This is a genomic window from Microbacterium jejuense (assembly GCF_039544225.1).
In the GTDB taxonomy this organism is placed as follows: domain Bacteria; phylum Actinomycetota; class Actinomycetes; order Actinomycetales; family Microbacteriaceae; genus Microbacterium; species Microbacterium jejuense.
The window spans coordinates 1-55764 of the sequence record NZ_BAABLG010000013.1 but is presented as its reverse complement, the minus strand read 5'-3'; the positions used below and the strand labels follow the sequence as shown (position 1 = coordinate 55764).

The window sequence follows — 55764 nt, the reverse complement described above, 5'->3', positions numbered from 1 at the left end:
CTGTTCACCGCAGCGGGCTCCGCGCGCCACACGCTCACACTGCTGAGCTTCGGGTTCAAGTACGGTCTGCCGCCGGACGCCGACCTCGTCGCCGACATGCGGTTCCTGCCGAACCCGTTCTGGGACGAACGGCTGCGGCCGTTCACCGGCGAGGATGCCGAGGTGCGCGAGTACGTCCTGGCGCAGGAGGGCGCACGGGAGTTCCTCGACGCGTACACGCAGGCGCTGCGGCCTGTGCTGGAGGGCTACCAGCGCGAGAACAAGAGCCACTCGGTGGTCGCCGTCGGGTGCACCGGCGGCAAGCACCGCTCGGTCGTCATGGTGCGCGAACTGGCCGAACGGCTGGCCTCGGTGCCAGGCGTCGCGGTGCGCATCAGCGACCGCGACCTCGGCCGCGAGTGACCGCCGCGGGGCGCGGACCGATCCGGCCGAGTAGGCTGGACCGTCGTTCCCGAACCGAACGTCCCCGAACCGAACGAATGGAGACCCGTGTCGCTGACCGCTGACGTGAAGGCCGAGCTGATCACCGTGCGCGACCCGCGCCCGACGGCGCGGGTGGCCGAGCTCACGTCGCTGCTGCGGTTCTCGGGTGGGCTGCACTCCATCGCCAACCGCGTCGCGGTCGAGGCCGAGCTGGACTCCAGCGTGCTGGCCCGCCGCACCGCCCGCGACCTCGTCGAGCTGTACGGCGTCCGGCCCGAGCTCGTGCACGTGCAGGGCTCCGGCGCCCGCGCCGGCGGCCACTACGCCGTTCGCGTGATCGAAGGCGGCGAGACGCTCGCCCGCCAGACCGGCCTGCTCGACCAGCGCCGCCGGCCCGTGCGCGGGCTGCCCAACAAGCTCACCACCGGCTCGCGCGGCGACCTCGCCGCCATCTGGCGCGGCGCGTTCCTCGCCGCCGGCACGCTGAGCGACCCGGGTCGCTCGGCGGCGCTGGAGATCACATGCCCTTCGTCCGAGGCCGCCATGGCGCTCGTGGGGGCCGCGCACCGCCTCGACATCGCGGGCAAGGCGCGCGAGGTGCGCGGCATCCCGCGCGTCGTCGTGCGCGAGGGCGAGGCGATCCGCGCCGCGCTGGCTGCCATGGGCGCCGTCAAGGCCGCCGCCGAGTGGGACCAGATGCGTCAGCGCCGCGAGGTCCGCGCCGGCGTGAACCGCCTCGTGAACTTCGACGACGCCAACCTGCGCCGCTCCGCGCAGGCCGCCGTCGCGGCGTGCGCACGCGTCGAGCGCGCGCTCGAGATCCTCGCCGACGACGTGCCCGACCACCTGCGCCAGGCCGGCGAGCTGCGCCTCGCGCACCGCGACGCGAGCCTCGATGAGCTCGGCCACCACGCCGACCCGCCGCTCACGAAGGACGCCGTCGCCGGCCGCATCCGCCGCCTGCTCGCCATGGCCGACAAGAAGGCCGAGACCGAGGGTCTGCCGGGCACCGAGTCCGCCGTGCCCGCGGGCATCGAGGACTGACACCGAGACCATGTGAGAAGGGGATGCCGCGGGCCGCGGCATCCCCTTTCTCATACGTCACAACGCTCGTCACAGTGGGAAGCAACCCCCGCGCCGGCGCGTTGCCGCTCAGTAGGATGAAGTGTCACCCTCGCTGCGCCGAGGTCTCCACGGCGCGCGCCGACAGGAAGAAGAGAACATGGCGAAGTACACCTTGCCCGACCTCCCCTACGACTACGCCGCGCTCGAGCCGCACATCAGCGGCAAGATCATGCAGCTGCATCACGACAAGCACCACCAGGCGTACGTCACCGGGGCCAACACCGCGCTCGAGCAGCTCGCCGAGGCCCGCGAGACGGGCAACCTCGCGAACGTCAACAAGCTCGAGAAGGACCTCGCGTTCCACCTCGGCGGTCACGTCAACCACTCGATCTTCTGGACCAACCTGTCGCCCGAGGGCGGTGGCGAGCCCGAGGGCGAGCTGAAGGCGGCCATCGACGAGTTCTTCGGCGACTTCGCGAAGTTCCAGGCGCACTTCGCCGCTGCGGCCAACGGCATCCAGGGCTCAGGCTGGGCCGTCCTCAGCTGGGACCCGATCGGCGAGCAGCTGATCATCCAGCAGCTGTTCGACCAGCAGGGCAACACCGCGCAGGGCACGATCCCGCTCTTCCAGCTCGACATGTGGGAGCACGCGTTCTACCTGGACTACCTCAACGTCAAGGCAGACTACGTCAAGGCCGTCTGGAACATCGCCAACTGGCAGAACGTCGCGCAGCGTCTCGACGCAGCCCGTGAGAAGACCTCGGGCCTGCTGGTACTGTCATAGCAAGCGCGGCGTCCCAGCGGGTCGCCCCGCTGGGACGCCGTTGTCTCTGTCTGCATCGCAACAACCGCGCATTCGCGCACGACACATCTCAGGAGAAACTCCGTGACTGTCAAGATCGGCATCAACGGCTTCGGCCGGATCGGACGCAACTTCCTTCGCGCGGCTCTCGCGCAGGGTGCGGACCTCGAAATCGTGGCGGTGAACGACCTCACCGACAACAAGGCGCTCGCGCACCTGCTCAAGTACGACTCGGTGGGCGGCCGCCTCGACGCCGACGTCTCGTACGACGAGGACTCGATCACCGTCAACGGCAAGGCCATCAAGGTCTTCGAAGAGCGCGACCCGGCGAACCTGCCTTGGGGCGAGCTCGGCGTCGACATCGTCATCGAGTCGACCGGCCGCTTCACGAACGCCGCGGACGCCGGAAAGCACATCCAGGGCGGCGCCAAGAAGGTCATCATCTCGGCTCCCGGCACCGACGTCGACGGCACGTTCGTCATGGGCGTGAACGAAGACACCTACGACTCGGCGTCGATGAACATCATCTCGAACGCGTCGTGCACCACGAACTGCCTCGCGCCGCTGGCCAAGGTCTTCAACGACGCGTTCGGCATCGAGCGCGGCTTCATGATGACCGCCCACGCGTACACCGCCGACCAGAACCTGCAGGACGGCCCGCACAGCGACCTGCACCGCGCCCGCGCCGCGGCGATCAACATCGTCCCGGCCTCGACCGGTGCCGCCAAGGCCATCGGCCTCGTGCTGCCGGAGCTCAACGGCAAGCTCAGCGGCTCGTCGTACCGCGTGCCGGTCCCCACGGGCTCGATCGTCGACCTCACGATCGTCACGAACACCGAGGGCCTCACCAAGGAGGCCGTCAACGCCGCCTACGAGGCTGCGGCCGCCGACGGTCGTCTCGCCGGCTACCTGAAGTACAACGCCGACCCGATCGTGTCCAGCGACATCCAGCTCGACCCGCACTCGTCGATCTTCGACGCCGGCCTGACCAACGTCAGCGGCAACCTGGTGAAGGTCTCGAGCTGGTACGACAACGAGTGGGGCTACTCGAACCGACTCGTCGACCTCACCGAGTACGTCGCCGAGCGCCTGTAACCACCGCCATGGCTCTGCGCACCCTCAGCACTCTGGGTCCGCTGGCCGGCAAGCGCGTCATCGTCCGTGCTGACCTCAACGTTCCTCTCCAGGACGGGGTCATCACGGACGATGGCCGTGTGCGGGCCACGCTCCCCACGCTCAACGCTCTGATCAACCAGGGCGCCCGCGTCATCGTCTGCTCCCACCTCGGGCGCCCCGACGGCGCACCCGACCCGAAGTACAGCCTCGAGCCTGTCGCGCAGCGACTGTCCGAGCTGCTCGGCAAGCCTGTCGCCTTCGCGCGCGACACCGTGGGGGAGTCGGCGGCCGAGGCCGTCGCCGCCCTCGAAGACGGCGACGTCGCGGTGATCGAGAACCTGCGCTTCAACGCAGGCGAGACCGCCAAGGACGACGCGACGCGCCGGGCGTTCGCCGAGGAGCTCGCCGCTCTCGGCGACGTGCTCGTGTCGGACGGCTTCGGCGTCGTGCACCGCAAGCAGGCGTCGGTCTACGACCTCGCCGAGATCCTGCCGTCCGCGGCAGGGTTCCTCATCGAGAAGGAGGTCGACGTCCTCGACCGCCTCACCGAGAACCCCGAGCGTCCCTATGCGGTCGTGCTGGGCGGGTCGAAGGTCAGCGACAAGCTGGGCGTCATCGCGCATCTGCTGCCGCGCGCCGACAAGATCCTGGTGGGCGGCGGCATGCTGTTCACCTTCCTCGCGGCGCAGGGCTACAAGGTCGGCAAGAGCCTGCTCGAGGTCGACCAGATCGAGACCGTCAAGGGCTACATCGCGACGGCCGCCGAGCGCGGTGTCGAGCTGATCCTGCCCGTCGACGCGGTCATGGCCTCGGCGTTCGCCGCCGACGCCGACCATGTCGTCGCCCCGGCTGACGCGCTCGAAGACACCCCGTTCGGCGCCGACGGCCTCGGCCTCGACATCGGACCCCAGACCGCGGAGCTGTTCGCCGCGGCGATCCGCTCGTCGACCACGGTGTTCTGGAACGGTCCGATGGGCGTGTTCGAGATGCCGGCGTTCGCAGCCGGCACGAAGGCCGTCGCGAAGGCGCTCACCGCGGTCGAGGGCCTGTCGGTCGTCGGCGGCGGAGACTCCGCTGCCGCGGTCCGCCAGCTCGGGTTCGCCGACGACCAGTTCGGCCACATCTCGACGGGCGGCGGCGCGAGCCTCGAGTTCCTCGAGGGCAAGAAGCTCCCCGGACTGGAGGTCCTCGGATGGCAGTGAGCAGCCGCATCCCGCTGATCGCGGGCAACTGGAAGATGAACCTCGACCACTTGCAGGCTGTCGCGTTCGTGCAGAAGCTGCACTGGACGCTCAAGGACGCCAAGCACGAGGACGGCTCGGTCGAGGTCGCGGTGTTCCCGCCCTTCACCGATCTGCGCACGGTGCAGACGCTCCTCGACGCCGACAAGATCCCGTTCGCCCTGGGCGCGCAGGACGTGTCGGCGCACGACTCGGGCGCCTACACCGGCGAGGTCTCGGGCGCGTTCCTGGCGAAGCTCGACGCGCGGTACGTCATCATCGGCCACTCCGAGCGCCGGCAGTACCACGCCGAGACCGACGAGGTCGTGGCGTCGAAGGTCAAGGCGGCGCTCAAGCACGGACTCGTCCCCGTGATCTGTGTCGGCGAGACGCTGGAGCAGCGTGAGGAGTCCGGGCCCACCGCGGTGTCGGTCGGTCAGCTGGAGGTCGCCCTGGAGGGCGTGCCCGCCGCTGCCGACGTCGTCGTGGCCTACGAGCCGGTCTGGGCGATCGGCACCGGCCAGGTCGCGTCGCCCGAGCAGGCGCAGGAGGTCTGCGCCGCGCTGCGCGAGGTGATCGCCTCCAAGCTCAGCGCCGACGCGGCGGCCCGCACGCGCGTGCTCTACGGCGGCTCTGTCAAGTCGGCGAACATCGCCAGCTTCATGCGCGAACCCGATGTCGACGGCGCCCTGGTGGGCGGCGCGAGCCTGGTCGTGGACGAGTTCGCGGCCATCATCCGGTACCAGAAGCACGTCGGCGTCTGACGCCGATTCCGGCGGGCGGCGAGGGGTTCCTCGCCGCCCGCCGCCGTACACGTATACTTGACCCTTGTGCGATCGGCGAATGATCGCACCGAAAGGCTTCAACGACTGTGCAGATCATCGCGTTCGTCCTGCAGGTGCTTCTCGGCATCACGAGCCTCCTGCTGACCCTCCTCATCCTGCTCCACAAGGGGCGCGGCGGCGGCCTGTCCGACATGTTCGGCGGCGGCATGACGTCTGCCCTCGGCTCGTCGGGTCTCGCGGAGCGCAACCTCAACCGCTTCACCGTGATCCTCGCGCTCGTGTGGTTCGCGGCGATCGTGGCCCTCGGCCTCATCACGAAGTTCCAGGCGATCTGATGGCGACCGGAGGCAACGCGATCCGCGGCACCCGCGTCGGTGCCGGACCCATGGGCGAGCAGGACCACGGCTTCCACGCCGAGCGTGTCGCCGTCTCGTACTGGGACGCCCTCGGCAACGAGACAGTCCGGTACTTCGCGGCGGGCATCCCCGAAGAAGAGATCCCCGACACGATCGACTCGCCCCACTCGGGCCTGCCGGCCGGTCGCGACAAAGAGAACCCGCCGGCTCTGGCCAAGACTGAGCCGTACAAGACGCACCTCGCCTACGTGAAGGAGCGTCGCACCGAAGAAGAGGCTGAGCAGCTTCTCGACGACGCGCTGCAGCAGCTGCGCGAGCGTCGCGGTCAGGACTGACCGAGCACAACGACGAAGAGTGGATGCCGCGAGGCATCCACTCTTCGTCGTTTCGGGGTCGTCCGCCCGGAGTCAGTACTCCCGGTCGATGAGCTCTGGCGGCACCTGTGCGGCGGCCGCCTCGTCGACGAAGAAGATCGTGCGCTTGCGGCCCTTGGCGCCCGCGGCGGGCACACTGGCGTAGCTCGCCCCGGCGAGGGCGAGGCCGAGCGCGGAGGCCTTGTCGGGGCCGGCGAGCACCATCCAGACACGCTTGGAGCCGTTGATCACCGGTCGGGTCATCGTGACGCGCTCCGGCGGCGGCTTGGGGGAGTCCCGCACCGCGACCACCGAGCGATCCGTGATCTGGATCTCGTCACGGTCGGGGAACAGCGAGGCGATGTGCCCGTCGGGGCCGACACCCAGGAAGCAGACGTCGAACGCCGGCCACGGACCCTCGGGGCCGGGGAAGCCGGCGAGCTCTGCGGCATACGCGGCGGCGGCGGCATCCAGATCGGCGCCCTCGTCGCTCGCGAGCGTCGCGTGGATGTTGCCGGCGGGGATGTCGATGCCGTCCAGCAGCGCGTCGCGTGCCTGCCGGTCGTTGCGCTCGGCGTCGCCACGGGGCAGCCAGCGCTCGTCGCTCCACCAGAAGTGCACGCGCGACCAATCGATGCGCTCGGCGCGCGGGCTGCGTGCGGCCGATGCCAGCACGCGCGATCCCATCGATCCGCCGGTGAGCGAGACGTGGGCGAGCTTGCCCTCGTCGATGCGCTTGGCGACGCGGCTCAGAAACCGTGCAGCGACCGAATCTGCCAGGGTCGCGGGGTCCGGAGCGATGACGACACGCTTCTCGGCCCAGCCCTCAACCATGTCGAGCCGTCCGACCCCGCTGACCCTGTGAACTCATCGGTCCTGCGTCTCCTTCGTCGACGGCGGGTCGAGGAGCTGCCAGCCCTCGGTGATGACTCGACCATACAGGACGTCAGGATCGAGGCGCCGGAGCTCCTCGGCCAGGCATTCGCGCAGCGTGCGGCGGGGGAAAGCGAGCTCGTGGCTGGGCTGACCGGGCTGCGTGAGGATCGCCGCGCCCGGGGTCGGGCGCTCGAGCAGCACCTCTCCGCTCGCGCGCACGAGTGCGACCGACTTGATGCCGTGGGGCCACTCCTCGGCGTCCAGGTAGGCCCAGTCCACCGGCACGTCGAGGGTGAGTCGCAGCCACGCCGCGAGCAGCGCCGTCGACGGGGAGTCGCCCGCGCCGCGCACCCGCACGCTCAGGATGGGCTCGTACGGCGGTTGGTCGAGGATCGCGGCCAGCTGCTCGCGCCAGCGCGTGAGCCGGGTCCACGCGAGATCCGTGTCGCCCGGCGCGTACTGGCCGCCGAGGCCGGCCACCCAGGCCGACGGGTCGGACTGGGCTGCGGCATCCGTGATCCGACGCTGCGCGATGCGGCCGATCGACGTCTTCGAGATGTGCTCGGGCGTGCGGTTGGGCCACCACACCACGACGGGCGCATCGGGCAGCAGCAGTCCGGTGACGAGGCTCTCGAGGTTCGAGCGCCCGGCGTCGCCGAACGCGCGGAGCGTCACGACCTCGCTGGCGCCCGCGTCGCCGCCGACGCGGATCTGCGCGTCCAGGCGCGAATCCTCGTCGTAGCCGTCGGGGAGCATCAGCACGATGACGCGCATCGGGTGCTCGCGCGACGCGTCGTTGGCGGCCTCGATGACCTCTTCGACCGCGGCTTCGCGCGTGAGGATGATGAGCGTCAGCACACGGCCGAGCGCGACCGCTCCGCCCTCCTCGCGCACGTTGACGAGCGCGCGCGAGATCTTGCTGACGGTGGTGTCGGGAAGATCGACGATCACGGGCGCCTCCAGCTCCGTCCGTCGCGGGCGAGCATCTCGTCCGCGGATGCCGGGCCCCACGACCCGGGCGAATACTGCTCCAGCGGGCCGCCCTGGGCGTCCCAGAACTTCTCGATCGGGTCGAGGATGCGCCACGACAGCTCGACCTCTTCGTGCCGCGGGAACAGCGGCGGGTCGCCGAGCAGCACGTCGAGGATGAGGCGCTCGTAGGCCTCAGGGCTCGCCTCGGTGAACGCATGGCCGTAGCCGAAGTCCATCGTGACGTCGCGGACCTGTGCGCCGGCACCCGGCACCTTCGAGCCGAAGCGGATCGTGACGCCCTCGTCGGGCTGCACGCGGATCACCAGGGCGTTCTGGCCCTGACCCGAGGTCTGGCCCTGACGGAACAGCATCTCGGGCGCCCGCTTGAAGACGACGGCGATCTCGGTCACACGGCGCCCGAGGCGCTTGCCGGTGCGCAGGTAGAACGGCACGCCCGCCCAGCGGCGGGTGTTGATCTCGAGCGTGACGGCCGCGTAGGTCTCGGTCGTCGACTTCGGGTTCATCCCGTCCTCTTCGAGGAAGCCGAGCACCTTCTCGCCGCCCTGCCAGCCGCCCGCGTACTGCCCGCGCGCGGTCGAGCGCTCCAGGTCGTCCGGGAGCGTGACGGCGGCGAGCACCTTCTCCTTCTCGGCGCGGAGGTCCTTCGCGTCGAACGAGATCGGCTCTTCCATCGCGGTGAGCGCGAGCAGCTGCAGCAGGTGGTTCTGGATGACGTCGCGCGCGGCGCCGACACCGTCGTAGTAGCCGGCGCGGCCGCCCACGCCGATGTCCTCGGCCATCGTGATCTGCACGTGGTCGACGTAGTTGCGGTTCCAGATCGGCTCGTACAGCTCGTTCGCGAAGCGCAGCGCCAGGATGTTCTGGACCGTCTCCTTGCCGAGGTAGTGGTCGATGCGGAAGATCGAGTCCGTCGGGAACGTCGAGCGCAGCACGTCGTTCAGGGCACGCGCCGACTCCAGGTCGTGGCCGAACGGCTTCTCGATGACGACGCGGCGCCAGCGGTCGGGCTGGTCGGCGGTGTCGTCGACGAGGCCTGAGGACTTGAGCTGCTCGGCGACCACCGCGAAGTCCTTCGGCGGGATCGACAGGTAGAACGCGTGGTTGCCCATGGTGCCGCGCTCGGTGTCGAGGCGGTCGACGGTCTCGCGCAGCCGGCGGAACGCGTCAGCGTCGCCGAACTCGCCGGAGACGAACCGGATGCCCTGCAGCAGCTGCTGCCAGGTCTCGTCGCGGAACTCGGTCCGCGCGTGCTGACGCACCGCGTCGTAGACGACCTTGGCGAAGTCCTGGTCCTCCCAGTCGCGGCGCGCGAAGCCGACGAGGGCGAACCCCGGAGGCAGCAGGCCGCGGTTGGCCAGGTCGTAGACGGCGGGCATGAGCTTCTTGCGGGAGAGGTCTCCCGTGACGCCGAAGATGACGAGCGCGCTCGGGCCGGCGATGCGGTTGAGGCGACGGTCTTCGGGGTCGCGCAGCGGGTTGTGCCCGCGCGTGATCTCGACGGTCATGAGGGGGCTTGAACTCCTACTGTGCCGCTTCGAAGAGCGACAGCACTTCGATCTGCGGGTCGGTCAGGGTGAGGGTCACGACGGGACGGCCGTGGCCGTCGGCGAGCACTGCCGCGTCGCCCGCGGCCTGTGCCTGGATCAGCTGGCCGAACGTGAACGGCCGGTCCGGGATCTCGAGGTCGACGTCGGTCAGCTCGAGGATCTGCAGGAACACGCCGTTCGCCGGGCCGCCCTTGTGGTACTGCCCGGTGGAGTGCAGGAACCGCGGGCCCCACCCGAACGTGGTCGGCCGGCCGGAGTCGGCGGCAACCAGTTCGCGCAGCCCTTCGAGCTGCGGCAGCGCCAGCCGGTTCACGTACGCCTGGATGGCGACGTAACCGTCCTCGGGAAGCCGTGCCCACAGCGCGTCGAGCACGCCGGCGACGGTTCCGGATGCCGCCAGCGCGGGATCCGAGACGCGCACCTCGACGCCGTCCACGGCGAACGCCGGGGCAGTGGCCTCGGGGCGGGCATCGAGCAGGCCGCGCGCGGCCACCTTCGCCGATTCGACGTCGGGCTGGTCGAAGGGGTTGATGCCCAGCATCCGTCCCGCGATCGCCGTCGCGTACTCCCACACCACGAACTGCGCACCCAGCGAGCCGCTGACGAGGATCTCGCCCTCGTGGTGCTCGAACAGGTGGAACTGCTTGGCCTCGTCGACGAACCGCACGAGCTGCAGGTCGGCCGGCTTCGCGTCGACCTCCGGCGAGACCGGGAGCAGGACGACCGGAAGGATGCCGGTGCCCTCCTTGCCCGTCGACTCGGCGACGAGCTGCTCGATCCAGTCCGGAAGGCCGACGATGTGGGTGCCGTCGGTGATGAGTCCCAGCTTGTCCTTGCGGGGCTCGCCGCCGGCGATCGCCGCCGCCAGCACGAGGGCGGGGTTGTCGGGGCTGTCGATCGCGACCTCGAGCAATGACGCCTCGGCCTCGTCGAGCAGCTCCGCGATGTCGGCGCCGGCCAGGCCCGCCGGCACGAGGCCGAACGCGGTGAGCGCCGAGTAACGCCCACCGACAGTGGGGTCGGCGTTGAACACCGTGTAGCCGTCCGCGCGCGCCGACTGGTCCAGCGGCGAGCCGGGGTCGGTCACCACGACGATGCGCTCGGCCGGGTCGATTCCCAGGTCGCGGAACGCCGCCTCGAACGCCCGCTTGGCAGAGTCGGTCTCGACCGTGGAGCCGGACTTCGACGACACCACGAGCACCGTGCGGGTGAGGTCTCCGCCCTCGGCGTCGCCGTCGACGGCCGCGAGCACCTGGCCCGGCGCCGTTGAGTCGAGGATCACCAGCGGCAGGCCGGCGGTCCGCGCGATCACCTCGGGTGCGAGTGACGAGCCGCCCATGCCCGCGAGCACGACGCGCGTGACGTTCTGCCCGCGCAGCCGTTCGCGCAGCGCCAGGATCTCGGGCACGAGCGGACGAGAGACGCTGACCGCCTCGACCCATCCGAGACGCTGGGATGCCTCACCCTCTGCCTCGGGACCCCACAGCGAGGCGTCGCCCGCCGTGATGCCCGAGGCGACGAGGCTGGCGACAAGTCCGGGGAGCGTCGCCTCGACGACGGACTTGACGTGCCCCGACAGGTGGATGTCGAAGCTCATCGCGCAGCCTGGGCGGCGTCTTCGAGCGCCGTCTTGACGGTGGCCTGCACGTCGTGCCACGAGGTGATGAACTTCGACACGCCTTCGTCCTCCAGCACCTGGGTGACGTCGGCGAAGTCGACGCCGGCGGCGGCGAGACGATCGAAGACCTCGTGCGCGGCGGCGTACGTGCCGGCGATCGCATCGCCCGCGACCGGTCCGTGGTCGAACGTGGCCTCGAGCGTCTTCTCGGGCATCGTGTTGACGGTGCCCGGCGCGACGAGCTCGGTGACGTACAGCGTGTCGGGCAGGTTCGGGTCCTTGACGCCGGTCGAGGCCCAGAGCGGACGCTGAACGTGGGCGCCGGCATCCGTCAGCGCCTTCGCGCGGTCCGTGGCGAACTGCTGCTCGAACAGCTCGTACGCGAGACGCGCGTTCGCGACGCCCGCGAGAGACTTCAGCGCGTCGGCCTCGTCGGTGCCGAGGGTCGCGAGACGCTTGTCGACCTCGGTGTCGACGCGCGACACGAAGAACGAGGCGACCGAGTGGATCTTCGAGATGTCGTGGCCGTTCGCCTGCGCCTGCTCGAGACCGGCGAGGAACGCCTCGATGACCTCGGCGTAGCGCTCGAGGCTGAAGATCAGCGTCACGTTGACCGAGATCCCCTCGGCGAGCGTCGCGGTGATCGCGGGCAGGCCGGCCTTGGTGGCGGGGATCTTGATGTGCACGTTCGGGCGGTCGACCCGGGCCCACAGCTCCTTGGCCTGGGCGACGGTCCCGGCGGTGTCGTGGGCGAGGTCGGGCGAGACCTCGATCGACACGCGGCCGTCGACGCCGTTCGACGCCTCGTAGACGGGGCGGAAGATGTCGGCGGCATCCCGCACGTCATCGGTCGTGGCGGCGAAGATCGTCTCGTCGACCGATGCTCCGGCTGCGGCGAGCTCGGCGATCTGGGCGGCGTACGAGTCGCCGCCGCCCACGATCGCGCCCTGGAAGATCGTCGGGTTCGTCGTGACGCCCGAGACGTTGCGCGTCGAGATGAGCTCGGTCAGGTTGCCCGACGTGATCCGCTCGCGCGACAGGTCGTCGAGCCAGATGCTCACGCCCGCGGCGACCAGCTTCTCGGTGGGGGTGCTCATGCTGCGTTCTCTCCTCGTGCTTACAGCGCCGCGGCGGCCGCGATGCTCTCGCGGGCGGCGTCGACGACGTGGTCGGCGGTGATGCCGAACTTCTGGAACAGGGTCTTGTAGTCGGCGGATGCGCCGAAGTGGTCGATCGCGACGGAGCGGCCGGCGTCGCCGACGATGCCGCGCCATGTGAGCGCGGAGCCGGCCTCGACCGACACGCGCGCCTTGACGGCGGCGGGCAGCACCGTCTCGCGGTACGCCTCGTCCTGCTCGGCGAACCACTCCAGCGACGGTGCCGACACGACGCGGGCGTTCACGCCCTCGGCGGCGAGCGTCTCGCGCGCCGAGACGGCGAGCTGCACCTCGGAGCCGGTGGCGATGAGGATCACGTCGGGCGTGCCGCCGGGCGCCTCGGCGAGGATGTACGCGCCCTTGGCGACGCCGTCGGTCGACGCGAACACGTCGCCCGAGGCCTCGCCGTCGCCGCGCGCGAACACCGGGATGTTCTGGCGGGTGAGCGCGATGCCCGAAGGGCCGCCCTGGCGGCGGACGATCTCCAGCCACGCGGCCGAGGTCTCGTTCGCGTCGGCCGGCCGCACCACGGTGAAGTTGGGGATGGCGCGCAGCGTCGCGAGCTGCTCGATCGGCTGGTGCGTGGGGCCGTCCTCGCCGAGGGCGACGGAGTCGTGCGTCCACACGAAGATCGACGGGATGTCCATCAGTGCGGCCAGACGCACCGACGGGCGCATGTAGTCGCTGAAGATCAGGAACGTGCCGCCGAACGGACGCGTCGGACCGTGCAGCTTGATGCCGTTCACGATCGCGCCCATGGCGTGCTCGCGGATGCCGAAGTGCAGCACGCGGCCGTACGGGTCGCCCGACCACTCGTGGGTGGACCACTCGGACGGGATGAACGACTTCGCGTCCTTGATGGTGGTGAGGTTCGATTCGGCGAGGTCGGCCGAGCCGCCCCACAGCTCCGGCAGCACCGCGGCCAGCGCGTTGATGACGGTGCCCGATGCGGCGCGCGTGGACACGTCCTTGCCGGCCTCGAACGAGGGGAGGGCGGATGCCACGTCCGCCGGCAGCTCGCCCGCCTCCAGACGGTCGAACAGCGCCTTGCGCTCGGGGTTGGCCGCGGCCCACGCGTCGAACGACTCCTGCCAGACGGCGCGCTCCTCGGCGGCGCGGTCCTTCAGCGCACGCGTGTGCGCGATGACGTCGCCTGGGACGACGAAGGACTGCTCGGGGTCGAAGCCGAGCACCTTCTTGGTCGCTGCGAGCTCGTCGGCGCCGAGGGCGGAGCCGTGGATCTTGCCGGTGTTCTGCTTGCCGGGCGACGGCCAGCCGATGATGGTGCGCAGGATGATGAGCGACGGCTTGGCCGTCTCGCCCTTCGCGGCCTCGATGGCGGAGTGCAGCTCGGCGACGTCCTCGACGTACTGGCCGGTCTTCTTCCAGTCCACGACCTGCACGTGCCAGCCGTAGGACTCGTAGCGCCTGGCGACATCCTCGGTGAAGGCGACGTTGGTGTCGTCCTCGATCGAGATCTGGTTCGAGTCGTAGATCGCGATGAGGTTGCCGAGCGCCTGGTGCCCGGCGAGCGAGGACGCCTCGGAGGTGACGCCCTCCTGCAGGTCGCCGTCGCCGGCGATGACGTACACGAAGTGGTCGAACGGCGAGGTGCCGGCGGCGGCGTCCGGATCGAACAGGCCGCGCTCGTAGCGGGCGGCGTACGCGAAGCCGACGGAAGAGGCGAGGCCCTGGCCCAGCGGGCCGGTCGTGATCTCGACGCCCTTGGTGTGGCCGTACTCGGGGTGGCCCGGCGTGAGCGAGCCCCACGTGCGCAGCGCCTTCAGGTCGTCGAGCTCGAGCCCGAAACCGCCGAGGTACAGCTGCACGTACTGGGTCAGCGAGGAGTGGCCGGCCGACAGGATGAACCGGTCGCGGCCCACCCAGTGCGTGTCAGCGGGGTCGTGGCGCAGGACGCGCTGGTAGAGGAGGTATGCCGCGGGGGCGAGGCTCATCGCCGTCCCCGGGTGGCCGTTGCCGACCTTCTCCACGGCGTCCGCCGCGAGGACGCGGGCGGTGTCCACCGCGCGCCGATCGATCTCTTCCCAACGCAGTTCCGACACCCAGGCGCCTTTCTCGAGGAGGTGCGCCCGGCAGATGGCCGATTCGCGGCCCTTGTCCGGATGGAGAAGGGGAGATCGGCGGCGGGCGCGCGTGTGTTCAGCATAGCGAAGCGGTATGCCGCCCAGGCCATGCGAGCCGTCAATGTGACAGAGTCTTGCGAACCCGATTGCGCGCGCGGTCACCGGCGGGTGACGCGTTCGTCACGATCCGCTCACTCCGTCGTCCGCTCCGATGTGATCGGTAACAGGGTCGAGGGCGTCCGGCTCGGGCCGGGCGGGGCGGGCGTGACCCTATGCCCTAGACTTGGGGGGAATCTGCAGGCGGCGATTGCGGGGGCCATGGACATCACGAAGACGGCCGGGGACGAGGCATCCACGCTCGACGCACCCCGCCGGACTCGCCAGGGATTCGGTCGCACCGTCAAGGCGTATGTCGCCCTGATGAAGCCGCGCGTCCTCGAACTGCTGCTGGTGACCACCGTGCCGGTGATGATCCTCGCGCAGGGCGGCTTCCCGAGCCTGTGGCTCATCATCGCGACAGTCATCGGCGGCACCGCGAGCGCCGGCTCCGCGGCGGCATTCAACATGTACCTCGACCGCGACATCGACGCGCACATGCAGCGGACGGTCAACCGTCCGCTCGTCACCGGCGAGGTCTCTCCCCGCGGCGCCCTGATCTTCGCGTGGTCGCTCGCCGTGTTCTCGACGGTGTGGCTGTGGCTCACCACGAACTGGCTGGCCGCGACCCTGTCGGCGGTCGCCATCTTCTTCTACGTCGTCATCTACACGATGATCCTCAAGCGCCGCACCGAGCAGAACATCGTGTGGGGCGGCATCGCCGGCTGCTTCCCGGTGCTGATCGGCTGGACGGCCGTGACCGGCTCGCTCGCGTGGCCGCCGGTCATCCTGTTCGCGCTGGTCTTCCTGTGGACGCCGCCGCACTACTGGCCGCTGTCGATGAAGTACAAGGACCAGTACGAGAACGTGGACGTCCCGATGCTCGGCGCGACCCGCGCCGGCTCGCAGGTGGGCCTGCAGGTCATCCTCTACGCGTGGGCGACGGTCGTCTGCTCGCTGCTGCTGATCCCGGTCGCCGACATGGGCCTGGTCTACACGGTGTCCGCCGTGGTGTTCGGCGGCTGGTTCATCTACGAGTCGCACGTGCTCTACAACCGCGCGGTGCGCGGCACCGAGCCGCGGCCGATGCGCGTGTTCCACGCGTCGATCACGTACCTCACGCTGCTGTTCGTCGCGATCGCGATCGACCCGCTGCTGCCGTTCTGATCCTGAGCCCGCGGCGGTCAGCCCGCCCCGGTGGCGTCGAGGAACGTCAGCACGGCCCGCACACGCCGGTTCTCGGTGTCGGAGGGCGAGATCGCGAGCTTCGTGAAGATGCTCGTGACGTGGCTCTCGACCGTGCGCTCGGTCAGCCACAGCCGTGCGGCGATCCCCGCGTTCGTCAGGCCCTCGGCCATGAGCGCGAGCACCTCGCGTTCCCGCGCGCTCAGCGGGTCGAGCCGTCCCTCGGCGGCGCGCGCACCCACCAGCCGGGCGACGACCTCCGGGTCCAGCGCCGTGCCGCCCTGGCGAACGCGCTCGAGCGTGTCGAGGAACTCGTCGAACGCGAGCACACGATCCTTCAGCAGATAGCCGAAGCGGCCGCGGGGGAGCAGCTGCATCGCCTGCCGCGCCTCGATGTGCTGCGACAGGAGCACGATCCCGACAGCGGGGTCGTGGTCGCGGATCGCGACGGCTGCCCGGGCGCCATCGTCGGTGCCGCCCGGCGGCATGCGGATGTCGAGCACGACGACGTCCGGCTGCAGCGTCCGCGCCAGTTCGACCGCGCCGAGCGCGTCGCCGCAGGTCCCGACCACGTCCTGACCGGCGTCGGTCAGCAGCCGTGCGAGCCCCTCGCGGAACAGAGCGGAGTCCTCGGCGATCATGACGCGCACGGAAGATCCGCCTCCAAAGCCGTTCCGGCGCCGGTGAGCGAGTCGATGCGCAGCGCGCCGCCGACGGCACGGACGCGATCGGCCAGCCCGGCCAGTCCGCCTCCGGGGCGCGCGGTGGCGCCGCCGGTGCCGTCGTCGGTCACGCGCACCCGCAGGAACTCGCCGGCACGGATGACCGACACCGACACCTGGGCCGCGTGGGCGTGCTTGATCGCGTTCGCGATGCCTTCGCTCGCCACGTAGTACGCGGTCGTCGCCACGACATCGGGGATCTCCTGCAGGTCCAGGCCCACTTCGACCGGCACGGCCGATGCGCTGGAGAGGTCGGCGAGTGCGGCGGCCAGCCCGTCGTCGAGTCGGCTCGGGCGCAGACCGTGCGCGACGGCGCGGAGCTCTGCGATGGATGCCGCGACCGCCGCGACCGCTTCGTCGAGGGCGTGCGCGATATCGAGCTCGCCACGGGTCTCGCGCCGCTGCGCCAGCCGTAGCGACATTCCGAGGCTCACCAGGCGCTGCTGGGCGCCGTCGTGGAGGTCGCGCTCGAGCCGGCGACGTTCGTCGGTCTCGGCCGTCATCAGGCGTCGTCTGCTCTGCTCGGCCTCCCGCAGGGCGCGGGCGAGCTGGGCGCGCTGCCGGACGAGCTCGATGAGCGGCGCCGCGGCGTCGACGATACGCTGCGGTACGCCTTGGTCGGCACGGACGATCGTGGCGATGCGAGCCCCGCCGATCTTGACGGCGGTCGGCATGTCGCAGCCCTCGGGAGACCTGCCCGGACCCGGATCGACGACGGGGGCGAACTCGACGGTGAGCTCCGGGTCGCCGAGCCCTGATCGGAGCACGGCCACGACGCGCTCGGGTGGAGCCGCGCCGCGGTGCACGTCGGCGAGCAGTCGTCGCAGCGCGTCGACGGTTCGCTCCGCGCGCGGGAAGAGGACGGCGGCCGTCGCACGCTCCAGCGGCCGCCGCAGCAGCATCACCGTCAGGACGGCGACGGCGGAGGCGACGGAGGCGATGGCGACCGCGCCGCTGGTGGGCACGAGGTCCGCGAGGGCCGTGGCGGCCGCGACGACTCCGAGCACGGCGAGCAGCAGCACGCACCAGGACACGACGCGCACGATCCAGAGGTCGACGTCCGCGTCCGCCGTCAGCAGGGCGGCGCCGATCGAGAGCGGGATCGCGAAGCAGAAGGCGGCGATCGCCGCCAGGACGGCATCCGTCCCTCCCCACAGCAGGTACGACGCCCAGCAGGCCAGGAGCGCCAGCGGGACGACCGCCGCGGCGATCACGAGCCAGCGGAGCCGGCGCCGCATGATCCCGGTGGCGCGACGGTACCGCAGCAGCGTCGAGACCGCGCTCGCCACCAGGCATGCCAGGAAGAGGGGGAGCAGTGCCAGTGCGACCACACCCGCCCCGGGCAGGACGCCCCACGGGTGCGGTGCTTCCGCGAACGGCGCGGGATAGGCGTCCGGCGCGACCACGACCAGCAGGTCGAACACGACCCCGACCCCGACCACGGTCCACGCCGTGACGCGGTCGAAGACGTTCTCGAAGCGGCCGGTGGGAAAGAGCAGCAGCACCCACACCCACGGCGCGTACAGCACCATCCACCATCCGGCCGACGTCGCGATCAGCACGGCCGGAGTCGGCAGCCCGACAGCCGCCGCCCCTCGCAGATACGTGTCCGTGGCGGCAGCCACGACGATCCCGAGGCCCGCCGCCGCCAACGCGGTCCCGACCGACAGCCCCGTGCGCCAGGCCACCGCCGGCCCGAGGACGAGCGCGGGGATCGCGATCGCGATGGCGAAGGTGAGCCATGCCGCACCGGACGAGGACGCCGCGACGCCCACCACCCCGATCCCGATCATGGGCAGGGCGAGGAGCGCGACGGTCGTCGCGGTCACGGCATTGCGCGGCGCGGGGCCGGAGGTGCGCTCCACGGCACCAGGGTAGGGCGCGCCGGTTCCGCGCGACATCGTGGAAACCCCGCACAGCGACCTGTGGTCGCCCGCGATGCGGGCCGCTGCTCGGAGCGGGATGCTCGTGCTGCCGGCGTGGACCGGCCGCCGAGGACGACGCAGCGGGTGTCAGCCGGCGTGAGCGAGGAGGGGACCATGGGTGTCGAGACCATGCCGGCCGGCGACCGGACGATCGAGGAGCGTGGGCGCCGCTGGCGTCCGTTCTGGCGGTGGACGGCGGCGATCGCGCTGCCGATCGGGCCGCTGTCGATCCTGGCGGGGCGCACGATCCTGCCGTACTGGACGGATGATCCGCCCGAGAGGATCGCGACGGCCGTCATCGAGAACCGGGGGCTCATGGAAGCCATCGGCTGGCTCGGGCTGGTGGCTGCGCCGGCGATGCTGCTGGGCGCACTCACACTCGGCTACCTCGCTCGCCGCGGGGCGCCGCTGCTCGCGACAGCCGGCGCCGCGCTGACGTTCGTGGCCTTCGCGAACTGGTCGGCGGCGGGCAACTCCGATCTGCTCGCGCAGACCATGGCCGATGCCGGATACGACGTGTCGGACATCACCCGCATCGGCACCGCGATGTCGGAGTCGGCGATCGGCAGCTTCACGGGCATGTTCTGGGTCGTCGGGCACATCCTGGGGATGGTGCTGCTCGGCGTCGCCCTGGGCCGGGCGCACGTCGTCAACTGGTGGGTCGCGGGTGCGCTGATCGTGTCGCAGCCGATGCATCTCGTCTCGGCCATCATCCTGCCGTCGCGGTGGCTCGATGCCACGGCGGGCTGGGGGTTCACGGCCCTCGCCTTCGTCGTCGTCGCGGTCGTGGTGGCGCGCATGCCCGACGACGACTGGGACCTCTGGCCTGTGCGATGACGGACTCGATGTCGAGCCCCTGTCGATTCCGGCAGGGGCTCGTTCGTCGGTGTGATGAGAGGCACAATGCCTTTCGACGACGAAGGAGGACACGATGGCGCAGTACCTGATCCTGATCTATGGCGACGAGGCGCGATGGGATGCGCTCACCGCCGAGGGCATGCGAAAGATCGACGAGGGGCACCGCGCGTTCCGCGAGCGGGCCGGCGGGGCGATCCTGTCGTCGGGCGAGCTGGAACCGAGCCGCATGGCGACCACCCTCCGCGCGGGCGGTGAGCGTCCGCTTGTGACTGACGGACCCTTCCTGGAGACCAAGGAGGTGCTCGGCGGCTTCTACGTCGTCGACGTGCCCGATCTCGATGCGGCGCTGGCCCTCGCCGCGCTGCTGCACGAGGCGGCCGAGGACCACAGCGGCGTGCAGGTGCACCCCCTCGTCGACCACGGGTGACGAGAATGGATGCCGCCGGCCCGGGCCCCCTCGTCGGTGATGTGCCGACCGTGCTCGCGGCCGCGCATCGCGAGGAGTGGGCGGCGGTGGTCGCCGCGACCGCGCGCCTGACCGGAGACCTCGACCTCGCCGAGGAGTGCACCCAGGAGGCGTTCGCCCGGGCGGTCGAGGTGTGGCCGGCTCGCGGCATCCCGGATCGTCCCGGTGCGTGGCTCACGACCGTCGCCACGAACCGTGCGCGCGACGTGATGCGGCGGGAGGCGGCGCTGCGACGGCGTCTCCCGCTGCTGGTGCCCGAGGCCGAGACCGAGGACGATCCGGCGTGGCACGCGGACGACCGGCTGCGGCTCATCTTCACCTGCTGCCACCCCGCGCTCGCGCGCGAGGCGCAGGTCGCCCTGACGCTGCGCCTCGTTTGCGGCGTGTCGACCGCCGACATCGCGGCGGCGTTCCTCGTGGGCGAGCCCACGATGGCGGCGCGCCTCACGCGCGCCAAGCGCAAGATCGCGGCGGCGCGCATCCCGTTCCGCATCCCCGACGCCGAAGAGCTCCCCGCCCGGGTGTCGGTCGTATGCGATGTGCTGCACCTCGTGTTCACAGTCGGGCATGCGCCGCCGTCGGGCGACGCGACGGTGCGCGTGGACCTCGTGGATGAGGCCGTCGCCCTGACCCGCATGGTCCACGCGCTGCTGCCGAGGGACCGCGAGGTCGACGGCCGGCTGGCCCTCATGCTGCTGACCGATGCGCGCCGGGACACCCGCGACGAGCTGCTGCCCGATCAGGACCGCACGCGATGGGATCGCGCGCTGATCGACGAGGGACTCGCGTTGCTCGCCGACGCGGCCGAGGGCCCCGTCGACCACTTCGCGCTGTCGGCCGCGATCGCCGCCGTCCACGCGCAGGCGCCCACGTGGGACGACACGGACTGGGCGCGCATCGTCGACCTCTACGGCCTGCTCTCGCAGGTGTGGCCGAGCCCGGTCGTCGCGCTCAACAGCGCGGTGGCGGTCGGGATGCGGGACGGCCCCGACGCCGGCCTCACCGCGGTCGATGCCGTCGCCGCCGAACCTGCGCTGCAGCGCTACCCGTACCTGCCCGCTGCGCGCGCCGCGTTCCTGGCCGGGCTCGGCCGCTGGAGCGAGGCCGCGGACGCCTACGCCGAGGCGGCGACCCTCGCCGGCACCCTCGCCGAGCGCGAACGCCTGCAGGCGCAGACCGCCGACGCGCGGTCGCGCGCCGGCTGTGGATAACTCGGGAGGCCCCGCGCGCGCTCCGGTTACGGTGGACGGATGATCCTGCGCGCGACGACGGCGACCCTCGGGCTTGCGGCAGCCGTCGTGATGCTGAGCGGATGCCTCGCCCCCGCGCCGGAGCCGACGCCGACGCCGACCGCGGTGTTCGCGAGCGAGGACGAGGCGTTCGCGGCGGCGGAGGAGACGTATCGGGCTTATGTGGATGCAGGCAATGCGCGACGCAATGATCCACAGTCGCAGCCCGACCCTCAGTCGTTTCTCGTTGGAGATGCACTCGAACGGGACATTGACTCTCGTCGGGAGCTCGAGGAGCTGGGACTTCATCTTGATGGTCCCTCGACTGTGACGACGGTCAACGGAGTCTCGGCGGATCTGGTCACCGGCGATGTGCTGATCGAAGGCTGCTACGACTCCACCGCGGCGCGCGTGCTCAACGAATCGGGGGCGGATGTAACAGCTGCCGATCGCGATCCAACCGTGATGGTTGAGATCGAGATCACGCCGTCCGGCGGCGAGCGAAAGATCTCCAGTATGAGACCCGTCGATGGCGATCCATGTTGAGTCGCCTCATCCTGAGCGCCGCCGCGACCCTCCCATTCATGCTGGCGATCGTCTCACCCGGAGGAGCGGTCATGTTGGCGTCAAACGCCTGCTCGGATGCGGATTACGTCACGGGCGTCTGTCGTACGGCAACCAACGACGGCACAAAGGTCGACATCAGTGCGTCTACGGACTACGCGAACGCGAATGTGAGCGCACCTGCTTACGAAGGCGACTCCACCCACACTCCCGAGATCATCTACGCTCCCGACACCGGCAGAATCTGTGACACCCCTGATGCGACGTGCCTGCGGCAGGACGTCCCGGCCGATCCGGTGGCGGCTGCGGGCTTCCCGGCTGTCACGCTGGCCGACCTCGCGTCGTTCCGGCCGACGACACCGCAGCTGACGGGGGAGCCGCTCGGGTTCGGGGTCGTGCGGATGCCGACGAACTTCGTGGCCGCGGCATCCGCTCAAGAGATCGCCGGCGTGCTGCTCGGGTATCCCGTGACGGTCCGGTTCATCCCCGTCGCGTATGTCTTCACCTACGGCGACGGGCAGACCCGGCGCGCGACGACGGGAGGGGTCGCCTGGACGACGTCGGGGAGCCCGCAGTTCACGCCGACCGAGACCAGCCACGTCTATCGGGAGCGGGGTGTGTACTCCTCGAGCGTCGCGGCCGAATACACCGCAGCCGTCGACTTCGGCGCCGGCTGGCAGGCCGTGGACGGCGTCGTCACGGCCCGCACCGGGGACTATCCGGTGCAGGTGGTCGAGGTGCGCACCGCGCTCGTCGAGCACACGTGCGCCGAGGACCCGCACGCCGCCGGCTGCGGCTGAGTCCGCCCGACGCCACCACGGGAACGACGAAGCCGCAGGCCCGGAGGCCTGCGGCTTCGAAGTTCAGCGTCAGCGCGCGGCGACGGGCTCCGCGTCGGCGGCCGGCTCGGCCTCGACGGCCGGCTCGGCGTCCACCGCGGGCTCCGCGTCGAGCGCGTCGGTCTCGGACTGCCAGTCGATGGGCTCGACGACCTCGACCGGGGCGACCGGACGCAGCGTCGCGATGGCGGCGATCGCGAGAGTCAGCAGGACGCCCACGATGCCGGCGCCCAGCAGCACGGTGCCGGCGGTGGCGACGGACTGGCCGACGTAGACGTCGACGGCCGTCGCCGTGTTGTCGGTGAGGACCGCGGTCATCGAGCTCAGCTTGGACGTGAGCAGGTATGCGCCGCCGGCCGCTGTTCCCAGCGACACGACGAGAAGGCCCCAGAACGGGATGCTGCGGACGAGACGGGGACGGGTGGACATGTGTCGATCACTCCTCGAAGGTCGCGACCCGGGTGGCCGCGGCATCCACGATGACAGCACCGTCCGTGCGGCACCCATGCGGACCCTATGCGTTCCCTGTGCGACGGCGAGCGGCGCGCGTCACTCGCCGGCCGCGGCCAGACGCTTCAGATGCATGACGACGGCCGTCATGATCGCGACCGAGATCGCCGCGATCACCATGTGCACGCCGACGGCGAGCGGCGGAAGGTCGTTGCGCGCCTGATACAGGCCGACGCCGATCTGCACCAGCTCGATCACGAGGAGCGCGATCGTCCAGCGCTGGAACGCGCGCGCCGCGGGTCCTGCGATCGACGAGCCGATCACCAGCACGAGGGTGAGCGCGAACAGCGCGTACGCCGGCCAGGAGTGCACGTGCTCGAGCAGTGTGGCGTCGAACCCGTTGCGCAGCGTCACCTCGGGGTCTCCGGAGTGGGGGCCCGCGCCCGTGGTGAGCACGCCGATGAACACGGTGATCGCCAGGAACAGCGACGTGACGTGCGTCACGATCGACAGCCAGCGCGGCACGGCGAGCTCGCGCGGTCCGACCGGCTGACCCATCCGCGCGACGAAAGCGGCCGAGACGCCCACCAGCACGAGCGAGACGATGTAGTGGAACGACACCAGGTTCGGGTGCAGGTCGAAGATGACCAGGATGCCGCCCACCGCGGCCTGCAACAGCACGCCGCCGAAGATGATCCAGGCCATGGTCCACAGGTCGCGCCGCTCACGCCGGATCTGCGAGATCAGCACGATCACGGCGACCGCCGCGAGGCCGACGAAGAACGACAGCCCGCGGTTCCCGAACTCGATCAGGCTGTGGTAGCTCTGCTCGGCCGTGGGGAAGAGCGAATCCGGCGTGCACAGCGGCCACTCGCAGCCGAGGCCCGAATCGGTCAGCCGCACGGCGCCGCCGGTGCCGACGATCGCGATCTCGAGCACGAGCGAGATCCAGGCCGCGACGCGCACGCGCGTGTCGACCCGGTCGGGGAGCCACTGGCGCAGTCGCTGCCACATACCGGGCGCGGTGGTCGTCGAGTGGTCCGCGGACATCCTGGTGATCGCCTCCAGAGAGAGGCTCCGAACGCCGCGTATGACGGACGGCGCGCGTCCGTGACGGGGTGGAACCTGTAGAATCGAGGGGTCGGACGCAAACGACTCGGATCTGTGGATCACAGACGTGAGGCGCAGCGCACCACCGACAGTCTAGGCGCGATCTCTGCGCCGCTTTGAGAGGGTCCGACGAGCGGTATCCACCCTTGGTAACTCCACCGGGGGAACCGGAATGCCGGGGCGGATGACACCGCAGGACCCGGAGGAGAACGTGACGATGACTGATGTGCTGATCGATCGCCCCGAACTGGACGGGCTCGGTGTCTACGAGTTCGGCTGGCACGATCCCGATGCCGCCGGTGCGAGCGCCAAGCGAGGCCTGAGCGAAGCTGTCGTTCGCGACATCTCGGCCCTCAAGGCCGAGCCGGAGTGGATGCTGAAGACCCGTCTGAAGGGTCACCAGCTCTTCGGCCGCAAGCCGATGCCGACGTGGGGCGCCGACCTCAGCGAGATCGACTTCGACAACATCAAGTACTTCGTGCGCTCGACCGAGAAGCAGGCGCAGTCGTGGGAAGACCTTCCCGAAGACATCCGCAACACGTACGAGAAGCTCGGCATCCCCGAGGCCGAGCGTGCGCGCCTGGTCGCCGGCGTCGCCGCGCAGTACGAGTCCGAAGTGGTCTATCACCAGATCAACGAGGAGCTCGAGCGCCAGGGCGTCATCTTCATGGACACCGACACCGCGCTGCGCGAGCACCCCGAGTTCTTCGAGGAGTACTTCGGCACCGTGATCCCCGCCGGCGACAACAAGTTCGCCGCGCTCAACACCGCGGTCTGGTCGGGCGGGTCGTTCGTCTACGTGCCGCCGGGCGTGCACGTCGAGATCCCGCTGCAGGCGTACTTCCGCATCAACACCGAGAACATGGGGCAGTTCGAGCGGACGCTGATCATCGCCGACGAGGGCTCGTACGTCCACTACATCGAGGGCTGCACCGCCCCGATCTACAAGTCGGACTCGCTGCACTCGGCCGTCGTCGAGATCATCGTGAAGAAGAACGCCCGCGTGCGCTACACGACGATCCAGAACTGGTCGAACAACGTCTACAACCTGGTCACCAAGCGCGCCGTGGCGCACGAGGGCGCGACCATGGAGTGGATCGACGGCAACATCGGCTCGAAGGTCACGATGAAGTACCCGTCGATCTTCCTGATGGGTGAGCACGCGAAGGGCGAGACCCTGTCGGTCGCCTTCGCCGGCCCCGGTCAGCACCAGGACGCCGGCGCCAAGATGATCCACATGGCGCCCTACACGCAGTCCTCGATCGTCTCGAAGTCGATCGCCCGCGGCGGCGGCCGCGCCGGCTACCGCGGCGAGGTCCGCGTCGACGCCAACGCGCACCACTCGGCCAACACCGTCCGCTGCGACGCGCTGCTGGTCGACACGATCTCGCGCTCCGACACGTACCCGGCGATCGACATCCGCGTCGACGACGTGCAGCTGGGCCACGAGGCGACGGTCTCGAAGGTCAGCGAAGAGCAGCTGTTCTACCTGATGAGCCGCGGTCTTCCCGAAGACGAGGCCATGGCCATGATCGTGCGCGGCTTCATCGAGCCGATCGCCCGCGAGCTGCCCATGGAGTACGCGCTCGAACTCAACAAGCTCATCGAGATGGGCATGGAAGGATCCGTCGGCTAGATGAGCCCCACCACTGAGGCCCCCACCATTCCCGGCGCGAAGGGCCACACCGATGGCGCCGGCGCATTCGTGCCGGTTCAGACTCGCTCCGAGCGCTTCCGCTCCACCGACCCCGCCGCCTTCGAGGCGCCCACGGGTCGCGAGGTCAACTGGAAGCACACGCCCGTCCAGCGCCTGCAGCGCCTGTTCGCGGACGCTGCCGGCGACGCCGGCGCCGTCTCGCTGGCCGTGACCGGTCCGGTCGCCGGAGCCGGTCTCGCGATCGGCGCCGCGCCGCGCGGCGAGGTGTTCGTGCCCGAGGACCTGCCCGCCGCCGTGGCGTGGTCGCGGTCCGCCGAGGCGCTCTACGTCTCCATCCCGGCCGAGGCCGAGCTCGACGAACCCGTCGTGATCGAGGTCGTCGGCGGGGGAGCAGACCTCGTCGCCCACGCTCACATCGTGGTCGAGGCATCGCGTCACAGCCGTGCGACAGTCGTCCTGCGCCACACCGGCAGCGCCCAGTTCGCCCAGAACGTCGAGGTCATCGTCCGCGAGGGCGCACACCTCGAGCTCGTGACGGTGCAGCGCTGGGAGGACGACGCGGTGCACGCGGCATCCCACCAGGCCCGCGTCGACCGCGACGCGACGCTCCGCCACGTCGTCGTCAGCTTCGGCGGCGGGGTCGTGCGGGTCAACCCGAGCGTCGAGCTCGCCGGCGCCGGCTCGCGTGCCGAGCTGTACGGCCTCAGCTACTCCGACTCGGGGCAGCACCTCGAGAGCCAGGTGTACCTGCACCACAAGGGCGCCGAGACCACCGGCGACGTGCTCTACAAGAGCGCGCTGCAGGGCGAGGCCGCACGCACCGTGTGGATCGGCGACGTGCTGATCGGACCGGATGCCGTCGCGACGGACTCGTACGAGGCGAACCGCAACCTGGTGCTCACCGAGGGTGCGCGCGCCGAGTCGATCCCGAACCTCGAGATCGAGACGGGCGACATCCGCGGCGCCGGCCACGCCAGCGCCACCGGACGCTTCGACGACGAGCAGCTGTTCTACCTGCAGGCCCGCGGCATCCCCGAGCCCGAGGCGCGGCGCCTCGTCGTGCTCGGCTTCCTCGCCGAGATCGTGCAGAAGATCGGCGTGGCCGACCTCGAGTCCGAGCTGTTCGCCGCCATCGAGGAAGAGCTCGCCAAGGAGGACCTGCGATGACCGCCCAGCGTGCCTGCGCCCTCAGCGACCTCGTGCAGGACGAGGCCCGCCGGGTCGAGATCGACGGCGTCCCCATGGCTGTCGTGCTCGACTCGAACGGCGAGGTCCACGCGATCGGCGACACCTGCACCCACGGCGACATCTCGCTGTCGGAGGGCTTCGTCGACGGCGATTCGCTGGAGTGCTGGGCGCACGGCTCGGCATTCTCGCTGCGCACCGGCAAGCCCCTCAACCTCCCCGCGTACGAGCCGGTTCCGGTGTTCGCGGTCACGGTCGACGGCGATGACGTGCTCATCGATCCGTCCGTCAAGCTCGAAGTGAACTGAAGAAGGTAACGAAGAATGTCTGTCCTCGAGATCCGCGACCTCCACGTGACGGTCGAGACGGATGCCGGCACCACGCCCATCCTCAACGGCCTGTCGCTGACGATCCGCACGGGTGAGACCCACGCCATCATGGGCCCCAACGGCTCGGGCAAGTCGACCCTCGCGTACACGATCGCCGGCCACCCCAAGTACAACGTCACGAGCGGTGAGATCACGCTCGACGGCGAGGACGTCCTGGCGATGTCGGTCGACGAGCGCGCCCGCGCCGGCCTGTTCCTCGCGATGCAGTACCCGGTCGAGATCCCCGGCGTCACGGTCACCAACTTCCTGCGCACCGCGAAGACCGCGATCGACGGCGAGGCGCCCTCGATCCGCACGTGGACGAAGGACGTCAAGTCGTCCATGAAGAACCTGCGCATGGACCCCAAGTTCGCGCAGCGCAACGTCAACGAGGGCTTCTCGGGCGGCGAGAAGAAGCGCCACGAGATCCTCCAGCTGGAGCTCCTCAAGCCGCAGATCGCGGTGCTCGACGAGACCGACTCGGGCCTGGACGTCGACGCGCTCAAGATCGTGTCGGAGGGCGTCAACCGCGCCAAGGCCGAGACCGACCTGGGTGTGCTGCTCATCACGCACTACACGCGCATCCTGCGCTACATCCACCCCGACTTCGTGCACGTCATGGTGAAGGGCCGCATCGTCGAAGAGGGCGGCCCCGAGCTCGCCGAGCGCCTCGAGGACGAGGGCTACGACCGTTTCCTGCCCGAGGGCGAGGAAGAGACGGCCGAAGCCCCCGTGGGCAGCGAAGCGTAGGATCGTTCCTATGACGGCCACCCTCACGCCCGAGAAGTACGACGAGGTCACCGAGGCCCTCAAAGACGTCATGGACCCCGAACTGGGGATCAACGTCGTCGACCTCGGCCTCATCTACGACCTCGCGTGGGATGACGAGAACGACGCGCTGGTCATCCACATGACGCTGACATCGGCGGGCTGCCCGCTCACCGACGTGCTCGAAGAGCAGACGGCGCAGGCGCTGGACGACATCGTCGAGCGGTTCCGCATCAACTGGGTGTGGATGCCGCCGTGGGGCCCTGAGCGGATCACCGATGACGGGCGCGACATGATGCGCGCGCTCGGCTTCGCGATCTGACACCTCCCGGACCTCTCGCGACGGTTGACGCGCCCTCCCGGGCATCTGCCACACTCGGCACATGTCGGGGAACAAGAGGCGTGTCGTGTCCGCGGTCGGCATCGCCGTCCTGATCCTGTCCGCCGCGACGGGCTGCACGTTCGCCGACGCGTCGACCCAGAGCACCCCGGCGCCGACCACGACGGTCGATCCGGATCCCGGCAGGGACGCCCTCGCGACGGTGACGCGCGCCCAGGTGGAGGCCGCGGTCGACGACCTCCCCGACGCCGTCGAGGCGGCGATGGACGCCTCAGGCACCCCGGGGATCGCGGTCGGCGTGGTCTACCAGGGCGAGGTGCTGTACGCCGACGGGTTCGGTGTGAGGGACGTCGACAGCGGTGAGCCCGTCGACGCCGACACGGTGTTCGCCCTCGCCTCGGTCTCGAAGTCGATCGGCTCCACCGTCGTCGCCCGTGCCATCGACGAGGGCTACGTGACGTGGGAGACACCGGTCGCCGACCATCTCGACGGCTTCACGCTGTCGGACCCGTACGTCGGCGCGCACGTGACGATCGCCGACATGTACGCCCACCGGTCGGGCCTCTACAAGCACGCCGGCGACGAGCTGGAAGAGATCGGGTACGACCGCGCCACGATCCTCCAGCGGCTGAGCCTGATCCCGCTGGCGCCGTGGCGCTCGTCCTACGCCTACGGCAACTTCGACATCACCGCGGCGGGGGAGTCCGTCGCCCGCGCCGCCGGGGAGGACTGGGCCGACCTCTCGGAGCGTCTGCTCTACGAGCCGCTGGGGATGACCTCGACGAGCTCGCGGTACGCGGACCTTCAGTCGCGCGAGAACCGCGCGATGGGCCACATGAAGCGGGGCGACGAGTGGGTCGTGACACCCGATCAGCGCCAGCCCGACGAGCAGTCCCCGGCGGGCGGGGTGAGCTCGAACGTCACCGACCTCACGACCTGGCTGTCGATGCTGCTCGCAAGCGGCGAGCACGACGGGGAGCGGTTCATCGACGCCGACTCGCTCGTCCCGGCGATGTCGCCGCAGATCGTCGGGTCACCGCCGCCGTCGTTCGGGTCGCGCGCCGGCTACTACGGCTATGGCTTCAACGTGGGCACGACGGCGGGCGGTCTTGTCGACGTCAACCATTCGGGGGCGTTCCTGCTGGGCACCGGAACGGTGTTCAAGCTGCTTCCGGCCGCGGGGCTCGGCATCGTCGTGCTCTCGAACGCCTCGGCCAACGGCGTGCCCGAGAGCATCGCGGCGCGGTTCCTCGACATCGCGCAGTTCGGCTCGGAGCGCCGCGACTGGCTGCCGCTGTTCATGGGCGTCTTCGAGGGGGAGTCCGAGCCGTTCGGCTCGCTCGTCGGTGAGACGCCCCCTTCCGGCGCCGAACCGGCCCAGGCACTCGACACGTACGCCGGGACGTACGCGAACGACTACTTCGGCCCGGCGACAGTCGCGGTGGTCGACGGCGCGCTGGAGCTCTGGCTCGGCCCGGCCGGGCACTGGCCGCTGGAGCACTGGGCGGGCGACGAGTTCGTCTTCCGGCCGTTCAGCGAGAACGCCCCGCCGGGATCGATCTCGAAGGCGTCGTTCGACGGCGACTCCCTCGTGCTCGAGTACTTCGATCAGCACGACCTGGGCACCTTCATACGGTGACTCACTCGGCGCCCCCTCGGCCGCCGGCTCGATAGGCTCGGACGGTGAGCGTCACCCCCCTGCAGGCCCTACCGGTCGATCAGCTTCGTCAGCGCAGCAGCACGAAGTGGCGCACGTACCCCGAGGACGTGCTTCCGCTCTTCGTGGCCGAGACGGACTTCGCGCCCGCGCCCGAGGTGACTGCTGCGCTGTTGCGCGCCGTCGAGCTCGGCGACACGGGCTACACGCCGCCGGACCCCGGCATCACGACCTCGTTCGTCGGATTCGCCGAGCGCCGCTTCGGGTGGACGGTCGATCCCGCGCGGATCCGCACGACGTGCGACGTCATGATGGGCGTCGTCGAACTGCTGCGCCAGGTGACGGCCCCGGGCGACCGGGTGATCGTGACGCCGCCGGTGTACCCGCCGTTCTACGACTGCATCCCCGAGGCGGGCGCCGTGGTCGAGCGCGTGCCGCTCATCGACACCGGTGACGCCTGGGAGCTCGACCTCGCGGGCATCGAAGCCGCGCTTGCGGACGGCGCCCGTGCCGTGCTGCTGTGCAACCCGCACAATCCGACCGGCACCGTCCACTCCCGCGAGAGTCTCGCCGCCCTCGCGGCCATCGTCGAGGCGCACGGTGCCGTCGTGGTCAGTGACGAGATCCACGCCCCGCTCGTGAACCGCGGCGCCGTCTTCACGCCCTTCCTTGCGGCCTCGCCCGCCGCGGCACGCGTCGGCTACGCGGTCGGCAGCGCCAGCAAGGCCTTCAACACCGCGGGCCTCAAGTGCGCGCTCATGGTGACCGCCGACGATGCGACGACCGCCGTCGTGCGCGCGCTGCCGGCCGAGGTGGAGTGGCGAACGGGGCTCTTCGGCGCCATCGCCGCCGTCGCCGCGTTCTCGCCCGAGAGCGACGCGTGGCTCGACGCCCAGCTGGCCGCCCTCGACGAGAACCGCGTGCTGCTGGCCGAGCTGCTCGCCGAGCACGTGCCGGGGGCGCGCTACCGGATCCCGGACGCCGGATTCCTGGCATGGATCGACCTGTCCGCGCTGGACTGGGGCGACAATCCGGCCGCGAAGATCCTGCGTGAGGCGAAGGTCGCCCTGCACTTCGGACCGCACTTCGGCGACGAGGGCAAGGGGCACGTGCGCCTGAACTTCGGCTGCTCGCCCGAGGTGCTGCGCGCGGCAGTGACGCGTCTCGGCGCGCTCGCGCGATCGTGAGCGCAGACACCGACACCGGCATCTGGCACGCGCGCTACGTCTGGGTGACCGTCGGCGCGATCGCGCTGATCTTCCTCGCCGCGATGCAGTCGCTGGCGGTGACCACGGTGATGCCCGTGGTCAGCGCCGACCTCGACGGCGACCGGCTGTACGCCGTCGCTTTCGCCGGCACCCTCGCCACGAGCGTCATCGGCATGGTGGTCGTCGGCGCGTGGTGCGACCGCGGGGGAGTCCTCGCACCGCTGTCGACCGCGGTGGCGCTGTTCGTCGTCGGCCTGGTGATCGCCGGACTCGCGCTCACGATGCCCGTGCTCGTCGCCGGACGGCTCGTGCAGGGTCTCGGGACGGGAGGGCAGACCGTCGCGCTGTACGTCGTGGTGGCGCGCGTGTACCCGGGGCTCCTCCACGGGCGCGTGTTCGCGGCCTTCTCGGCGGCGTGGGTGGTGCCCTCGCTCATCGGCCCGTTCCTCGCCGGTGCGGTCGCCGAGTACCTGCACTGGCGCTGGGTGTTCCTCGGCGTCGCCGGGCTCACCGTCGTCGCCTTCGCGATGGTGGTGTCGCGCCTGTACGGGCTGCCGCTGCACACCGACCAGCCCGCGACCGGGCGCATCGCGCCGCGTGTCGCATGCGCTGTCGCGGTCGCCGCCGGAGCGCTCGGACTGAGCCTCGCGGGAGAGCTCGGAGCGTGGTCGTGGGCGGGGGTGGCGGCATCCATTCTCGTCATCGGACTGGCCGCACGGCCGCTGCTGCCGCGCGGCACGCTGCGTGCCGCGAGAGGGCTGCCGAGCGTCGTGCTCATGCGCGGCCTCATCGCCGGAGCGCTGTTCGGCGCCGAGATCTACGTGCCGTACCTGCTCATCGACGGCTACGACTTCTCGCCGACGTTCGCCGGCCTCGGGCTGACCGCCGCGGCACTCGCGTGGGCCGTCGCGGCCGACGTGCAGGGCCGGTTCGGCGACCGCATCGGCAACACCCGCATCACGCTCATCGGCACGGCGCTGCTGGTCGCGGCGCTGGGGTTCGCGCTGCTGACGGCACTGCTCGACCTGCACCCCGCCGTGCTGATCGCCGGCTGGGGCTTCGCGGGCGCCGGCATGGGTCTGATGTACCCGCGGCTCACGGTGCTGACCCTCGCGTACTCGACGCCGCAGAACCAGGGCTTCAACTCGTCGGCGCTGTCGATCTCGGACTCCGTCGGATCGGCGTCGTCCATCGCCGTGATGGGGCTCGTGTTCACCGCCCTGGCGGGCGCGGGCGCCGGGTTCCCGGCCGTGTTCGCGATCGCGGCGGCGCTGGCGCTCGGCGCGCTGGTCCCGGGTCTGCGCCTCGGGCATGCGCACGAGGTGGCGCGCTGACGCCGGGGGGAGTGCGGGTCAGTTCTCCGCGCGGCCCAGACGCCAGTAACCCATGAAGGCCACGGCGCGGCGGTCGACGCCGTGCTCCGAGACGAGGTGGCGGCGCAGCGCCTTGATGACGCCGGCCTCTCCCGCCAGCCACGCGTACAGGCGCGCGCTCTTGAGTGCCGCTCCGCCCTTCGCGGTGCGCGGCACCTCCCACAGGATGTCGGTGTCGATGTCGATCTCTTCGACGTCTCCGCCGGCGCCGGCAGGGGCGAGCTCGGCCGCGGCAGCCGTCACCGCCGACATCAGGTGGGCGTGCCGACCGCTGTCTCCGCGCGCACCGATGCGGTATTCGAATCCCGGATGCCGCGGCAGATACGCCGCATCGTCCGCATGCGGAAGCTCCACCGCCACGACGCCCCGGGCATCGCGGGGCAGCTGCTCGAGGATCGCCGCGATCGCGGGCGCGGCCGTCTCATCGCCGGCCAGCAGGATCGCGTCCACCTGCGCGGGCGGCACGAAGTCGATGCCGAAGCTGACGCCGCGGTGGCCGGTGGTCGGGGCGAGGATCAGCACCTCGTCGCCCACGGCGGCGTTCGCGATCCACTCCGACGCCGGACCGAGCACGTCGTGCGACACCATGTCGACGTCGACCTCGCTCACGTGATTGCGCACGTACCGCGTCGTGTAGGTGCGGAACGGCGGACGCTGCTCGTCGGGAAGCTCCCGCCACTGTGCGTACCAGTCGTCGCCGAGAGGCATGGCCTCCAGCGGCGCCGTCGCCGCGGGGAACACGATCTTCACCCGCTGGTCGAGCCCGGGGTCGCCGTACTCGGCCAGATCGTCGCCGCCGAAGGTGAAGCGGCGGAAGCTCGGCGTCACATCGGCCACCGCGGTGACGCGGGCGCGGAAGAAGCGGTACGGCACGTCGGTCTCAGCCATCGATGGCTCCAGTCAGGATCGGCTCAGCGGCCGGGCGGGGCTCGGGCCAGGATTCGGCAGGGCGGAACGAGCGCACGGAATCCTCCGGGGGAGCGTTAGGTAAGGGTGCCCTAAGAGGCGGGCTGGTAAGGGCAACCTTATCAGCGTCCTCGCCGATCGCGAATCCGGATCCCCGTCGAACGGAGGCGACGCGAAAGCCCCGGCCGTCGAGGCCGGGGCTTTCTCGGAGTGGATGCCGCGGTCCGCGGCATCCGGTCAGTCCTTGGTCTTGTCCACCGCGCGCACGAGCGCCCACGCGCCGGGGATGATGGCCGCCGCCAGAGCGGCCTTGACGAGCCCGCCGACGATGAACGGAAGCAGGCCCACCTCGAGCAGGGCGCCGAACGAGTAGTCCAGCCCCATCACTGCGTTGAGGATCATCGCCATGTAGGGGATACCGAAGACGAAGGGGACGGCGCTGGCGATGGCGAAGCCGATGAAGGCGAGCCACGGCTTGCGATCCCACGCACGCTCGGCGAACCAGCCGGCGACGAACGCCGAGACGATGAAGCCGATCACGAAGCCGAAGCTCGGCTTGCCGACCGCGGCGATCGTGCCCGTGAATCCCGCGAACACGGGCAGTCCCGCGAGGCCCGCGAGCATGTACGTCGTCAGGGCCGCGGCGCCCCGCCAGGCGCCGAGGGCTGCGCCCACGACGATGACGCCGAGCGTCTGACCGGTGATGGGCACGGGCCACAGCGGGATCTCGACCTGTGCGAGGAGTGCGACGATCGCGGCGCCGGCGACGACCAGGGCGGCGTCGAGGGCGAACGCGCGGCTGCGCGAGGACGGGCGGGCGATGACGTCGGCGAGCACGCGACGGGTGCCGGCGGACGCGGCCGGGGCGGCGGCGATGGATGACATGGCCTCAGCCTAGGGGGCCGCAGGCGCAGGTACTTGGACGCCGTCCACCAATGATCGGACGATCCGCTGTCCGTCCTCTACACGTGCCGGCGTCTGCGCGCGGGCCAGTCGCAGAGCGCCGGCGAAGAGGGCGACGGCGAGGGCCGCGGTCATCACCGTGGTGCCGGCCACGAGCAGGACCGCCACCGCGACGGTGCCGGCCAGCACCCCGAGGGCGGCACGTCGGCCGGAGCCCGTGGTCCGCGGCGGGCTCATCGCCTCGACGCGGGCGGCCACGACCACCACCCCCGCGGTGACCGCGAGCGCCAGGGCGAGCCAGGCCGGGCGGGTGAGCCACCACAGGCCGCTGTCGACGGCGGGCAGCGGCATCCCGGTCCAGATCGCCGCTGCGGCGGTGAGGCCCGCGAGTCCCAGCAGCACCGGCATGTGCCACAGGTAGACCGACATCGCGCGCGGCGTCACGAAGTCCGTGAACCGGCGCGCAAGGGGGCGATCGGCGAATCGTGCGATCGGTGCGCGCAGCAGCGAGAACAGCGCCGTGTGCACGACTCCGACCAGCAGCAGCGCAGTCGTGGGCGGGTTGATGTTGGCGACGAGGTCGGGGGAGTGGATGCCGCTCGCGAACGACACTGCGAGCGCGGCGACGCCGCCGATCGCGACGATGAGGCGCGTGCGCCGTGCGAGCGCATCGATGCGCCCGTCGGCGAGGAAGAACCCGAGCTGCTGCAGTGCGAGCCACACGAACGCCAGGTTGAGGAACCCCAGCCCCTCGATCCCGGACTGCAGTCGCACGGCGTCGACACCCGCTGCCGCCAGCGCCAGGATCGCGATCGTGGCGATCGGAGCGCGCTCGTGCAGGCGCAGCAGGGCGGGGACGAGGGCCTGGCACACGAGGAACACCCCGAGGAACCACAGCGGCTGCCCGAAGCGGAACCCGGCGAGCGTCACCAGGTCGTCGGGAACCCCGGCCGATGCCAGCAGGGCGAGGAGCAGGCCCACGACGCCGACCGTGACGATCGCGGGGCGCAGCAGACGCTGCACGCGTCCGGCGACGAAGCCGACCGCGTCCCCGCCGCGACCGCGCGCGCGGCGGTAGGCCGTCGCCGACGAGAACCCGCCGATCACGAAGAACAGCGGCATCACCTGCAGCGCCCAGCTGAGCGGCACGACCCACCACGTCCCGTCGCTCGCGTTGACGAACGACGGTCCGCCGGCGGTGACGGCGACGCCGACCATCATGGCGTGCAGCACCACGACGCCGGCGATGCACGCGGCGCGGACGAGGTCGACGGCGCGGTCTCTGCCTCCGGAGCGGGAAGTGGATGCCGCAAGCGCGGCCGGTGCGGTGGTCATGGCTCCTCCTCGGAACGTCGGTTCCGGAAGGCTAGAAGGGCGGTGCCGGCTCAGGCATCGCCCCACGGTGCCGTGGTGGTCTCACCCCGTGGGGTGAGACCCGGCACGCGGGCCGGTCAGGAGGCCGGCTCGACCAGCCCGGCGTCGTACGCGAAGATGACGGCTTGCACGCGGTCGCGGACGCCGAGCTTGGCGAGCACCTTGCCGACGTGCGTCTTGACCGTCTGCTCCGAGATGAACAGGTCGGTCGCGATCTCGGAGTTGGACCGGCCACGGCCGATGAGCGTGAGCACTTCGCGCTCGCGCTCGGTGAGCTCGTGCAGCGCCGCGGAGGCCTGTCCCGCCCGGGGGCGGCGTGCGGCGAAGTGCTCGATCATGCGGCGGGTGACGCTCGGCGCGAGCAGGGCGTCGCCCGCGGCCACCACCCGCACCGCATGGACCAGGTCCTCGGGCAGGGCGTCCTTCAGGAGGAATCCGCTGGCACCGGCTTCGAGCGCGTCGTACACGTAGTCGTCGATGTCGAACGTGGTGAGCATGAGGATGCGCGGAACGTGAGCGGCCGGATACGACGGGCCGAGGATGCGCCGCGTCGCGGCGATGCCGTCGAGCTCCGGCATCCGGACGTCCATCAGCACGACGTCGGGGTCGAGACGTGCGGACAGCGCGACAGCCTGCGCGCCGTCGGCCGCCTGGCCGACCACCCGGACGTCGTCCTGGGCATCCAGGAGCGCGGCGAATCCGGCGCGCACCATCGCCTGATCATCGGCGATGAGGACGCTGATCGTCACAGGGGCTCTCCGTCGGTCGAGGGGTGCGGTGCGGGCGGCATCGGCGGCACCGGAAGGACGACGGCGACGGTCCAGCCACCGTCGGGGTCCGCCGCCGCGTCCACGCTACCGCCGACCAGGGCTGCCCGCTCCTGCATGCCGACGAGGCCGTGGCCGCGACTCGGGGCGGGCGCCCCCGGGGTCGGCGCGATGCCGGAGGCGGCGGCGGGGCCGTTGCGCACGACCAGGCGCACGGCGACGGCATCCGCCTCCACCGTCAGCGTGATCGGAGCTCCCGCGGCGTGGCGGACGGCGTTGCTGAGCGCCTCCTGCACGACGCGGAAGGCGGTGATGTCGACAGCGTCGGGCACGGGAGGAAGGGATGCCGGCAGGGTCGCGTCGACGGCGGCACCGGCGCGGCGCACGGTCTCGACGAGCGCGGGGATGTCGCGCAGCCCCTGCTGCGGGGCGAGGTCTGCGGTGTGGTCCTCCGTGCGCAGCACTCCGAGCAGGCGTCGCATCTCTGCAAGTCCGGTGCGCGCGGTCTGTGCGATCTCGTCGAACTCGCGCATGGCGTCGTCGGGCAGGTCGGGCACGCGATACCGTGCCGTCGAGGCCTGCACCTGGATGAGCGACATGCCGTGCGCCACCACGTCATGCAGTTCCCGGGCGATGCGCGTGCGCTCCTCCACGACCAGGCGTCGTGACTGCTCCAGGGCCGTGAGCTCGCGCTCTCGCGTGAGCTCGGCGCCCACACGCAGGCGGCTCGCGACGAGCACCGCCACGAGATAGATCCCGCCGACCACGGCCGTGGTGACGATGAGGGTGTTCGCGCTCGGCACGGCCGGGAAGACCGCGGCGGCGACGAGCCCCGCGGCGCTGCCGAGCCCGAACTGCGCGAGTCCGAAGCGCCAGCCGTGCTCCAGCGTCACCGCGGCGACCATCACGGCGAACGCCAGCAGCATCGGCACCGACCAGGGGAACGGAGCCGTCGCGGCGACGTCGGCCGGGACGGTGGCCGGGAACAGCAGGGCTGCGACGGTGAAGAGGGCGACACCGCTCTTCGGGAACCGCACCGCGACGACGGGGGCCGTCACCGCCGCCGCGCCGAGGAGGATCGCATACGGGACCGGGACGAGGTAGGCGGCCGCCTGCACGGGCACGAGCACCGAGAACAGCACGAGCGCGATCGCCGAGAGCACCGCGATCATCCACCCGCGCCGGTCGCTCGGCCAGGTGGGGCGCAGGCGCCTCTCGGCCGCAGATCGCCCGGCTCTCACTGCCACGGGTGTCATCCTGCCACCTCGGCGGGGCGTCGCTCCGCGCGTTCGGCCGCTGTCGCCGCCTCCTTCGCCGCACGACGCCGGCGCAGCGCCGCGACGCGTTCGACGACGACGCCGATGAGAAGAGCGAACGCGACGCCGATCACGGCGCTCAGCAGGGGCTGATCCTTCAGCCACGCGCCGGCCATCACACCGATGACCGCGCTGTACGCGGCCCACGTCGCGCCGGCGAGGACGCTCAGCGGCAGGAACCGCCGCCACGGGTAACGCAGGGCGCCCGCGCTCATGTTGACGGCCACGCGCCCGACGGGGACGTAGCGTGCGGCGAGGATGAGCGGCGCGCCGCGGTGCTCGAGCGCGTGCTGCGCCCGCTGGACGGTGGCCGCGACGCGGGGTCGTCGCATCCACGGCCACCGGGAGACGCCCACGGCACGACCGATGGCGTACGCGACGTTGTCGCCGATCGCCGCTCCGACGGCGGCCACCGCGCACAGCAGCACGATGTCGCCGGCGCCGGACGACGCCGTCACGGCCGCCGCCGCGACGAGCACGGTCTCGCTGGGAATGGGCGGGAAGAACCCGTCGATGACGGCCGCTCCGAACATGACCAGCAGCAGCCACGGCGAGGCCGCCGCCTGGAGGATGAGGTCGCTGAGGAAGTCCACCCCGAGACGGTACGAGACCGGGCACCGTGCGCACATCACTCCGAAGTACCTACCTGCATCCCCCTGTGGTCGTACATCTCGCGGCGACCGGGCGGGGCACGGCCCCCGTATACTGGATGGCTGGCCACTCGGCCGGTCTTCTCACACCTCGACGGAACGGACATCCGCTGTGCTCGCCGTGCACGACCTAGAGATCCGCGTGGGCGCCCGCGTACTGATGTCGGACGTCTCGTTCCGCGTGTCGGACGGCGACAAGATCGGGCTCGTCGGCCGCAACGGCGCCGGCAAGACCACCCTGACGAAGGTGCTCGCGGGCGACCTGATCCCCGCCGACGGCAAGGTCGAACGCTCCGGCGAGCTCGGCTACCTGCCGCAGGACCCGCGTTCGGGCGACCCCGAGATGCTCGCACGCACGCGCATCCTCGACGCGCGCGGCCTCGGCACTCTCGCGATCGGCATGCACGAGGCATCCCTCGCCATGGGCAGCGACGACGAGGCCGCCGCGGCGCGCGCGATGCGCAAGTACGCGAACCTCACCGAACGCTTCGAGGCGCTCGGCGGCTACGCGGCCGAGGCGGAGGCGGCGTCGATCGCCCACAACCTGTCGCTGCCGGACCGCATCCTCGACCAGCCGCTCAAGACGCTCTCCGGTGGTCAGCGCCGCCGCATCGAACTCGCGCGCATCCTGTTCTCGGACGCGCAGACCATGATCCTGGACGAGCCGACCAACCACCTCGACGCCGACAGTGTCGTGTGGCTGCGCGAGTTCCTCAAGGGCTACAAGGGCGGGCTCATCGTGATCTCGCACGACGTCGAGCTCGTCGGCGAGACGGTGAACCGCGTGTTCTACCTCGACGCGAACCGCCAGGTCATCGACATCTACAACATGAACTGGAAGAACTACCTGCGTCAGCGTGTGGCAGACGAGGAGCGCCGCAAGAAGGAGCGCGCGAACGTCGAGAAGAAGGCCACGGTCCTGCAGCAGCAGGCCGCCCGCTTCGGCGCGAAGGCCTCGAAGGCCGCCGCGGCGCATCAGATGGTCGCGCGCGCCGAGAAGATGCTCGCCGGCCTCGACGAGGTGCGCCAGGAGGAACGCGTCGCCAAGCTGCGCTTCCCCAAGCCCGCGCCCTGCGGCAAGACGCCGCTCATGGCGTCCGGCCTGTCGAAGTCGTACGGGTCGCTGGAGATCTTCACCGACGTGGACCTGGCGATCGACCGCGGCTCGAAGGTCGTGGTGCTGGGGCTCAACGGTGCCGGCAAGACGACGCTGCTGCGCATCCTCGCCGGCGTCGACCAGCCCGACACCGGCCAGCTGGAGCCCGGCCATGGTCTCAAGGTCGGCTACTACGCACAGGAGCACGAGAACCTCGACGTCAACCGGTCGGTGCTCGAGAACATGATGTCGGCGGCGCCCGACATCAACGCCACCGAGGCCCGCAAGGTGCTCGGCTCGTTCCTGTTCACCGGCGACGACGTGCTCAAGCCCGCGGGCGTGCTGTCGGGCGGCGAGAAGACGCGCCTGTCGCTGGCGACCCTCGTGGTCTCCAGTGCCAACATGCTGCTGCTCGACGAGCCGACCAACAACCTCGACCCGGCCTCGCGCGACGAGATCCTCGGCGCGCTCGCGCACTACGAGGGCGCGGTCGTGCTCGTCTCGCACGACGAGGGCGCGGTCGAGGCGCTCAACCCCGAGCGCGTGCTCATCCTGCCCGACGGCGTGGAAGACATCTGGGGCCGCGACTACGCGGACCTCATCACGCTCGCGTAGCCGTCAGCGGCCCGCGGCGTCGATCAGCGCGTCCTCGTCCTCGGCGTCGCGGTCGCGCCGGCGACGGGACGCCGCAGCCGCGGCGGGTGCGGCATCCTTCGGCTCGTCCGAACCGGTCTCGTCTTCGGAGTCCTCCGCGTCCTCGCGACGGTGCTTGCGCTCGGTGCGGATGACGTAGCCGATGAAGACGAAGCCCATGATGGCGAACATGATCCACTGGATCGCGTACGACAGGTGGGGGCCGGGATCGTCCGAGGGCGCCTCGAGAGCGTTCGGCGCGGTCGCCGGAGCGGGGTCCTCCGACACCATCACGCCGTAGGCGCTGCGCTCCAGAGCCTCACCGGCGTCGGGCGAGATCGTGTCGGCCACGAGGCCGAGGTTGATCGTCGGCACTTGGCCGTCGGGTGCCGAGCGTCCCGACGACGGCAGCGCCTCGCCCGGGCGCAGGCGCACGACGACGGTCGCCTCGCCCGACGGGGGAGCCGGCACGGCATCGGGCTCGGGCTGGTCTTCTCCCGGCGGCACCCAGCCGCGGTCGACGAGCAGCACGCGCCCGTCGTCCAGCCGGAACGGCACCAGCACCTCGAAGGCCGACGTCCCGCCGTGCGGGCGGTTGCGCGCCAGCAGCTGGTCGTCGGTGAGGTACTCGCCGGTCACCGTGACCGGGCGCCACTCGTCCTGCGGGTCGAGCTCATCGCCCGGCGGGATCGCCTCGGCCAGCGGCACCGGGTCGGCGTCGTAGTTCTGCGCGACCAGTGCGAGCTGGTGGGACCGCTCCTCGTTGCGCGAGAACTGCCAGTGCGACAAGAAGGCGCAGGCGATCGCGAACACGACGGCGAGGGCGACGTAGATCGCCCACCGGCCGGCGCGCGGCAGGTTCTGCATGCTGACGCCACGGCTCATCGCGACACCTCCGCGTCGGCGAGCGGTGAGACCTCGAGCGGGAAGTCGCGGGCGGCGAGGAACTCGCGCAGGTAGGTCACATGCTCGTCGCACGCCACCCACGTCTTGCGGCGATCGCCGGTGTGGATGCGCGGATTGCGCCAGTCGATGCGCCACTGCGCGGGCAGGCGGCATCCTGCGCGCGAGCAGGTCGCATCGACCCGTTCGTCGCTCATGCGGCAGGACCCGGCTTCTCGGGGTCGTCCTTCGGCGCCGGCGGCTGCGGCTGCGGGTCGCGCTGCTCCTCGACGCGGATCACCTGCGTGTCGGTCTTCGCGGCCGTCGACGCGGCGCCGGGGACGGCCGGAAGCGACGGCTCGGGGTCCTCGCGGCGGTTGCTCCGCGCCTCCTGGCCCACGTTCGCCGAGACGACGGCGATGTAGGGCAGGAAGATCGCCGCGGCGCCGAACACCCACGTGTACCAGCCGTACGGCGTGATGACGACCATCAGGATGAAGCACAGGATGCGCACGCCCATCATCACGAGGTAGCGCGTCGAACGCGCGCCGACGTCGTCGCGCGGAGCGCGCGGCAGGGACGTGGCCGATGGGGCGTGGCTGGAGTTCTTCACGGTGCTTCCAGGGTACGCCGGTTGCACGGGTCGATAGCCCCGGAGCGAGGCTCCGGGGCTATCGGATCCGGTGTCAGGAGGAGTAGCTGCCGCTCGTGGAGTACGCGGCGAGGCTGAGCGAGATGAAGAGGACCGCCAGCAGGACGCCGAGGATCGTGAGGCCGAGTCCGACCCACCCGACGATGGTGCCGGCCAGGGCCATGCCGCGTCCCTGCTCGCCGCTCGTCTTGAGCTGCTTGAGCGACATGTGACCGGTGATGACGCCCACGATCGAACCGACGAGGGGGAGGATCACGAAGCTCGCGATCGACGCGATGAGCGACACGATCGCGAGGGTGTTCGTCTTCGCGGGCGCGCCGTAGCCGTAGCCGGGGGCGGCGGCATAGCCGGGCGTGGCCGCGTATCCGGGAGCAGCGCCGTACGCGGGCGCCGTGCCGTACGGCGCGGGTGCGGCGGGGGCGCCGTAGGCGGGCGGCGGGTAGGCGCCCTGCGCGGGCGGCGGGTAGGCGCCCGGCTGCGCCGGGGCGGCAGGCTCGGCCGCGGGCGGCGGATACGCCCCGGGCTGGGCAGCCGGCTGCGCGGCGGGCGGAGCGGGCGGCACCGGCGGGTACGCGCCGGGCTCAGGGGTGGGGGAGGTGTCGCTCACGGCGATGCCTTTCGTCGGTGTCTTGGTCCAGCGTCCCAGCGGCGCGGCAGGAGTGTCAAACACATCCGGGCGTGGCGTCGCCCGCCGCTAGGCTGGTGCGGTTCCGTCGTCAACCCCCGGGAGTGCTCCATGTCCACCGATCGCGTCGTCCTCGTCACCGGCGGCAACCGCGGCATCGGCCGCGCCATCGCTGAGCGCTTCGTCGCGGACGGCTACAGGGTCGCCGTGACCGCACGGTCCGGCGAGGGTCCCGAGGGCACGCTCACGGTGCGCGCGGACGTGACGGATGCCGCGGCCGTCGATGCCGCCTTCACCGAGGTCGAGAACACGCTCGGGCCTGTCGAGATCGTGGTGGCCAACGCCGGCATCACCAAGGACACCCTGCTGCTGCGGATGACCGAGGACGACTTCGACAGCGTCGTGGCCACCAACCTGGGCGGCGCGTTCCGCGTCGTCAAGCGTGCGTCCAAGGGCATGCTGCGCGCCAAGTGGGGCCGCGTGATCCTCATCTCCAGCGTGGTGGGCCTGTACGGCTCGCCCGGCCAGATCAACTATGCCGCGTCCAAGAGTGCGCTGGTCGGCTTCGCCCGGTCGCTCACGCGCGAACTCGGCGGACGCGGCATCACGGCCAACGTCGTGGCACCCGGCTTCATCGAGACCGACATGACGGCCGAACTCACCGACGAGACGCAGGCCGAGTACAAGAAGAGCATCCCCGTCGGCCGCTACGGGTCCGCGGATGAGGTCGCCGGCGTCGTGACCTGGATCGCGTCCGACGACGCCGCCTACATCTCCGGCGCCGTCATCCCGGTCGACGGCGGCCTCGGGATGGGCCACTGACGCCCGGCCGCTGACAGCGCGATCGGCTACTCGATCGCGCGCAGGATCGCCTCGGCCACGGCGCCCGGGCGCGAGAACTGCGGCCAGTGCCCGGTCGCGTCGCCCGGCGCGCCGAGCTCGATGACGTCGACGCGCTCGATCGCTGCGAGCTCGGCGGCCCAGTCCGGCGCGGCGATGATGATCTCCCGGATCTTCACGGCAGGCACCGTGCCGGTGATGATCGTCGTCGGCACGTGGCGCCGCCGCTCGTCCGAAAGCCGGATCGGATCCGTCGGCACCCGCTCGGGCACCGACTGCGCGCGAGCAGCGGTGTCGGCACGTGTCTGCGGGTCGAGGTCGGCGACGTCGGACTCGTCGAAGAAGTCCCACCCGGGGAACGGCACCACGCCGTCGACGACGGGGAATTCCGAGATCGTGCCGCCGTCGCCGGGCGGCCACGTGTCGAGGAGCACGAGGTGCGCGACGCGATCGGGTCGGGCATCGACCGCGCCGTAGGCGACGTTGCCGCCGCCGGAGTGGCCGACGAGCACGACCTGGCCGTCGAGCGCGTCCAGCTGCGCGACGGTGGCGTCGACCCAGTCGGCCATGCCGATCCCTGCGGACTCGGCGCCCGTGGCGCCCACGCCCGGCATCGTGAGCGGATGGGTGCGGTGGCCCGCTGCCTCCAGTGCGGGGGAGACGTCGCCCCACGACGACGCGTCGAGCCACAGGCCGGGGACGAGGATGATGTGCATGCGGCCGAGGCTAGTCCTGGGGGCCGACACGCGCACCGGGTCGCCGTGCGTCAGGGCAGCAGCGGGATGACCTCGCGCAGGTCGAGGGGACCGATCACGATGTCGGCCTGCGCGCGCACGGCGGGCTTCGCGTTGAACGCGACGCCGAGGCCCGCCTCCGCCATCATGGCGAGGTCGTTCGCACCGTCGCCGATCGCGATCGTGTGCGACAGGTCCACGCCGCGTTCGGACGACCATTCGCGCAGGGCTGCGGCCTTGCCGGCGGCATCCACGATCTGACCATCGACCACGCCGGTGAGCACGCCGTCGCCGGCCGCGAGACGGTTCGCGCGCCAGACGTCGACGCCGAGGTCGGGTGCGACGGTGTCGAGGATCTCGTGGAACCCGCCCGAGACCACGCCGACGGCTCCGCCGCGGGCGTGGACGGCATCGATCAGCTCGCGCACGCCCGGGGTCGGCTCGATGCGCGCCAGCACACGCGCGAACGCCGCCACCGGCACGCCGGCGAGCGCCTCGACGCGCGAGCGCAGGCTCGTCGCGAAGTCGACCTCGCCGCGCATCGCCGCCTCGGTGGCCGCCGCCACCTCGGGTCCGCGCCCCGCCTCGTCGGCGATCAGCTCGATGACCTCGTTGCGGATCAGGGTCGAATCGGCGTCGAGCACGACGAGGAAGCGGGCGGGTGCAGCGGGCATGCTCCCACGGTAGCGGGAGCGGGATGCCGCACCCGACCGCATGTCGGGCACGTGTGCGTCAGCGCTCGACGCGCACGCCCTTGCCGACGACGGTGATGCCGCTGTCGGTCACGGTGAAGCCGCGCGCGAGGTCCTTCTCGCGATCGACGCCGACCGTCGCGCCATCGTCGAGCACGACGTTCTTGTCGAGGATCGCGCGGTGCACGCGCGCGCCCGCGCCGACGTGCACATAATCGAAGAGCACCGAGTCGGTGATCGTGGAGCCGCCGCCGGCGAGCGTCCAGGGACCGACGACGCTGCGCTCGAGGTGCGTGCCCGAGAGCACCGAGCCGAGCGAGACGATCGAGTCGATCGCGTTGCCGATGCGCCCCACCGAGTCGCGCACGAACTTCGCGGGCGGCGAGTTCACGGCCTGCGAGTGGATGGGCCAGTCGGTGTTGTACAGGTTGAAGATCGGCAGCGTCGAGATGAGGTCGCGGTGCGCGTCGAAGAACGAGTCGATCGTGCCGACGTCCCGCCAGTAGTACCTGTCGCGGTCGGTCGAGCCCGGCACGTCGTTGCGGTTCATGTCGTACACGCCCGCCTCGCCGCGCGACACGAAGTACGGCACGATGTCGCCGCCCATGTCGTGGTTCGAGGTCGGCAGCTCGCCGTCGGACTCCACGGCCTCGATGAGCGCCTGCGTGTCGAAGATGTAGTTGCCCATCGACGCCAGCACCTGGTCGGGCGCGTCGGCGAGGCCGACCGGACTCTGCGGCTTCTCGAGGAACTCGCGGATGCGGCTGGGGTCAGCGGGGTCGACGTCGATCACGCCGAACTGATTCGCGAGCGAGATGGGCTGACGGATGCCGGCGACCGTGGCCCGCGCGCCGGACTCGATGTGCGCGGCCAGCATCTGCCGGAAGTCCATGCGGTACACGTGATCGGCGCCGATCACGACGACGATGTCGGGCTTCTCGTCGGTGATGAGGTTGAGGCTCTGCAGGATCGCGTCAGCCGAGCCCGAGAACCATCGCTTGCCGAGCCGCTGCTGGGCGGGCACGGATGCCACGTACGAGTCGAGCAGGGCCGACATGCGCCAGGTCTGCGAGATGTGCCGGTCGAGGCTGTGGGACTTGTACTGCGTCAGCACCACCACCTGCCTGAGCCCCGAGTTGATCAGGTTCGAGATCGCGAAGTCGATGAGCCGGTACTGCCCCCCGAAGGGGACGGCGGGCTTGGCTCGATCCGCAGTCAGGGGCATCAACCGCTTCCCCTCGCCACCGGCGAGGATGATTCCGAAGACCTTGGGTGCTGCTGGCATGGGACCCACACTAGGACGCGTTCCGACCGATGTACTAGCGTTCGAGCATGCGAGTCGACATCGTCACGAAGGAGTACCCGCCGGAGATCTACGGCGGCGCCGGAGTCCATGTCACAGAGCTGGTGAAAGCGCTGCGGACGGAGCTCGATGTGCGTGTCCGGGCCTTCGGCGCGGACCGGTCCGAAGCGGGCACGACGTCGTACGCCGTGCCCGCCGAGCTCGCATCGGCGAACGCGGCGGTGCAGACCCTCGGCACCGATCTCGAGATCGTGTCGGACGTCGCCGGCGCCGACGTCGTGCACAGCCACACCTGGTACGCGAACTTCGCCGGCCATCTCGCCTCGCTGCTGCACGGCATCCCGCACATCGTCACCGCCCACAGTCTGGAGCCGTTGCGGCCGTGGAAGGCCGAGCAGCTCGGCGGCGGCTACGCGGTGTCGAGCTGGATCGAGAAGACCGCCTACGAGGGCGCCGACGCGGTCGTCGCGGTGAGCAACGGCATGCGCGAGGACATCCTGCGCAGCTACCCGGCGCTGGACCCTGAGCGCGTGCGCGTGATCTACAACGGCATCGACGTCGACGCATGGCATCCGGTCGAAGACCCCGCGCTGCTCGCGGAGCTCGGCATCGATCCCGCCAAGCCCTCGGTCGTGTTCGTCGGGCGCATCACGCGCCAGAAGGGGCTGCCCTACTTCCTCCGCGCCGCCGAGCGGCTGCCCGCGGACGTGCAGGTGATCCTCGCCGCCGGCGCGCCCGACACGCCCCAGATCATGGCCGAGGTCGAGGAGCTCGTGCGCGGACTGCAGTCCACCCGTGAGGGCGTCGTGTGGCTGGACCGCATGCTGTCGCGCCACGAGCTGTGCACGATCCTCAGCGCCGCGACGACCTTCGTGTGCCCGTCGGTGTACGAGCCGCTCGGCATCGTGAACCTCGAGGCCATGGCCTGCGGCGCGGCGGTGGTCGGCACCGCGACGGGCGGCATCCCGGAGGTCGTCGTCGACGGCGTCACGGGCCGCATCGTCCCCATCGAGCAGGTGCAGGACGGCACCGGAACGCCGATCGACCCCGAGCGGTTCGTGTCGGATCTCGCGCGCGTGCTCACCGAAGTGGTCAGCGATCCCGCCCAGGCGCGCGAGTACGGCGCCGCCGGACGGCGCCGGGCGACCGAGGACTTCAGTTGGCAGCGGATCGCCGAGCAGACCGCCGCGCTGTACGCGGAGGTGGCCGCCGGCGGCCGGTAGGCTGGGAGCATGCCCCAGGTGCTCGAGTTCTCCGACGTCGTCGTCCGCCGAAACGCACGCAACATCGTGGACCACCTGGACTGGACGATCAACGACGACGAGCGCTGGGTCGTTCTCGGCCCCAACGGCGCCGGCAAGACCACGGTCCTGCAGATGGCCGACACGCTGCTGCACCCGACCTCGGGCGTCGTCACGATCCTCGGCGAGCGTCTGGGCCGCACCGACGTCTTCGAGCTGCGCCCGCGCATCGGCTTCGCCTCGTCGGCGATGGCGCGCCGCGTGCCGCCCGAGGAGACGGTGCTCAACGTCGTGCTCACCGCGGCGTACTCGGTGCTCGGCCGCTGGCGCGAGGACTACGAAGACATCGACGAGCGCCGTGCGCTGCGCGTCCTCGCCGAGTGGAAGCTCGATCACCTCGCCGACCGCACGTTCGGCACCCTGAGCGACGGCGAGCAGAAGCGCGTCCAGATCGCGCGCGCCGTCATGACCGACCCCGAGCTGCTGCTGCTCGACGAGCCCACCGCGAGCCTCGACCTCGGCGCGCGCGAAGAGCTGCTCGTCCTGCTCGGCGGCTACGCGTCGGCGCCCACGACGCCCGCGATGATCATGGTCACCCACCACGTCGAAGAGATCCCGGTCGGCTTCACTCATGTCCTGCTGCTCCGTGAGGGCCAGGCTGTGGCATCCGGTCCCATCCGCGAGACCCTCACCGGCGACGCGCTGAGCGAGACCTTCGGGGTGCCGATCCGGCTCACCGAGGACGGCGGGCGCTACGCGGCACGAGCCGCGCACTGACCCTGGTAGACTTGATCCTTGGTGCGTTCACACGCGTGCGCGCGCTCAAGACTTTGACCGCCCTGGCAAAATCCAGGGCACCATCCTCAAAGGACCATCATGAAGACTGACATCCACCCGGACTACCAGGCCGTCGTGTTCCGTGACCTCGGCTCGGGCGAGACCTTCCTCACCCGCTCGACGGTGACCAGCGACAAGACGATCGAGCTCGACGGCGTCGAGTACCCCGTCATCGACGTCGAGATCTCGTCGGCCTCGCACCCGTTCTACACGGGCAAGCAGCGCATCATGGACTCGGCCGGTCGTGTCGAGAAGTTCAACCAGCGCTTCAAGAACTTCGGCGGCGCTTCCAAGTAAGCCCCGTTCGCAACGAAGACCCCGCACCTCGTGCGGGGTCTTCTGCGTGTCGGGACTAGCGGATCGGCCAACGGCCGTCGAGTCGGTCGTCAGGATCGAGCCGGCCGATCTGGATGAAGTACTCGGTGAGGCTCGCCGCCTGCGCACGCGCCCACGACACCTGGCGGGTGTGGAGCTCGGCGGCCGTCTCAGGCAGCCACGGCGCGAAGCGCTCGGCCTGGGCCTGGGCGACGCGCCCGGCCGCCACCGCGTCGGCGGAGGCCTCGTGCGCGGCGTCGAGACGCACGGCGTAGTGCGCCGCGACGACCTCGAGCGTGCGCTTGCCCTTGCGCCAGCGGTCGTAGGCCTTGTCGACGACGAGCGGGTCGATCACCGGCGACGGATCCTCGATGGGCGCGATCCCATGGCGCAGCGACTCGTACTTGAGCAGCGAGAAGTCGAACGGCGCGTTGTATGCGACGACGGGGATGCCGGCATCCAGAAGTCCGCGCAGCGCCTCGACGGTCTCGGCCACGACGTCGCGGGCCGGACGCCCGTGCGCCCGTGCATACTCGGTCGAGATGCCGTGGATCGCGCTCGCGCCCTCGGGGATCTCGACGCCGGGGTCGGCGAGCCAGTCGCGCGCCCGGATGATCCGGCCCGATGCGTCCAGCAGCCCCACGTGCGCCGTCACGATGCGGTCGCCGGTGACGTCGACCCCGGTGGTCTCGAGGTCGAACACGCCCACCAGCCGCACCCAGTCCGGCACGTCCCACAGCGACAGCTGGTCGGCGCGGGAGGTGGTCATGCCGTTCACGGTATGCGCGGGCTCCGACATCGCCGCGCAGGCGCTCCGCGCACGGGCGCAGCCCAGAGTGCGCACCGCGGCCATGCGGGCGCCGGAACGTAGACTCGACGGGTGACCGCACCCAACCCGTACGCCGCCCTGCTCGACGAGATCCGCGTCGAGCGGCGTGAGGTCGCGGTGCTCGGCGGTGTGACGGCGTACTGGGTGTACGGACCCGCCGACGCCGAGCGCACGATCGTCGCGGTGCACGGCTTCCGCGGCGAGCACCACGGACTGGAGCCGGTGGTCGCGAATCTTCCTGGAGTGCGCGTGATCTCGCCCGACCTGCCCGGGTTCGGCGAGACAGCCCCGATCCCCGGCCGCACGCACGACCTCGACCTGTATGTGGACTGGCTGCAGGCCTTCGTCGCCGCGGTGGCGCCCGGCGCGGTGATCCTCGGCCACTCCTTCGGCTCGATCGTGGTGTCGGCGGCCGTCGCCGACGGTCTCGACACGCCGCAGATGATCCTCGTGAACCCCATCGGCGCGCCTGCGCTCGAGGGGCCGCGCGGGATCCTCACGCGGCTCGCGGTGTTCTACTACTGGGCGGGGGCGAGGCTCCCGAAGGGGCTGGGCGAGGCGCTGCTGCGCAACGGGCTCATCGTGCGGGTGATGAGCGTGTCGATGGCGAAGACGAAGGACCCCGGCATCCGTCGATTCGTCCACGACCAGCACGACACCTACTTCTCACGGTTCGCCGACCGCGACGTGCTGCACGACGCGTTCCTCGCGTCGGTGTCGCACGATGTGCGCGAGGCCGCGCCCCGGATCGCGCAGCCGACACTGCTGGTCGCGGCGCAGCGCGACGACATCACTCCCATCGAGGCCGAGCGCCGGCTCGCGACGATGTTCGCCGATGCCGAGCTCGTCGAGATCCCCGATGTCGGCCACCTCATCCACTACGAGACGCCGGCGGCCGCGGCAGCCGCGATCACGCGCTTTCTCGCGCCTTCCGACGCCGGTACGCGTTGACGTTCATGCGGTTGCCGCAGTTGCCCGAATCGCAGTAGCGCTTCGAGCCGTTCTTCGAGTAGTCGACGTAGACGCCTTCGCAGTCGTCGGCCGCGCAGACGCGCACGCGGTCGTACTCGTCTGCTCGGATGACGTCGACGAAAGCCATGGCCGCCTCCACGAGGATGCGGGTGGCCAGCGGGGCATCGTCGCTCGTGGCGTGCACGTGCCAGTCGTAACCGTCGTGGATGACGAGCCGGGGGAGTGCCCGCCCGTCGCGCAGCAGCTCGTTCACCAGCGGCACGGCGCCCTCGCGGTCGACCTCCCACAGTTCGTGCAGCCGCGGGCGGATCGCACGGATGGCGTCGAGCTCGGTCTGGTCGCGCCGGATCACGCCGGTGTACGGGTTCACCTGCAGGTAGTCGTCGAACTGCTGGAGGGTCGTCAGCGCGTCTTCGCCGTCGTAGCCGGGCATCGTGTTCACGAGATACGCAGCCGCGCGCAGGCTCTGCTGTGTGTCATGAATGAAAACCACATTGACTCCTGACATCCGCCTCGCTACTGTCACCAGTGTAAACAGCTTTCACCCCTGACAGTCGGATGCCGCCCATGACCGCCTCGACCGCGTCCCTTCCCGTGATCGCCCCGGGGGCGGCTCCCGGTCATGCCGCGCGGCTGCGAACCACCGGGCTGCTCATGGGAGTGGCGTCGGCGCTGGCGTTCTCGTCGAGCGGCCCGTTCGTCAAGCCGCTCCTCGAAGCGGGCTGGTCGCTGGGCGCCGCGCTGCTCGTGCGCATGGGGGTGGCCGGTCTCGTGCTGTCGCCGGCGCTCTTCCGCGCGATGCGGCGACAGCCCGGCTTCCTGCGCCGGCACTACAGGCTCATCGTCGGATTCGGCCTCATGCCGGTGCTCGGCTGTCAGCTGTTCTTCTTCTCGGCGATGCAGCGGATGCCGGTGGCGGTCGCCCTGCTGATCCAGTACCTCGCGCCGGTGATTCTGGTCGCGTTCGTGTGGATCCGCACGCGCAAGGCGCCCTCGGCGCTGGTGCTGTGGGGGTCGGCGGTCGCCATGGTGGGTCTCGTGCTCGTCGTCGACATCTCGGGCGCCTCGTTCGATCTGATCGGCACGCTTCTCGCACTGGCCGCCGCGGTCTGCGTGTGCGCGTACTTCGTGATCTCCGAGCGCGCCGGCGACGACCTGCCGCCGCTGGCGCTGGCTGCGAGCGGCCTGCTGACCGGCGCGCTGGTGATGGGGGTGCTGTGCGTCGCCGGCATCCTGCCCTTCCACGCGCCCGCGGTGACGGTCGTGCTCGCCGGGACGGAAGTGCCGTGGTGGATGCCGCTCCTCTGGGTCGCGGCTGTCGCGACGACCCTCGGCTATGCCCTGGGCGTCATGGCGGTGCCGCGCATCGGGTCGCGCGTGGCGTCGTTCGTCGGACTGTCCGAGGTGCTGTTCGCCCTCATGTTCGCGTGGATCTTCCTGGCCGAGGTGCCGGCGCCGATCCAGTTCGCCGGCGGTGCGCTGATCCTCGTGGGCGTCGTCCTGGTGCGCGCCGACGCATCGGCGACCGCGAGCCCGAAGGCCGCAGCGGCGGTCACTCCCGTCGTGCCAGCTCCATGAGCGGGGTCACGCGGTGGGCGATGACCTCGCCCATCACGAGCGAGGTCTCGGTGCGCTCGACGCCTTCGATCGCGAGGATCCGGGCGTCGGTGTCGAAGAGGTGCTGCGTGTCGCGGCACGCGACGCGCACCAGCAGATCGACCTGACCCGACAGACCGTGGGCCTGCACGACCTCAGGTACGCGCGCGAGCTCCACGGCGATGCGCGGCAGATCGGCCTGGCGCACCATGACGCTGATGAAGGCCTCGATCGGGAACCCGAGAGCCGCCGACGAGATCGCACGCTCGTACGAGAGGAACACGCCGGTCCGCTCCAGTCGCGCCATGCGCGCCTGGACGGTGTTGCGCGACAGTCCGAGCCGCTCGGCGAGCGCGACGACCGTCGCGCGGGGGTCGGCCGAGAGCGCCGCGAGCAGCTCCAGGTCGACGTGATCGAGGGCACTCATAGTGCGAAACGTTAGCACGGGTTTCGGGGTCAGAATTTGTCAACATGCTCAAGAGGATCCCGAATGCTTGAGCGAGGTGCGACCCGGACGTAGCCTCGAGGTGTCGGCGAAGAGGCCGGCGCGCACACGAGGCGGCTTCTCACAAGGGGGCCCGCAACGAGGAGTGATGACGATGACGCACACCCTGACCCCCACGGCGGATCTCGGCACCGATATCGAGGATGTCGCCCGCCTGCTCACCCCGGACGGCGAGCGCATCGCCGATCCCGAGCTCGATCGCTGGATCGCCGACGTCGACACCGCCGCGGTGCGTTCGCTGTATCGCGACATGGTGCTGCTGCGCCGCATCGATGTCGAAGGCGTCGCCCTGCAGCGGCAGGGGCAGCTCGGCCTGTGGCCGCCCTGCCAGGGGCAGGAGGCGACGCAGATCGGCACCGCCCGTGCGCTGCGCGCCGACGACTTCGCGTTCCCGAGCTACCGCGAGACGGGCGTGGTCTACGCCCGCGGCGGCAAGCCCTCCGACTTCGTGCTGGCATGGCGCGGCGAAGAGCACTCCACCTACGACCCGTACGAGCTCAACACCGCGACGCAGCAGATCATCATCGGCGCGCAGTCGCTCCATGCGGTCGGCTACGCGATGGGCGTCCAGCGCGACGGCACCGACCAGGTCTCGGTCGCCTACTTCGGCGACGGCGCGTCCAGCCAGGGCGACGTCAACGAGGCGATGGTGTTCGCCTCGTCGTTCGGCGCGCCCGTCGTGTTCGTCTGCACGAACAACCAATGGGCGATCTCGGAGCCCGTCGCGCTGCAGGCCAGGGTGCCGATCGCCGGCCGCGCGCCGGGCTTCGGCATCCCGAGCATGCGCGTCGACGGCAACGACGTCCTCGCGTGCCTCGCCGCGATGCGGTGGGCGCTCGACCACGCCCGCAGCGGCAAGGGTCCCGCATTCATCGAGGCCGTGACCTACCGCATGGGTCCGCACACCACGTCGGACGACCCGACGCGCTACCGCGACAAGGACGAGGTCGAGAAGTGGCGTCGCCGCGACCCGATCGCCCGCGTGGAGGCGTTGCTGCGCTCGCGCGGGGAGTTCGACGACGCGTTCGTCGCGAGTGTGGAGGCGGATGCCGACGCACTGGCCGCATCGGTCCGCGAGGCCGCGATGACGGCGCAGACGCGGTCGCCGCTCACCGTGTTCGACAACGTGTACGCCGAGCCGCACACGGGTCTCGACGAGCAGCGCGAGTGGTTCGGCGCGTACCTCGACGGCTTCGCGCCGGCGCAGGAGGCGTGACATGGTGCAGCTGACGATGGCGAAGGCCATCAACGAAGGACTCCGCCGTGCGATGGCCGACGACGACAGGGTGCTCGTCATGGGCGAGGACATCGGCAAGCTCGGCGGCGTGTTCCGGATCACCGACGGCCTGCAGGCGCAGTTCGGCGCGCAGCGCGTCATCGACACGCCGCTGGCCGAGGCCGGCATCATGGGCACGGCTGTCGGCCTTGCGTTCCGCGGCTACCGGCCGGTGGTCGAGATCCAATTCGACGGCTTCGTGTACCCGGCCTTCGACCAGATCGTGTGCCAGGTCGCGAAGCTGCACTACCGCACGCGCGGCAACGTCACGATGCCCATCACGATCCGCATCCCGTGGGCCGGCGGCGTGGGCGCGGCCGAGCACCACTCCGAGTCGCCCGAGGCCTACTTCGTGCACACGTCGGGCCTGCGCGTCGTGGCGGTGTCGAACCCCCAGGACGCGTACGTCATGCTGCGTCAGGCGATCGCCTCGAACGACCCGGTGGTCTACTTCGAGCCGAAGCGGCTCTACCACTCCAAGGGAGATGTCGATCTTGACCTGCAGCTGGCCGACGCGCCGCCCATGGGACTGGCGCGCGTTGCGCGGCCGGGCACCGATGTGACGCTGCTCACCTACGGGGCGCAGGTGGCGACGGCGATGGATGCCGCCACCGCCGCCGAGGACGACGGCGTGTCGATCGAGGTGATCGACCTGCGCTCGATCTCTCCGGTCGACTACCGGACCGTCACGGCATCGGTGCGCAAGACCGGTCGCGTCGTCGTGACGCACGAGGCCGCACGCGAGGCGGGCGTCGGCGCCGAGCTCGTCGCGAGCGTCACGGAACGGTGCTTCAACTACCTGGAGGCCGCACCGCAGCGCGTCACCGGCCACGACATCCCGTATCCGCCGGCGAAGCTCGAGAAGCACCACCTGCCCGACCTCGACCGGATCCTGGACGCCGTCGACCGCGTCATGGACCGGCCGAACAGCCTCTCGGGGGTGGCAGACCGATGACGCAGGACTTCCGTCTGCCGGATCTCGGTGAGGGGCTTCCCGAGGCCGAGCTCGTGCAGTGGCTCGTCGCCGTCGGCGACACGGTGGCGCTCAACCAGACGATGGCCGAGGTCGAGACCGCGAAGGCGGTCGTCGAGCTGCCGTCGCCGTACGCCGGTGTGATCACCGCACTGCACGCGGAGGCCGGCGACGTCATCGAGGTGGGCTCGGTGCTCATCACCTTCGACACGGGCGGGGATGCCGCACCGCAGCCGGTCGCCGAGGCCTCCGCAGCCGCACCCGCTGCCGAGGCCGAGGCCGAGAGAGCCGAGCCGAACCTCGTCGGCTACGGCGCCACACCGCGCGGGGCAGGACGGCCGCAGCGGCGCGCACGCGTCGCGGGAGCGGCATCCACCCACTCCGACACGGCCGTGCTCGAAGCGGCCCCGCACGACGCGATCACGCTCGACGTGCCGGTCGAAGCGCCGCTGGAGCGCCCGCGGTCGACTCCGCCGGTGCGGGCGCTGGCGAAGCAGCTCGGCATCGATCTCGCACTCGTCGAGGCGACGGGCGCCGCGGGCGTCATCACGCGCGGCGACGTCGAGGCGTACGCCGAGCGGGTCGGCGTCGCCGTGACCGGGCCCGAGGCGCCCGTCGAGGACGCCGGCATCCCCGACACGGCCGAGGCGCTGCAGTCCCCGCGCACCGAAGCGGCGCGCACGACCCGCACACCCATCCGAGGTGTGCGCCGCATGACGGCCGACGCGATGGTGCGCAGCGCCTTCACCGCGCCACATGTGACGACCTTCCTCACCGTCGACGTCACCGCCACGAGCGAGCTGATCGCGTCGCTCAAGGCCGACAAGGCGCTGCAGGACCACCGCATCGGGGTCATGGCGGTCGCCGCCAAGGCGGTGTGCCTCGCGCTCGCGCGGCACCCGGGACTCAACTCGAAGTGGGACGACGAGGCCGGCGAGATCGTCGAGCACCACTACGTGAACCTCGGGATCGCCGCCGCCACCGGTCGCGGCCTGGTCGTGCCCAACATCCGCGACGCGCAGGAGCTGACCCTCGTGGACCTCGCAGATGCCATCCGCGCGCTCGCTGAGACGGCACGGGCAGGAAAGACGCCGCCGGCCGACATGATGGGCGGCACCTTCTCGATCACGAACGTCGGGGTGTTCGGCGTGGACGCCGGCACGCCGATCATCAACCCGGGGGAGGCGGGCATCCTCGCGCTCGGCGCCGTGCGGCGCCAGCCGTGGGAGCACCGCGGCGAGATCGCGCTGCGCGACGTCATGACGCTGGCGCTGTCGTTCGATCATCGACTGGTGGACGGCGAGCAGGGGTCGCGGTTCCTGGTCGAGGTCGCCGACGTGCTGCGCGAACCGGGGAGGGCGATGCTGCTGCGCTAGCTGTACTGCCCAGGGACGTTGGTTGATCTGCGACGACTCGCTGTAGTCGTTCGGGTGTGAAGAGGGCCTCCTGCGT

58 protein-coding genes (1 of these 58 only partly in view) are annotated in these 55764 nt (G+C 70.8%); 32 read left to right on the top strand and 26 right to left on the bottom strand.

Features of this window, described 5'->3' with window-relative positions; genetic code table 11:
• The 8 genes from rapZ to ABEA46_RS19215 form a co-directional block, all read left to right on the top strand.
• Positions 1 to 402, top strand: the 3' end of a protein-coding gene (gene rapZ / locus ABEA46_RS19250; RefSeq protein WP_345546921.1) for an RNase adapter RapZ. The gene continues 483 nt to the left of window position 1, outside the view; 402 of the gene's 885 nt are visible here — the last part of the coding sequence; its start codon lies beyond the left edge, outside the window; the stop codon is at positions 400 to 402.
• A gap of 87 nt (positions 403 to 489) precedes the next feature.
• The gene (whiA, locus tag ABEA46_RS19245; RefSeq protein WP_191170447.1) at positions 490 to 1467 is read left to right on the top strand and encodes a DNA-binding protein WhiA; all 978 of its coding nucleotides are present in this window, start codon (positions 490 to 492) and stop codon (positions 1465 to 1467) included.
• Between the two features lie 178 nt (positions 1468 to 1645).
• The gene (locus ABEA46_RS19240) at positions 1646 to 2272 is read left to right on the top strand and encodes a superoxide dismutase (protein WP_345546917.1); all 627 of its coding nucleotides are present in this window, start codon (positions 1646 to 1648) and stop codon (positions 2270 to 2272) included.
• A 102-nt stretch (positions 2273 to 2374) separates the two neighbouring features.
• A complete protein-coding gene (gene gap, locus ABEA46_RS19235) occupies positions 2375 to 3385 on the top strand; it encodes a type I glyceraldehyde-3-phosphate dehydrogenase (protein ID WP_345546916.1) in 1011 nt (336 codons plus the stop codon).
• Between the two features lie 8 nt (positions 3386 to 3393).
• Entirely contained in the window at positions 3394 to 4608 is a 1215-nt protein-coding gene (locus ABEA46_RS19230; protein WP_345546915.1) for a phosphoglycerate kinase, read from the top strand.
• Positions 4599 to 5390, top strand: a complete 792-nt coding sequence (gene tpiA, locus ABEA46_RS19225; protein WP_345546913.1) for a triose-phosphate isomerase — start codon at positions 4599 to 4601, stop codon at positions 5388 to 5390. Before ABEA46_RS19230 ends, tpiA begins: the two co-directional genes overlap by 10 nt.
• A 107-nt stretch (positions 5391 to 5497) precedes the next feature.
• The gene (gene secG / locus ABEA46_RS19220) at positions 5498 to 5746 is read left to right on the top strand and encodes a preprotein translocase subunit SecG (RefSeq protein WP_345546911.1); all 249 of its coding nucleotides are present in this window, start codon (positions 5498 to 5500) and stop codon (positions 5744 to 5746) included.
• On the top strand, positions 5746 to 6102 hold the full coding sequence (locus ABEA46_RS19215) for an RNA polymerase-binding protein RbpA (RefSeq protein WP_141893555.1): 357 nt from the start codon (positions 5746 to 5748) through the stop codon (positions 6100 to 6102). Before secG ends, ABEA46_RS19215 begins: the two co-directional genes overlap by 1 nt.
• Before the next feature lie 72 nt (positions 6103 to 6174).
• Here the strand turns inward: ABEA46_RS19215 and pgl are convergent, their stop codons facing one another.
• From pgl to tkt, 6 genes are read right to left on the bottom strand one after another with little or no spacing between them, the layout of a single operon-like run.
• The gene (gene pgl, locus ABEA46_RS19210) at positions 6175 to 6954 is read right to left on the bottom strand and encodes a 6-phosphogluconolactonase (protein WP_345546908.1); all 780 of its coding nucleotides are present in this window, start codon (positions 6952 to 6954) and stop codon (positions 6175 to 6177) included.
• A 33-nt stretch (positions 6955 to 6987) separates the two neighbouring features.
• On the bottom strand, positions 6988 to 7947 hold the full coding sequence (locus ABEA46_RS19205; RefSeq protein WP_345546906.1) for a glucose-6-phosphate dehydrogenase assembly protein OpcA: 960 nt from the start codon (positions 7945 to 7947) through the stop codon (positions 6988 to 6990).
• Entirely contained in the window at positions 7944 to 9494 is a 1551-nt protein-coding gene (gene zwf / locus ABEA46_RS19200) for a glucose-6-phosphate dehydrogenase (RefSeq protein WP_345546904.1), read from the bottom strand. The genes ABEA46_RS19205 and zwf overlap by 4 nt, the downstream gene beginning before the upstream one ends.
• A gap of 16 nt (positions 9495 to 9510) precedes the next feature.
• A complete protein-coding gene (locus tag ABEA46_RS19195) occupies positions 9511 to 11133 on the bottom strand; it encodes a glucose-6-phosphate isomerase (RefSeq protein ID WP_345546902.1) in 1623 nt (540 codons plus the stop codon).
• A complete protein-coding gene (tal, locus tag ABEA46_RS19190) occupies positions 11130 to 12251 on the bottom strand; it encodes a transaldolase (RefSeq protein ID WP_345546900.1) in 1122 nt (373 codons plus the stop codon). Before tal ends, ABEA46_RS19195 begins: the two co-directional genes overlap by 4 nt.
• Positions 12252 to 12271: 20 nt before the next feature.
• Entirely contained in the window at positions 12272 to 14374 is a 2103-nt protein-coding gene (gene tkt / locus ABEA46_RS19185) for a transketolase (protein WP_345546898.1), read from the bottom strand.
• Positions 14375 to 14713: 339 nt separating this feature from the next.
• On the opposite strand from tkt, the gene ABEA46_RS19180 reads away from it, so the two are divergent.
• Positions 14714 to 15658: a heme o synthase gene (locus ABEA46_RS19180; RefSeq protein ID WP_345546897.1), complete on the top strand. Its 945-nt coding sequence runs from the start codon at positions 14714 to 14716 to the stop codon at positions 15656 to 15658.
• 17 nt (positions 15659 to 15675) lie between these two features.
• Here the strand turns inward: ABEA46_RS19180 and ABEA46_RS19175 are convergent, their stop codons facing one another.
• Together ABEA46_RS19175 and ABEA46_RS19170 are read right to left on the bottom strand one after the other, a co-directional pair.
• Complete coding sequence (locus ABEA46_RS19175) at positions 15676 to 16317, bottom strand: response regulator transcription factor (RefSeq protein ID WP_425563235.1); 642 nt, start codon at positions 16315 to 16317, stop codon at positions 15676 to 15678.
• On the bottom strand, positions 16314 to 18263 hold the full coding sequence (locus ABEA46_RS19170; RefSeq protein WP_345546894.1) for a sensor histidine kinase: 1950 nt from the start codon (positions 18261 to 18263) through the stop codon (positions 16314 to 16316). Before ABEA46_RS19170 ends, ABEA46_RS19175 begins: the two co-directional genes overlap by 4 nt.
• A 174-nt stretch (positions 18264 to 18437) precedes the next feature.
• Here ABEA46_RS19170 and ABEA46_RS19165 point away from each other — a divergent pair, with 174 nt between their 5' ends.
• The 5 genes from ABEA46_RS19165 to ABEA46_RS19145 all read left to right on the top strand — a co-directional run bounded on the left by ABEA46_RS19165 (position 18438) and on the right by ABEA46_RS19145 (position 22240).
• A complete protein-coding gene (locus tag ABEA46_RS19165) occupies positions 18438 to 19160 on the top strand; it encodes a hypothetical protein (RefSeq protein WP_345546892.1) in 723 nt (240 codons plus the stop codon).
• Positions 19161 to 19254: 94 nt separating this feature from the next.
• Positions 19255 to 19608, top strand: a complete 354-nt coding sequence (locus ABEA46_RS19160) for a YciI family protein (RefSeq protein ID WP_345546890.1) — start codon at positions 19255 to 19257, stop codon at positions 19606 to 19608.
• A 5-nt stretch (positions 19609 to 19613) separates the two neighbouring features.
• Positions 19614 to 20858 carry an RNA polymerase sigma factor gene (locus tag ABEA46_RS19155; protein WP_345546889.1) on the top strand — a complete coding sequence of 415 codons (1245 nt, stop codon included), beginning with the start codon at positions 19614 to 19616 and terminating at the stop codon, positions 20856 to 20858.
• Positions 20859 to 20897: 39 nt separating this feature from the next.
• Positions 20898 to 21422: a hypothetical protein gene (locus ABEA46_RS19150; RefSeq protein ID WP_345546887.1), complete on the top strand. Its 525-nt coding sequence runs from the start codon at positions 20898 to 20900 to the stop codon at positions 21420 to 21422.
• Positions 21423 to 21610: 188 nt separating this feature from the next.
• Positions 21611 to 22240: a hypothetical protein gene (locus tag ABEA46_RS19145; RefSeq protein WP_345546886.1), complete on the top strand. Its 630-nt coding sequence runs from the start codon at positions 21611 to 21613 to the stop codon at positions 22238 to 22240.
• 69 nt (positions 22241 to 22309) lie between these two features.
• Here the strand turns inward: ABEA46_RS19145 and ABEA46_RS19140 are convergent, their stop codons facing one another.
• Together ABEA46_RS19140 and ABEA46_RS19135 are read right to left on the bottom strand one after the other, a co-directional pair.
• Complete coding sequence (locus ABEA46_RS19140) at positions 22310 to 22708, bottom strand: dinucleotide-utilizing enzyme (protein ID WP_345546885.1); 399 nt, start codon at positions 22706 to 22708, stop codon at positions 22310 to 22312.
• A gap of 120 nt (positions 22709 to 22828) precedes the next feature.
• Complete coding sequence (locus tag ABEA46_RS19135) at positions 22829 to 23779, bottom strand: COX15/CtaA family protein (protein ID WP_345546883.1); 951 nt, start codon at positions 23777 to 23779, stop codon at positions 22829 to 22831.
• A gap of 277 nt (positions 23780 to 24056) precedes the next feature.
• On the opposite strand from ABEA46_RS19135, the gene sufB reads away from it, so the two are divergent.
• The 8 genes from sufB (at position 24057) to ABEA46_RS19095 (ending at position 32356) form a co-directional block, all read left to right on the top strand.
• Complete coding sequence (gene sufB / locus ABEA46_RS19130) at positions 24057 to 25475, top strand: Fe-S cluster assembly protein SufB (RefSeq protein ID WP_345546881.1); 1419 nt, start codon at positions 24057 to 24059, stop codon at positions 25473 to 25475.
• On the top strand, positions 25476 to 26663 hold the full coding sequence (sufD, locus tag ABEA46_RS19125) for a Fe-S cluster assembly protein SufD (RefSeq protein WP_345546879.1): 1188 nt from the start codon (positions 25476 to 25478) through the stop codon (positions 26661 to 26663). It begins immediately after the preceding gene.
• On the top strand, positions 26660 to 26989 hold the full coding sequence (locus tag ABEA46_RS19120) for a non-heme iron oxygenase ferredoxin subunit (protein ID WP_018170655.1): 330 nt from the start codon (positions 26660 to 26662) through the stop codon (positions 26987 to 26989). Before sufD ends, ABEA46_RS19120 begins: the two co-directional genes overlap by 4 nt.
• 15 nt (positions 26990 to 27004) lie before the next feature.
• Positions 27005 to 27799: a Fe-S cluster assembly ATPase SufC gene (gene sufC / locus ABEA46_RS19115; RefSeq protein ID WP_345546877.1), complete on the top strand. Its 795-nt coding sequence runs from the start codon at positions 27005 to 27007 to the stop codon at positions 27797 to 27799.
• Between the two features lie 10 nt (positions 27800 to 27809).
• A complete protein-coding gene (locus ABEA46_RS19110; RefSeq protein WP_045298811.1) occupies positions 27810 to 28139 on the top strand; it encodes a metal-sulfur cluster assembly factor in 330 nt (109 codons plus the stop codon).
• A gap of 61 nt (positions 28140 to 28200) precedes the next feature.
• Positions 28201 to 29796, top strand: coding sequence for a serine hydrolase (locus ABEA46_RS19105; protein WP_345546875.1), 1596 nt, complete (start codon positions 28201 to 28203; stop codon positions 29794 to 29796).
• A 44-nt stretch (positions 29797 to 29840) separates the two neighbouring features.
• Positions 29841 to 31001: a MalY/PatB family protein gene (locus ABEA46_RS19100; RefSeq protein ID WP_345546873.1), complete on the top strand. Its 1161-nt coding sequence runs from the start codon at positions 29841 to 29843 to the stop codon at positions 30999 to 31001.
• A complete protein-coding gene (locus tag ABEA46_RS19095) occupies positions 30995 to 32356 on the top strand; it encodes an MFS transporter (protein ID WP_425563234.1) in 1362 nt (453 codons plus the stop codon). The genes ABEA46_RS19100 and ABEA46_RS19095 overlap by 7 nt, the downstream gene beginning before the upstream one ends.
• 18 nt (positions 32357 to 32374) lie before the next feature.
• Here ABEA46_RS19095 and ABEA46_RS19090 read toward each other — a convergent pair whose 3' ends face one another.
• The 6 genes from ABEA46_RS19090 to ABEA46_RS19065 form a co-directional block, all read right to left on the bottom strand.
• Positions 32375 to 33283 carry a siderophore-interacting protein gene (locus ABEA46_RS19090; protein WP_345546869.1) on the bottom strand — a complete coding sequence of 303 codons (909 nt, stop codon included), beginning with the start codon at positions 33281 to 33283 and terminating at the stop codon, positions 32375 to 32377.
• A 255-nt stretch (positions 33284 to 33538) separates the two neighbouring features.
• A complete protein-coding gene (locus ABEA46_RS19085) occupies positions 33539 to 34186 on the bottom strand; it encodes a biotin transporter BioY (RefSeq protein WP_345546867.1) in 648 nt (215 codons plus the stop codon).
• Positions 34187 to 34195: 9 nt separating this feature from the next.
• Positions 34196 to 35539: an acyltransferase family protein gene (locus tag ABEA46_RS19080; protein WP_345546865.1), complete on the bottom strand. Its 1344-nt coding sequence runs from the start codon at positions 35537 to 35539 to the stop codon at positions 34196 to 34198.
• Positions 35540 to 35655: 116 nt separating this feature from the next.
• A complete protein-coding gene (locus ABEA46_RS19075) occupies positions 35656 to 36327 on the bottom strand; it encodes a response regulator (RefSeq protein ID WP_345546863.1) in 672 nt (223 codons plus the stop codon).
• Positions 36324 to 37592 carry a sensor histidine kinase gene (locus ABEA46_RS19070; RefSeq protein WP_345546861.1) on the bottom strand — a complete coding sequence of 423 codons (1269 nt, stop codon included), beginning with the start codon at positions 37590 to 37592 and terminating at the stop codon, positions 36324 to 36326. The genes ABEA46_RS19075 and ABEA46_RS19070 overlap by 4 nt, the downstream gene beginning before the upstream one ends.
• Before the next feature lie 5 nt (positions 37593 to 37597).
• The gene (locus tag ABEA46_RS19065; RefSeq protein WP_345546859.1) at positions 37598 to 38254 is read right to left on the bottom strand and encodes a DedA family protein; all 657 of its coding nucleotides are present in this window, start codon (positions 38252 to 38254) and stop codon (positions 37598 to 37600) included.
• A gap of 169 nt (positions 38255 to 38423) precedes the next feature.
• Here ABEA46_RS19065 and ABEA46_RS19060 point away from each other — a divergent pair, with 169 nt between their 5' ends.
• A complete protein-coding gene (locus ABEA46_RS19060) occupies positions 38424 to 40022 on the top strand; it encodes an ABC-F family ATP-binding cassette domain-containing protein (RefSeq protein WP_345546858.1) in 1599 nt (532 codons plus the stop codon).
• 3 nt (positions 40023 to 40025) lie between these two features.
• On the opposite strand, the gene ABEA46_RS19055 is transcribed toward ABEA46_RS19060, so the two are convergent.
• The 4 genes from ABEA46_RS19055 to ABEA46_RS19040 form a co-directional block, all read right to left on the bottom strand.
• Positions 40026 to 40925 (bottom strand): SURF1 family cytochrome oxidase biogenesis protein, encoded by a 900-nt coding sequence (locus ABEA46_RS19055; protein ID WP_345546857.1) that lies wholly within the window; start codon positions 40923 to 40925, stop codon positions 40026 to 40028.
• A complete protein-coding gene (locus ABEA46_RS19050; RefSeq protein WP_345546855.1) occupies positions 40922 to 41140 on the bottom strand; it encodes a hypothetical protein in 219 nt (72 codons plus the stop codon). The genes ABEA46_RS19055 and ABEA46_RS19050 overlap by 4 nt, the downstream gene beginning before the upstream one ends.
• Entirely contained in the window at positions 41137 to 41535 is a 399-nt protein-coding gene (locus ABEA46_RS19045) for a DUF3099 domain-containing protein (protein WP_345546853.1), read from the bottom strand. The genes ABEA46_RS19050 and ABEA46_RS19045 overlap by 4 nt, the downstream gene beginning before the upstream one ends.
• A gap of 73 nt (positions 41536 to 41608) precedes the next feature.
• Positions 41609 to 42181 (bottom strand): DUF4190 domain-containing protein, encoded by a 573-nt coding sequence (locus ABEA46_RS19040; RefSeq protein WP_345546851.1) that lies wholly within the window; start codon positions 42179 to 42181, stop codon positions 41609 to 41611.
• A gap of 129 nt (positions 42182 to 42310) precedes the next feature.
• Between ABEA46_RS19040 and fabG the strand changes: the two genes are divergently transcribed.
• The gene (fabG, locus tag ABEA46_RS19035) at positions 42311 to 43021 is read left to right on the top strand and encodes a 3-oxoacyl-ACP reductase FabG (RefSeq protein ID WP_345546849.1); all 711 of its coding nucleotides are present in this window, start codon (positions 42311 to 42313) and stop codon (positions 43019 to 43021) included.
• Between the two features lie 26 nt (positions 43022 to 43047).
• Here the strand turns inward: fabG and ABEA46_RS19030 are convergent, their stop codons facing one another.
• From ABEA46_RS19030 to ABEA46_RS19020, 3 genes are read right to left on the bottom strand one after another with little or no spacing between them, the layout of a single operon-like run.
• Positions 43048 to 43755 carry an alpha/beta fold hydrolase gene (locus ABEA46_RS19030; RefSeq protein ID WP_345546847.1) on the bottom strand — a complete coding sequence of 236 codons (708 nt, stop codon included), beginning with the start codon at positions 43753 to 43755 and terminating at the stop codon, positions 43048 to 43050.
• A 50-nt stretch (positions 43756 to 43805) separates the two neighbouring features.
• Positions 43806 to 44447, bottom strand: a complete 642-nt coding sequence (gene serB / locus ABEA46_RS19025) for a phosphoserine phosphatase SerB (protein WP_345546845.1) — start codon at positions 44445 to 44447, stop codon at positions 43806 to 43808.
• Between the two features lie 58 nt (positions 44448 to 44505).
• Positions 44506 to 45750, bottom strand: a complete 1245-nt coding sequence (locus tag ABEA46_RS19020) for a glucose-1-phosphate adenylyltransferase (RefSeq protein WP_191170489.1) — start codon at positions 45748 to 45750, stop codon at positions 44506 to 44508.
• Between the two features lie 47 nt (positions 45751 to 45797).
• On the opposite strand from ABEA46_RS19020, the gene glgA reads away from it, so the two are divergent.
• The 3 genes from glgA (at position 45798) to ABEA46_RS19005 (ending at position 48143) form a co-directional block, all read left to right on the top strand.
• Positions 45798 to 46991 carry a glycogen synthase gene (gene glgA, locus ABEA46_RS19015; protein ID WP_345546843.1) on the top strand — a complete coding sequence of 398 codons (1194 nt, stop codon included), beginning with the start codon at positions 45798 to 45800 and terminating at the stop codon, positions 46989 to 46991.
• A gap of 9 nt (positions 46992 to 47000) precedes the next feature.
• Positions 47001 to 47786 carry an ABC transporter ATP-binding protein gene (locus ABEA46_RS19010; protein WP_345546841.1) on the top strand — a complete coding sequence of 262 codons (786 nt, stop codon included), beginning with the start codon at positions 47001 to 47003 and terminating at the stop codon, positions 47784 to 47786.
• Positions 47787 to 47885: 99 nt separating this feature from the next.
• Entirely contained in the window at positions 47886 to 48143 is a 258-nt protein-coding gene (locus ABEA46_RS19005; RefSeq protein ID WP_018170680.1) for a type B 50S ribosomal protein L31, read from the top strand.
• A gap of 55 nt (positions 48144 to 48198) precedes the next feature.
• Here the strand turns inward: ABEA46_RS19005 and ABEA46_RS19000 are convergent, their stop codons facing one another.
• Positions 48199 to 48930: a 3'-5' exonuclease gene (locus ABEA46_RS19000; RefSeq protein WP_345546838.1), complete on the bottom strand. Its 732-nt coding sequence runs from the start codon at positions 48928 to 48930 to the stop codon at positions 48199 to 48201.
• A gap of 111 nt (positions 48931 to 49041) precedes the next feature.
• Here ABEA46_RS19000 and ABEA46_RS18995 point away from each other — a divergent pair, with 111 nt between their 5' ends.
• The gene (locus tag ABEA46_RS18995) at positions 49042 to 49941 is read left to right on the top strand and encodes an alpha/beta fold hydrolase (RefSeq protein WP_345546836.1); all 900 of its coding nucleotides are present in this window, start codon (positions 49042 to 49044) and stop codon (positions 49939 to 49941) included.
• On the opposite strand, the gene ABEA46_RS18990 is transcribed toward ABEA46_RS18995, so the two are convergent.
• Positions 49901 to 50455, bottom strand: a complete 555-nt coding sequence (locus ABEA46_RS18990) for a CGNR zinc finger domain-containing protein (protein WP_345546834.1) — start codon at positions 50453 to 50455, stop codon at positions 49901 to 49903. The genes ABEA46_RS18995 and ABEA46_RS18990 overlap by 41 nt on opposite strands.
• Positions 50456 to 50529: 74 nt before the next feature.
• Between ABEA46_RS18990 and ABEA46_RS18985 the strand changes: the two genes are divergently transcribed.
• Positions 50530 to 51540: an EamA family transporter gene (locus ABEA46_RS18985; RefSeq protein WP_345546832.1), complete on the top strand. Its 1011-nt coding sequence runs from the start codon at positions 50530 to 50532 to the stop codon at positions 51538 to 51540.
• On the opposite strand, the gene ABEA46_RS18980 is transcribed toward ABEA46_RS18985, so the two are convergent.
• A complete protein-coding gene (locus ABEA46_RS18980) occupies positions 51515 to 51985 on the bottom strand; it encodes an Lrp/AsnC family transcriptional regulator (RefSeq protein ID WP_191170496.1) in 471 nt (156 codons plus the stop codon). The two genes, ABEA46_RS18985 and ABEA46_RS18980, sit on opposite strands and share 26 nt — an antisense overlap.
• A 166-nt stretch (positions 51986 to 52151) precedes the next feature.
• Between ABEA46_RS18980 and pdhA the strand changes: the two genes are divergently transcribed.
• Genes pdhA through ABEA46_RS18965 form a run of 3 tightly spaced genes read left to right on the top strand, consistent with a single transcriptional unit; the run spans position 52152 to position 55688 of the window.
• Complete coding sequence (gene pdhA / locus ABEA46_RS18975; protein WP_425563226.1) at positions 52152 to 53279, top strand: pyruvate dehydrogenase (acetyl-transferring) E1 component subunit alpha; 1128 nt, start codon at positions 52152 to 52154, stop codon at positions 53277 to 53279.
• A gap of 1 nt (position 53280) precedes the next feature.
• Positions 53281 to 54294: an alpha-ketoacid dehydrogenase subunit beta gene (locus ABEA46_RS18970; protein ID WP_345546827.1), complete on the top strand. Its 1014-nt coding sequence runs from the start codon at positions 53281 to 53283 to the stop codon at positions 54292 to 54294.
• Positions 54291 to 55688 (top strand): dihydrolipoamide acetyltransferase family protein, encoded by a 1398-nt coding sequence (locus tag ABEA46_RS18965; RefSeq protein WP_345546826.1) that lies wholly within the window; start codon positions 54291 to 54293, stop codon positions 55686 to 55688. Before ABEA46_RS18970 ends, ABEA46_RS18965 begins: the two co-directional genes overlap by 4 nt.
• Positions 55689 to 55764: the final 76 nt, after the last annotated feature.

Bases quoted from the DNA above. Each gene is read 5' to 3' on its own strand.
- ABEA46_RS19240 (WP_345546917.1), top strand. From the start codon at position 1,646: ATGGCGAAGTACACCTTGCCCGACCTCCCCTACGACTACGCCGCGCTC.
- ABEA46_RS19230 (WP_345546915.1), top strand. From the start codon at position 3,394: ATGGCTCTGCGCACCCTCAGCACTCTGGGTCCGCTGGCCGGCAAGCGC.
- tpiA (WP_345546913.1), top strand. From the start codon at position 4,599: ATGGCAGTGAGCAGCCGCATCCCGCTGATCGCGGGCAACTGGAAGATG.
- ABEA46_RS19215 (WP_141893555.1), top strand. From the start codon at position 5,746: ATGGCGACCGGAGGCAACGCGATCCGCGGCACCCGCGTCGGTGCCGGA.
- pgl (WP_345546908.1), bottom strand. From the start codon at position 6,954: ATGGTTGAGGGCTGGGCCGAGAAGCGTGTCGTCATCGCTCCGGACCCC.
- zwf (WP_345546904.1), bottom strand. From the start codon at position 9,494: ATGACCGTCGAGATCACGCGCGGGCACAACCCGCTGCGCGACCCCGAA.
- ABEA46_RS19195 (WP_345546902.1), bottom strand. From the start codon at position 11,133: ATGAGCTTCGACATCCACCTGTCGGGGCACGTCAAGTCCGTCGTCGAG.
- tal (WP_345546900.1), bottom strand. From the start codon at position 12,251: ATGAGCACCCCCACCGAGAAGCTGGTCGCCGCGGGCGTGAGCATCTGG.
- ABEA46_RS19180 (WP_345546897.1), top strand. From the start codon at position 14,714: ATGGACATCACGAAGACGGCCGGGGACGAGGCATCCACGCTCGACGCA.
- ABEA46_RS19175 (WP_425563235.1), bottom strand. From the start codon at position 16,317: ATGATCGCCGAGGACTCCGCTCTGTTCCGCGAGGGGCTCGCACGGCTG.
- ABEA46_RS19165 (WP_345546892.1), top strand. From the start codon at position 18,438: ATGGGTGTCGAGACCATGCCGGCCGGCGACCGGACGATCGAGGAGCGT.
- ABEA46_RS19160 (WP_345546890.1), top strand. From the start codon at position 19,255: ATGGCGCAGTACCTGATCCTGATCTATGGCGACGAGGCGCGATGGGAT.
- ABEA46_RS19155 (WP_345546889.1), top strand. From the start codon at position 19,614: ATGGATGCCGCCGGCCCGGGCCCCCTCGTCGGTGATGTGCCGACCGTG.
- ABEA46_RS19150 (WP_345546887.1), top strand. From the start codon at position 20,898: ATGATCCTGCGCGCGACGACGGCGACCCTCGGGCTTGCGGCAGCCGTC.
- ABEA46_RS19140 (WP_345546885.1), bottom strand. From the start codon at position 22,708: ATGTCCACCCGTCCCCGTCTCGTCCGCAGCATCCCGTTCTGGGGCCTT.
- ABEA46_RS19135 (WP_345546883.1), bottom strand. From the start codon at position 23,779: ATGTCCGCGGACCACTCGACGACCACCGCGCCCGGTATGTGGCAGCGA.
- sufB (WP_345546881.1), top strand. From the start codon at position 24,057: ATGACTGATGTGCTGATCGATCGCCCCGAACTGGACGGGCTCGGTGTC.
- sufD (WP_345546879.1), top strand. From the start codon at position 25,476: ATGAGCCCCACCACTGAGGCCCCCACCATTCCCGGCGCGAAGGGCCAC.
- ABEA46_RS19120 (WP_018170655.1), top strand. From the start codon at position 26,660: ATGACCGCCCAGCGTGCCTGCGCCCTCAGCGACCTCGTGCAGGACGAG.
- sufC (WP_345546877.1), top strand. From the start codon at position 27,005: ATGTCTGTCCTCGAGATCCGCGACCTCCACGTGACGGTCGAGACGGAT.
- ABEA46_RS19110 (WP_045298811.1), top strand. From the start codon at position 27,810: ATGACGGCCACCCTCACGCCCGAGAAGTACGACGAGGTCACCGAGGCC.
- ABEA46_RS19105 (WP_345546875.1), top strand. From the start codon at position 28,201: ATGTCGGGGAACAAGAGGCGTGTCGTGTCCGCGGTCGGCATCGCCGTC.
- ABEA46_RS19090 (WP_345546869.1), bottom strand. From the start codon at position 33,283: ATGGCTGAGACCGACGTGCCGTACCGCTTCTTCCGCGCCCGCGTCACC.
- ABEA46_RS19085 (WP_345546867.1), bottom strand. From the start codon at position 34,186: ATGTCATCCATCGCCGCCGCCCCGGCCGCGTCCGCCGGCACCCGTCGC.
- ABEA46_RS19080 (WP_345546865.1), bottom strand. From the start codon at position 35,539: ATGACCACCGCACCGGCCGCGCTTGCGGCATCCACTTCCCGCTCCGGA.
- ABEA46_RS19055 (WP_345546857.1), bottom strand. From the start codon at position 40,925: ATGAGCCGTGGCGTCAGCATGCAGAACCTGCCGCGCGCCGGCCGGTGG.
- ABEA46_RS19050 (WP_345546855.1), bottom strand. From the start codon at position 41,140: ATGAGCGACGAACGGGTCGATGCGACCTGCTCGCGCGCAGGATGCCGC.
- fabG (WP_345546849.1), top strand. From the start codon at position 42,311: ATGTCCACCGATCGCGTCGTCCTCGTCACCGGCGGCAACCGCGGCATC.
- ABEA46_RS19030 (WP_345546847.1), bottom strand. From the start codon at position 43,755: ATGCACATCATCCTCGTCCCCGGCCTGTGGCTCGACGCGTCGTCGTGG.
- serB (WP_345546845.1), bottom strand. From the start codon at position 44,447: ATGCCCGCTGCACCCGCCCGCTTCCTCGTCGTGCTCGACGCCGATTCG.
- ABEA46_RS19020 (WP_191170489.1), bottom strand. From the start codon at position 45,750: ATGCCAGCAGCACCCAAGGTCTTCGGAATCATCCTCGCCGGTGGCGAG.
- glgA (WP_345546843.1), top strand. From the start codon at position 45,798: ATGCGAGTCGACATCGTCACGAAGGAGTACCCGCCGGAGATCTACGGC.
- ABEA46_RS19010 (WP_345546841.1), top strand. From the start codon at position 47,001: ATGCCCCAGGTGCTCGAGTTCTCCGACGTCGTCGTCCGCCGAAACGCA.
- ABEA46_RS19005 (WP_018170680.1), top strand. From the start codon at position 47,886: ATGAAGACTGACATCCACCCGGACTACCAGGCCGTCGTGTTCCGTGAC.
- ABEA46_RS19000 (WP_345546838.1), bottom strand. From the start codon at position 48,930: ATGACCACCTCCCGCGCCGACCAGCTGTCGCTGTGGGACGTGCCGGAC.
- ABEA46_RS18985 (WP_345546832.1), top strand. From the start codon at position 50,530: ATGACCGCCTCGACCGCGTCCCTTCCCGTGATCGCCCCGGGGGCGGCT.
- ABEA46_RS18980 (WP_191170496.1), bottom strand. From the start codon at position 51,985: ATGAGTGCCCTCGATCACGTCGACCTGGAGCTGCTCGCGGCGCTCTCG.
- pdhA (WP_425563226.1), top strand. From the start codon at position 52,152: ATGACGATGACGCACACCCTGACCCCCACGGCGGATCTCGGCACCGAT.
- ABEA46_RS18970 (WP_345546827.1), top strand. From the start codon at position 53,281: ATGGTGCAGCTGACGATGGCGAAGGCCATCAACGAAGGACTCCGCCGT.
- ABEA46_RS18965 (WP_345546826.1), top strand. From the start codon at position 54,291: ATGACGCAGGACTTCCGTCTGCCGGATCTCGGTGAGGGGCTTCCCGAG.